Origin of the sequence: Bradyrhizobium sp. JR4.3 (assembly GCF_040547695.1) — a bacterium.
GTDB classification, from domain to species: domain Bacteria; phylum Pseudomonadota; class Alphaproteobacteria; order Rhizobiales; family Xanthobacteraceae; genus Bradyrhizobium; species Bradyrhizobium canariense.
This window is the reverse complement of sequence record NZ_JBEPQF010000022.1, coordinates 57,672-114,215: the sequence shown is the minus strand read 5'-3', so window position 1 is coordinate 114,215 and position 56,544 is coordinate 57,672. Positions and strand designations below refer to the sequence as shown.

Below are 56,544 nucleotides of genomic sequence, written 5' to 3'. Positions count from 1 at the left end.
GGGTGGCCGTCACATCAGCCAGGCCGACGCCTGGGATCACGTGGCGGGCTATTCGATCTACAACGACGTCAGCGTGCGTGACTGGCAGCGTCACGCCCAGCAGATCGCCTCCGGCAAGAACTTCGTCGGCACCGGCCCGTTCGGTCCCTGGCTGGTCACGCCGGACGAGATCGGCGATCCCACCAAATTGAAGCTCGAGACGCGCGTCAACGGTGCGGTGGTGCAATCCTCCGACACCTCGATGCTGATCTTCTCGATCCCGCGGCTGATCGAGTACAGCTCGACCATCTTCGACCTCGTCCCCGGCGACGTCATCGCCACCGGCACGCCGGCCGGCGTGGGCTTCACCCGCAAGCCGCCGGTCTTCCTCAAGCCCGGCGACGTGGTCGAGGTCGAGATCGAGAACATCGGCGTGCTGCGCAATCCCGTCGTCGACGAAGCCTAGAGTCAGCGCATGTCCTCCCAAGAGGTGGTTCAAGACATGTCCCATAACATCCGCAAGACCGCGCTCAGCGTCGAGACCATCTGGCACGAACGCGGTCCCCGGCTGGAGATGCCGCTGCTGGTCGGGACGGCCATTGCGGTCATCCGCAATCCCTTCGCGGGCCGCTTCGAACCTGACCTGATGCCGTTTCAGGCATCCTTGCGCGAGCTCGGGCGAGAACTCGCAACACGGCTGATCGCGCAGCTCGGCGGTGCCGCGCAGATCGAAGCCTATGGCAAGGGCATCATCGTCGGCGAGGATGGCGAGCTCGAGCACGGCGCGGTCTGGCACGAGGCCGGCGGCCAGGGCATGCGCGAGGTGCTCGGTCAGCCCAAGGCGATCGTTCCGGCGGCGAAGACCATCGGCGGTCCGGGCACGCGGCTCATGGTTCCGCTCGGGCACATTCACGCCGCCTATGTCCGCAGCCATTTCGGCACCGCGGAGATGACGCTGTGGGATTCACCACGGCGCGACGAGATCGCCTTCGGGCTCGTGATGGCGACCGGCGGCCGGCCTCACGCGCGCATCGGCGGCCTTGCGGCATCCGCGATCTCCGTGCACGACGGACAGCGCTGACGGGCGCACGATGCGCTGAAGGATTTTGTCGGGAACCTGCTGAAGCAGCGCGCTTGACCGACGCAATCAAGCGCCGGCGCGCTGCCGTAAAATGATCGACCCTTGAAACGATCAGCCCTTGGAGACGACCGCGCGGCCGTAGGGCGGCTGGCCCGCGACCGGCGGGTTGGCGGTTTGGGCGGCGAGTTCGCCGATGAGGCGGTCGGCATCGGCGGCCATGCCGTCGGGCGCCTGGATCACCAGCCGCTCCAGACCCCAGCGATAGGACGAGACGCGCTGCTCGAGGCACTGCTGCACCCACTGGATGATCAGCGAATTCTCCTGCATGCGCTCGATCGCGTCCTCTTTCTCCTGCGGCGAGAGGGAAGAGACACGCGCCATGCTGGCATTGCGCTTCTTGTCGAGGTCGATGACGCGGATCGCGGAGGCGAAGAACGGCTCGAAGCGGGTGATGTCGTTGCGCACGTCCTCCATCAGCTGCGTATAGCGCGAAGAATGCGAACGGTGCGGCTCGTCGATCAGCGTGCGACCGTACATGGTGCGGTCGAACACGATCTTTTGCCGCCAGGGCGAGGGCAGCGCCTTGTAGTCGCCGAACACGCTCTTCCAGGCGGGCCGCGACAATGGCGGCTCTATCAGGGGATAGGCGAGGTCGCGAAGCTGGCGCTCCTCGTCAGTGAGCTGGAATTGGGATGGCTTCAGGCCAACGCTGGAGGTGACTTCCGCGCCCAGCCAGCGATGCATGTCGTCGCTGCGCATGTCGGCGCGGGTGCGGCCGAAATCGCCGCCGCTACAGGCGGCAAGCGTCGCACCCAGCACTGCGAGCATGATGGCCGTTACGACGGGCCGGATCTGGCGGAGGTTCTCCGGCATTACAAAGGCCGAAGGCTAACGGCGACGACGACGGCGCCCCGGCGCTGTGCCCTGCTCCGGCCCGTGATCGCCGCTTGGCTCGTCGCTCTCGCGCTCGATGCGGATCACGGGAAGGATCAAAATCGTGCCCATGTCCGCGCGCGGAGCCACGTCCCCCGACGCGCTCACCCGGCGACCGGCCGGAAATTCGATGATGGTCCCCATATCAGCTCTCTTCAATTGCCGCGCGACCCGGCGCGCCTCTGCAACATGCATTCATTAAGATCAGTTCATGGTTAACGGGGTGTAAACGTGCCGGCGGGACCGTAACCGCACGGGCGCGACCCGCCGTCCCGTTGCGGCACGAGAACGCTTCAAAGCAAGCGTTCGGCTTCACGCCTCGTTTTCCTTAACGAGACTTTAAAGGAGCCCGCGATAGGCTGGCGGCGAGTATCTCTTCCAGGTCGCGTATCTCTCCATGACCAAGTCGTTGTTTCCAGGATTCGACGGGCTGATGACCCTCTCCCGTCGCGAAGGCGTCGATGTTCGTCCGACACTGCTGCGCGTGCTGACCGACCTCTATGTCCAGTCGAGTACCCATAGCGACGACGAGCAGCGCCAGTTCGTCGAGCTCGCCACACGACTGATCGACCAGGTCGACGACGCGACGCGCGCAGCGGTCAAGGCCCGGCTTGCGATCTATCCGTCGACGCCCGCCCCGATCATGCAGAAGCTCGGACTGTCAGCCGCGCAGGAGGGCCGCAGGGTTCCGCTCGCGCGCGAAATCCAGGCGCCCGCCTCTGCCCCCCCTCCTGCCCCCTTGCCGGTTCGCACGCCAACCGACGCCGAGCTGCGCATGGCCTCGAACATGGCGATGCAGCCAAAGGACGCGGCCGATATCTACGACATGTTCTTCCGCGCCGGCGCCTCCGAGCGCGCGCTGATCCTGCACAATCTGGCGGAGACCCCGCTGAAGGCCGCGCCGCGGATTCCGACCGTGCGCGCCAAGCGCGCAATCCAGATCCTCGAGATGGCGGCGATCGCGGGCGATGTCGAGAATTTCGCCTTCGAGCTCGGCGACAGCCTGATCCTGCCCTCGCGCGTCGCAGCCCAGATCGTCGACGATGCAAGCGGCGAAGCGCTCGCGGTCGCCGCGCGCGCGCTCGACATGCCGAGCCCGGTGTTCCAGCGCATCCTGCTGTTCTTCAAGCCGGAGATCGGCAACTCCGTGACCGACGTGTACCGGCTGTCGCGTCTTTACGATCGCCTCAGCGACCGCGCGGCGCTGGTGATGCTGGCCGCCTGGCGCGGCTCGACGCTCGCCGTCACCCGCGCCAAGTACCAGCCGTCGCTGCATGACAGCGAGCGCCAGCGCGCGCGTGCGGGCGCAAGCCAGACACGCCCGGGCGTGCAGCCCGGCTCCGCGCCTGCGGTGCGGACGGGGACTGACGGATCGGATCGTTAGGTCTTCGCCAATTCGAGGAAATGCCGCCCGGCGCGGTCTTCGGTCTCGACGATCCAGATGTCGGAGTCGAAGCGGATCTCCTTGGTCAGGCGCTCCTCCACCGCAGGCTCCGGCATCGGCTGCGGCGCAAACGGCACGAAGAAGCGATCGACCGGCCGGCCGTCGTCGTAAGAGGTCTGCGGCGCCGGCACATAGAGCATCGCATTGCCGTCAAGCAGCGAGATCTTCACGAACACCGCACCCGCCTCCTCCGCACCGCGACGACGCACCGCGCCGTACACGCCCTCGGTCTGGCACCGGCGCAGATAGGCTGAGACCCAGATGTTTGATTTCAAACGCATGGTGGCCACGATAGGACAGCGCTGCAATCAGCACCAGCCTTCGCACAACAGCAACGACTATTCGACGGGGTGGCCGATCGCGGCGCCGAGCTCGCGGAGCAGGCGGTCGGACAGCTGGCCGGTGACCTGCATCTTGTGCTCGCGCTCGAATTTCTGGATCGCGGACTGGGTCTCGCCACCCATCGCGCCCGTGATCTTCAAGTTCCCGTAGCCATATTCGGACAGCGCGCGCTGCACGCCGGCGATGCGCCGCGCCGCCGCGCTCTGCTGCACGGGGATCGGCGCCGGCGGACGCGCAACGGAGGGCGGTGCCGAAATCGTTTGCTTGACCAGATTGGTCATGGGATCGCCTGAGCGCGGCGTCGATGCGGTCGCCTCGACAGGCCTCTCCGGCGGCTTGTCCGCAGGTCTGGGCTCGGCACGAAACTCCGTCGCTCTCGGCTCGAGCGGCGAGGTATCGGCCCCGACCGGACGCGAACGGGGCAAGGGGTTCGACAGCGGCAGGGACGAGGGCGCGGGAAGATTGATCACGGTGCCGAACATCGGCGCCGGATGCCGCCCGGTCTGGAGGAACAGCGCGTTGGCAACGATCGCGCCGGTAGCGGCCACGGCGACGAAACCGGCGAGCGTATCCTTGGGGCTATGCAGCAGCACGCGCAGCACGAGATTGCGCTCGGTCTCGACATCGATGACTGCGACCTTGGCGCCACGGCGGCGCGGCGCGGCTTGGTCCTTGGCAGACTTCTTAGGCACTTTTCTTCACCAAAGCGGGTTGGTCCTGAACTTGGTCGTGAGGATGGTCCTGCAGTTCCTGGTGCTGAAGTTCCTGGCGCAGCACCGGCGTCAAGGTCGCGATCTTGCTCTCGCTCGCCTTGCTGTCGGACATCTTGGCCTCAGAAATCTTGGTATCAGAAGTTTTGGCATCAGAAATCTTGGCCTGCGGCGTGTAGACGAGCGGCAGCTTGACGGTGACGGCAGTTCCCTCGCCGAGCCTGCTTTGTACCGTCAATTCGCCGAGATGCAACGCCACGAGGCTCTTCACGATCGAAAGTCCGAGGCCGGTGCCTTCGTGACGACGCTGATAGGTTTTTCCGGCCTGGAAGAATGGCGCGCCGATGCGCTTGAGATCGTCAGGTGCGATGCCGATTCCGGTGTCGCTGACGCGTAGCGCAAGCTGCGAGCCCGAGACCGCCGCTGTTACAGTGACCTGACCGCCGCGCTCGGTGAACTTGACGGCGTTGGCGACGAGGTTGAGCACGATCTGCTTGAAAGCGCGCGGATCGCCGGTCATCACAGGCAGGTCCTGCGGCGCATCGGTGACGAGATCGACGCCGTTCTCCCGCGCCTTCAGCGCCAGCAGATTGCAGCAGTGCATCAATGATGCACGCGGCGCGAACGGTTCCGACGCCATCTCGAAATTACCCGATTCCATCTTGGACATGTCCAGGATGCCGTTGACGACCGAGAGCAGATGCTTGCCGGAATCGTTGATGAGCTGGGCGTATTCCCTCCGCTGGGCCGCACCCAGCATCAAGGTCTGCTCCTGCGTGATCATCTCGGAGAAGCCGATGATGGCGTTGAGCGGCGTGCGCAGCTCATGGCTCATGGTGGCAAGGAAGCGCGTCTTGGCGGCGTCGGCCGCCTCTGCAGCGCTGCGCGCCTGATCGAACGCCTGCTCTCCGAGCTTGCGGTCGGTGACATCGCGCATCACGGCGACAACATCGGCCTCGCGCGTGGTATCACGGCCCATATCCTGATCGAGCGGGCGGCAGCGCATCTCGACCCAGATGAAATCAACCTGGCCGCGCTCCGAGCCGGCACGCTCCCGGCGCAACCGGAACTCGACGCTGCGCACCTCGCCGCGCGCGGCATCGGACAGCGCCGTCAGATACGCCGGGCGATCGGCGACATGGACGCGATCGAACAGGCCATGGCCGAGCAGTTGCGCGACGGGCACACCGAGCATGGCTTCCACCGCCGGTGAAATGAACTGCACCGCGCCGTTGCGCTGATGCCGCGAGATGACGTCGCTCATATTCCGCGCCAGGAGACGGTAACGCTCTTCCTCACGCGACAGCAGCGCAACGCTGGTGCGCGCGAGCGATTCCGCACCGAAGGCCAGACCTGCCGCATAGAGCGTCGCCGAGGCGACGCCGAACGCCATCAGCACGCCGCGTTCCGCGGCGCTGGTGTCGCCAATCGACAGCCAGCCGAGCTGGCTGACGAGAATCAGGATGCCGGCGCAGGACAGCGCCAGCAGCGAGGCAAAGGCCGCGACGCGGCGCGAGGCCGACAGCGCAGCTTCGAGGGGAACCACGACCAGCCAGATCGCGGCGAATGATTCGATGCCGCCGGTCGTCACCGCAACCGCCATGATCAGGCCCGAGAGCGCCAGCGACGACAGCACATGCGCGCCTTCGTAACGGCCGGTGCGCGACAGGAACCAGGACAACAGGATCGGCGCAATCAGCCAGGCGAAGGCTGCGACCTCGATCGCGCTCGGCGCGCCGCGCATGGCGAGATAGACCGGGAATGCGGCAAAGGCGGCCAGGCTGCCGAGCAGCCGCGGGGCCATGAAGGCACGATGGCGCGCTCGCGTCAGCGCGTCGTAACGCGCGGAGGGATGCAGCAGCGCATCGAGACAATCGCGGATGATACTCAAAACTGTCACGGGTCTCGCGCTTCGGCTCATTCGTCGGGAAGACGCGCCGGAACGCCTCCTTATCGTTGAGCCACCGTGTCAGAGCGACCTTAAACGAACACTAAGGCAGCGCGGCGCGCCGCCGGACGCGGTGTCATCGCAGGGCTTTTTAGGCGATTTGACGACGTCATCGGCGAGGATGGTGAACACAGGGTTTCACTGCGATCCGCATGGTTTCGAAATGGTGGACGGGCGCGGCGGCAGAATCACGGCGCGTGGACGTCAATCGAAAATTTACGAGACCGTCGATTGCGAAGATTCTTGCGTCAATTTTCCGCGAATTAAGCGGAAGGCAATCACTTGCGATTTATCGAGAGTTGCTAGGTCCGACATCCGCGGAGATCGCCGCGGCGGGATCTAACATACAGGTCGCAAGATGCGCTTTCTGCTTCGCATCACATTCTGGCTCGGGCTGGTGCTGGTGCTCCTGCCGCGAGACAAGACGCCCGAATCGGACAAGCTGCCGCAGATCGGCGCTGCCGACGCGGTGCAGGCTGCGACCGCGGCTGTTTCCGACATGACCCAGTTCTGCAAGCGCCAGCCGGCGGCTTGCGAGGTCGGCGGACAGGCCGCGACCATCATCGGCCAGCGCGCGCAGGACGGCGCGAAGAAGATCTACCAGATCATCAACGACAAAAAAGAGCAGCTCGAGAAGCCCGACAAGAAGGCGCCCGACCACACCGGCTCGATCGCGCTGGCCGGTGAAGGCGACACCGCAACCAGCGAGGCGCCGCGCGACACCCTGTCCCAGGACGACCTCGCGCTGGAATGGCGCGGTCCGGCGCCCGCGACGGCGAATTAGCGCCCAAACCCTATCGATTTCGGCGCTTTGCGTCCCTATATTGGCCTGAACGGGAACTTTGGGCCAGCATGACGACGATCGACGAAATCAGGGCAAATTTCGAGATTCTGGACGAGTGGGACGACCGCTATCGGTACGTCATCGAGCTCGGCCGCACCCTGGAACCGATGTCCGAGGCGGAGCATTCGGCCGAGAACAAGGTGAATGGCTGCGTCAGCCAGGTCTGGCTTCAGAAGCTGATCGATCGTCGCGATGGCGGGCCGCCGGTCCTGACATATCGCGGCGACAGTGACGCCCACATCGTGCGCGGGCTGGTCGCGATCGTGCTGTCGCTTTACTCCGGCCGCACGCCGCAGGAGATTCTTGCGACCGATGCCATTGCCGTATTCGACGAGTTCGGCTTTCGCGATCATCTGACGCCGCAGCGTTCCAACGGCCTGCGCTCGATGGTCGAGCGCATCAAGACCGACGCGAAAGAGGCGCTCGCGGAAGCCTCGTAGAAAATCTACTTCCGCTTCCGCTGCTGCTGTCCCAGTCCCATCTGCTTCGCAAGCTGCGAGCGGGCCACCGCATAGTTCGGTGCGACCATGGGATAGTCGGCCGGCAGGCCCCATTTCTCGCGATATTGCTCCGGCGTCATGTTGTATTGGGTGCGCAGATGGCGCTTCAGCGACTTGAAGCGCTTGCCGTCTTCCAGACAGACCAGATAGTCGGGCGCGATCGACTTCTTCAGCGAGACCGCCGGCTTCGCGGGCTCGAGCGGCGCCGTCTCGGTGCGGCCTGACGAAACGCGCACCAGCGCGCCATGCACCTGGCTGATCAGGTTCGGAATCTCAGCCGCAGGCGTTGGATTGTTGCTGAGATAGGCCGACACGATGCCCGCCGTCAGCTCAACGAAATTCTTAGCCCCAGCATCCGACATCGGCCCCGCCTTTCTCCACCTTGCCTCTCACGGGAGAGACGACGTCAGAGTATTCCGTGTCAACAATACGTTCGGCTGAATGGAATGACTGAGGAGTATCGGCTGATTTACTGACGAAGCAACAAGAACGCCAGCGCTTTACTTTGCCTGCGCCAGCTTTCTCAGGCCCCACGCTGGTCGAGGTGGGAGCGCAGCTCGTCGATCGAGGCAAAGCGCATCATCCCCTCCGGCATCTGGGCTTCGATCGAGCCATCGGAGTAGAGCGAATACGCCATGCCGTCGACGATGCCGGATTTGAGCACGGTCACGGGCGCCTGTTCGGCCGAGGCCGCCGGCTCCGGTGCGGGCGGCGGAGCAGTCTCCGCGAAGGTCGACGGCGAGCGCGGCGGCGGGCGCCGCGAGGCGGCCGGCGCCTCCGGAGGCCTCATACGGTCCGGCTTCGGCCAGGCGTCGTCAAAGCTCGCAGGCGGCGTCTCCGGGGCGGCAGGCTCCGCCGACGGCTCGGCATGCGGCAGCGGCGGCAAGCCCTCGCCGGTCTTCGCCTCGGCGCGCTCGCGCTCCTTGCGGGAGGTCGAGGCGAACATCAGGTTGCGCCGGCGCGGCGGTTCCGGAACCTCCGGCGGGCTCGGAGCTTCCGGCGGTGGCGGAGGCTCGGCGCGCGGACGCTCGCGCGCGGCTGCTTCGTTCTGCCAGGGCGGCGGTCCTGCGGCCGGCAATGGCGGCGCCGGCTCGATCTTCTCTGCGCCCGGCTCAGGCGCGGGGCCAGGCGTTCCAGCCATCCCGAGACCCGGCAGCACGGGCCTGACCCGAACGTCGGACGGTGCGATGGATCCAGCCAGCCGGCGGACCATGCCCTTCAATTCCGCGACCACGACGTAGAGGCCGGCCAGTAACATTCCGGAGCAGACGCCGATGGTACCGGCGATTATGAGGGTACTGCCGAGACTGAATTCCCTGACGGTGAAGCCGAACAGGATCGCAAGGAGGCCCGCCAAAATGGCGAAAATCCCCGCGATCAACAATGCCAACGCCATCGAACTCACCCCTGGCCGCGCAGCCACACGCGACCCTCGTCACGCCACGATACCGTCATCCGGTGTTCCACGCCAACGTCGAATTATAACCTGCGTTCCTAAAGGAAAGGAAATCAGGGACTTATTCACATTCCCTTCAGCTACGGCTCGCTACTTTAGGCCGCTCTCAAGTTTGGCCGGATTTGCTGCGTCGCATCAGGAATTAGCCATAATGCCCAATTACTTGCTAATGGAACTGCGCTATAGGGATTCCGGGGAGCAGGCCCGCGCGCACCAGCAGGGCCAAGAGGGGATTCCGGGTCACCAATAGCCATGACATCCATCACGACTTCGGCGATCGACACGCCTCTGCGGCGCTCGGTTGAACGGACTTGCGACGATCTCGCCATGCTGGTGCTGGCTGCGGTCGCCGTCATTGCAGGCTTGACCTTCCGCGACTACGGGCTCGGCTGGGACGACTACACCCACGCCGAATACGCCGATCTGCTGCTGCGCATGTTCGGTTCCGGTTTCAAGGACACCGCGGCCCTCTCCTTTGCCAACCTCTACATGTATGGCGGCGGCTTCGACATGGTCGCGGCCCTCCTGCACAAGGTGATTCCGCTCGAGCTGTTCGAGACGCGCCGGCTGCTCGGCGCCGTAGTCGGCGTGATCGGACTTGCGGTGACGTGGCGGCTTGGCCGCCGTGTCGGTGGTCCCCTTGCGGGACTTGCCTCACTCTTGCTGCTCGCGCTCTGCCCGATCTTCTACGGCCACATGTTCATGAACCCGAAGGATGCGCCCTTCGCGGTGGCCATGATCATCCTGATGCTGGGCCTCGTCCGCCTTGCCGAGGAATATCCGCAGCCGTCGCCGCGCACGATCCTGATCGTCGGCCTTGGCGCCGGCCTCTCGCTCGGCACCCGCGTCCTCGGCGGCCTTGCGCTGGTCTATGCCGTGATCGGCTTCATGCCGCTGTTCCTGGAGGAACTGCGCACCGAGGGCCTGCGTGAATCGGTCCGACGCTTCGCTTATGTCGTCTACGTGCTGTTGCCCGGCCTCGTGCTCGGCTATCTCGTGATGGGGCTGATCTGGCCGTGGTCGATCATGGAGCCCGGCAATCCCTTCGAGGCGCTGACCTACTTCTCGCACTTCTTCGAGAAACCCTGGAAGGAGATGTTCGACGGCGCGATCGTTTCCGTGCCCGACATGCCCTGGTCCTATCTGCCGACGCTGTTCGCGCTTCAGTTGCCCGAGGTGATGCTGGTGCTGATGTTCGGCGCCGTGATCGGCACCTTCGCACTGCTGCCGCGCCGCGAGGTTCCAGCCCGCCGCAAGACCATCCTGCTGATGCTCACGCTCGCCGCGACGCTGCCGCTCGCGATTGCGATGGTGAAGCGCCCGGCGCTGTACAACGGCATTCGCCATTTCGTCTTCGTGATCCCGCCGATGGCGGTGCTCGGCGGCGTCGCCTTTGGCTGGGCCATGGAGCGCCTGCGCGCCAATCACCGCACCTGGCAGCCGGTCGTGCTCGCCACCTTCTGCTTTGGCTTGGCGCTCTCGCTCGCCGAGATGATCCGCCTGCATCCCTATCAATACACCCACTTCAACCACATCGCCGGCACCGTGCGCGGCGCCGACGACCGCTTCATGCTGGATTATTGGGGTCTGGCGCTGAAGCAGGCCTCGGACGAATTGCGCGAGCAGCTGGTCGAACGCCAGGAAGTGCCGCCGCGAAACCGCAAATGGAAGGTCGCGGTGTGCGGTCCGCAGCGCCCCGCCCAGGTCGCGCTCGGGCCCGACTTCACCATCGGCTGGGATTCCAATGCCGCCGATTTCGCCATGACTCTCGGCGAGTTCTACTGCAAGGGCCTCACCGCGCCCGTGCTGGTCGAGATCAAGCGCGACGACGTGGTGTTCGCCCGCGTCTACGACATCCGCGGCAGCAGCATTTCGAGCCTGCTCTCGATCCCGGCGCCGTAGTAAATTCCTCCGGACCGTAGCCCGGATGAACGCAACGACATCCGGGGCCTATCAGGCAGCCCCGCATGTCGCTTCGCTCATGCGGGCTACGCTGGACTGCCGCGCTTTGTGTGCCTTGCTGGCAGGTCGCGGCAGGACTACGCTCCCTCCCCGCAACAACGATGTTCGGAGAGATCGACCATGTCGCCAGCGGAAGCGCGCCTGAAGGAAGTGCCGTCGAACATGACGGAGGCCGAGTGGCAGCAACGGGTCAATCTCGCCGCATGCTATCGTCTCGTCTCGCTCTACGGCTGGGACGATTTGGTCGACACCCATATCTCCGCGCGCGTGCCCGGCCCTGACCATCATTTCCTCATCAACCCCTACGGGCTGATGTTCGACGAGATCACGGCGTCGAGCCTGGTCAAGGTCGATCTGCACGGCAACCAGCTCTCCGAGAGCGAGTACAGCATCAACCCCGCCGGCTTCACCATCCATTCGGCGATCCACGAGGTGCGCGAGGACGCCATCTGCGTGCTGCATCTCCACACCCTCGACGGCACCGCAGTCTCGAGCAGCGCCGAAGGCCTGCTGCCGCTGAACCAGACCGCCCAGCTCGTCACCCACGACCTCGCCTATCACGACTACGAGGGCATCGCGCTCGACCACGACGAGCGGCCGCGGCTGCAGAAGGACCTCGGCGACCACAACCACATGCTGCTGCGCAACCACGGCACGATGACGGTCGGCCGTTCGGTGGCCTCGGCCTTCGAGCGCATGTATCACCTTGAGCGCGCCTGCTCGATGCAGGTGCGTACGCGCGCGCTGGGCACGCCGGTCTACCCGGTCGACGATGTCGCGATCGACAAGAATACCGAGCTGCTCGCCAACCGCGACCGCGCCGAGTTGCGCGCCACCAACCTCGTGTGGCCGCCGCTGCTGCGCAAGCTGGACCGCGAGCTGCCGGGCTACCGGTCTTGAAATTTTCGAGATTTGGTGTAGGGTAGCGTTCAACGAACCTCTACGCCTTTTGGAATGAAACGCCGCCCAATTCCGGGCGGCGTTTTTATTTGTAAGGTCTCGTAGGGTGGGCAAAGCGAAGCGTGCCCACCATTGCCGATCGCGATCCGGGACAGATGGTGGGCACGGCGCTTTGCGCCTTTGCCCACCCTACGCACTCGCAACGACGAGGATAAAGAGCGCCCTACTTCACCTCCGCCAGCGCCGCGAGGATGCGCGCCCAGGAACGGATGCCTTTCTGGAAGCTGCGGAGGTCGTACTTCTCGTTCGGCGAGTGGATGTTGTCGTCGTCGAGGCCAAAACCGACGAGCAGCGAATCCAGCCCCAGCGCGCGCTTGAAGTCGGCGACGATCGGGATCGAGGCGCCCGAGCCCATCAGCACGGTCTCCTTGCCCCATTCCTCGGTCAGCGCGGTTTTGGCCGCGGCGAGCGGCTTCATGTTCCAGTCGAGCGCAATCGCAGGCCCGGCAGAGTGATCGCCGAACTCGACCTTGCAGTCTCCCGGAATGCGCGCCGTCACGTACTCACGGAAAGCCTTGCGGATCTTCGCAGGATCCTGCCCTTGGACCAGCCGGAACGAGACCTTGGCCGACGCGTGCGACGGGATCACCGTCTTCGAGCCCTCACCGATATAACCGCCCCAGATGCCGTTGACGTCACAGGTCGGACGTGTGGAAGCCTGCTCGACCAGGAGCCTGCCCTTCTCGCCGGCCGGTATCGATAGCCCAACGGGCTTGAGGAACGTGTCCGGCGTGAAGTCGAGCTTCTTCCACTGCGCGAGAATGTCCGGCGGCGTGTCCTTTACCCCATCGTAGAAGCCCGGAATGGTGATGCGATTGTCGTCGTCGAACAGCCCGCCGAGAATTTTGGTCAGCACCCGGATCGGGTTCATCGCGCTGCCGCCGAACACGCCGGAATGCAGGTCGCGATTGGCGGCGGTGATCTTGAGCTCCTCATAGAGCAGACCGCGTAGCGAGGTCGTGATCGCCGGCGTGTTGCGGTCCCACATGCCGGTGTCGCAGACCAGCACGTAGTCCGCCCTAAACTCGTCCTTGTTGGCTTCGATGAAGGGCACGAAGTTCTTCGAGCCGACTTCTTCCTCGCCTTCGATCAGGAACGTGACGTCGATCGGCAGTGACCCCGTCACTTTCTTCCAGGCGCGGCAGGCCTCGACGAAGGTCATGACCTGGCCCTTGTCGTCCTCGGCGCCGCGCGCCACGATGATCTTGCGGCCGTCGGCATGGTCGGTGACAACAGGCTCGAATGGCGGACGGTGCCAGAGTTCGAGCGGATCGACCGGCTGCACATCATAGTGGCCGTAGAACAGCACATGCGGCCGGCCGCCCGCGACGCTCTTGCCGACGACCGCGGGATGGCCGGCGGTCGGCCTCACTTCAGTCGCAACGCCGAGGCTCGCGATGTCCCTGGCAAGATGCTCGGCCGCCGCCTTGCAATCGGCCGCGAAGGCCGGATCGGCGGAGATCGACTTGATCCGCAACAGCGAGAACAGACGCTCCAGGCTGTTGTCGAACTCCTTGTCGATGTGGTCGAGCACGGATTGAAGCTGCGCATTTGCCATTGGTCGTATTCCCTGCGTTCGAATCCCAAGACGTCGGGACTCAAAGATGTCTTCTCAAGAACTATCGGCTTTTAGCGCTGCCGCGGCGTCGGGGCCAGCCGCAACCGGCGGATGCCGGATGTGCCATGCGAGACTAGCTGCGAGGATCGCCGTGGCGACGAGGTTATTGCCCCAGGCCTGGAAGACATTGGGAAACCACGGCAGCGCCAGCAGCATGAGGATGCCGGCGGCGCCAAGGGCGAGCCAGGTTCCCAGGCGTACGTTCGCCCGCTCGTCGAAGGCGGCACGATGCATCAGCACCGTCATCGGGAAGAACAGCCACATGAAATAGTATTGTCGCGCCAGCGGCGATGCCACCGTCATCAGGCAGAACAGGATGCCGAGCTCCTCGGCGTCCGAGCGCGCCGTACGCCGCGCTCGCCCTGGCATGACCGCGACGAAGCCGAGTCCGAGCAACGCCGACAGCGCCAGCACGATCCAGTTCGCCGTCCTGTAATCGACGTCGATGACATTCATCGTGCGCGGCGGCTTGTTGGGATCCTCCTGATTGTAGTTGATTGGCCGGACCAGCCGGTGCGTGACAGCAATGAGTGACTGGTTCACCCACGACCAGTTCTGCTCGTCGCGTTGGCCAAATCCTTTTTCCGAGCTCGACCCGACCATGCCCTGATACCAGGTCTTGACCTCGGCGGCGTTGCGCTCGAAGCCGCGAATGGGAGCCGGCACGATGTAGAGAAGTATGCCGGTGAAGGCGACCGTAGCGACGGCGGCTCCCCACTTTCGCCGCCAGACCAGATAGGGCAGCACCGCAATGGGAAACACCTTGATCGCGGTGGCGAGCGCGAACATGAAGCCTGCGAGCCAGGAGCGCTGATGCTGCAAGCTCCAGAAGCCGTAGAGCATGATCGCCAGCAGGACGAGGTTCGGCTGTCCAAGATCGAACATGTCAAACACGAAGGTCACGGTCACGGCAGCTGGTAGTGCCTCCAGCAAGGGGCCAGGCGTGCGGCCCGAACCAGTCATGGCATTGGAGAGCATCCCGGTGTACCACCACGCCGCAATATTCAGGACCGACAGCACGCTGTAGAGCGCGATCTTGCCGAACCAGCTCGGGACTGCCAGCAGGATCGCCGGCAGCGGTGGGTAGATGAACTCGAAGTACTGGTGGATGTCGCCGGGATAGAGCGGCCCACCCTTCAAGACCTGCTGCCCGGCCCAGTACCACAGGCCGTAGTCCTTGGTTTTGCCGTGCCCGAAGATCTCGGGACCAAGGACATCGGCAGCCAGGATGAAGCAGCAGAGCAGGAAGAGCAGGTCGAGCGGCGCACGTAGCGACAGTCTTCGGAATGTGCCGGGTCGAACGAAAGATTCAGGTGAGGTCACGGTGTGGTCCAGTCAGGGGCCATAGCACCTAGCAGACCGACGGACGCTTGGAGAGTCCTGATCACCCGAATTTGTACCCACCGCGCACAAGCGGCGGGTTTGCGGAGGAATTGCCTCAAACGAGGCTTTCTGCCTACCTGCGCAGCAAGCCGCCGAGCGCGCCGCGGACCAGCGTGCGGCCGATCGAGCCACCAAGCTGGCCGGCGACCGACTTGCCGATATTGGCGGCCATCCCCCCGATCACCTGATTGGTGACCGATCGGGTCATGTCGCGCGCGATGACCTGGCCCGTCGACAGGCGGCCGCGCTTGACGTTGGTGCCAAAGATGGTGCCGACGATCGAGCCGATCTGGCCGAGGATGCCGCCGCCTCCGCCGCCCGCCGAAGCATCCACAGTCGCAGCCGTGCCGGCAATGCGCTTCTGGATCATCTCGTAGGCGGACTCTGCATCGACGGCGGTGTCGTATTTGCCCTTCACCGGGCTTGCATCCATGATCGCCTTGCGCTCTTCGGACGTGATCGGTCCGATCCGGGCCGATGGCGGCCGGATCATCACCCGCTCGACCATCGCCGGCGTGCCGTTGCCTTCGAGAAAGGACACCAGCGCCTCGCCCTTGCCGAGCTCCATGATCACCTTGGCGGTGTCGAGTTTCGGGTTGGGACGGAAGGTCTGGGCCGCGGCGGCAACCGCCTTCTGGTCGCGCGGGGTGAAGGCGCGGAGCGCGTGCTGCACCCGGTTGCCCAATTGTCCGAGCACGCGGTCGGGCACGTCGACCGGGTTTTGCGTCACGAAATAGACGCCGACGCCTTTGGAGCGGATCAGGCGCACCACCTGCTCGATCTTGTCCATCAACGCCTTGGGCGCGTCGTTGAACAACAGATGCGCCTCGTCAAAGAAGAAGACCAGCTTCGGCTTGGGCAGGTCACCGGCCTCGGGCAGTTCCTCGAACAGCTCCGACAGCATCCACAGCAGGAATGTCGCGTAAAGCCGTGGGCTCTGCAGCAGCTTGTCGGCGACGAGGATGTTGATCATGCCGCGGCCGTCGCGGTCGGTCTTCATGAAGTCTTTCAGCGTCAGCGCCGGCTCGCCGAAGAATTTGGTGGCGCCCTGGTTCTCCAGCACCAGAAGCTGGCGCTGGATGGTGCCGACCGTGGCCTTGGTGACGTTGCCAAAACCCTGCGCCGCCTTCTTGATCTCGGCAAGCGGACTCTCCTCGGCATCCGCCCCCTTCTTGCCGGCATCGGGCACGATGGCATCGAGCAGCGCGCGCAGATCCTTCATGTCGATCAGCGTCAGCCCGTTGTCGTCGGCGACACGGAAGGCGACGTTGAGCACGCCTTCCTGCACGTCGTTCAGGTCGAGCATACGTGCGAGCAGCAGCGGGCCCATTTCGGTGACGGTCGCCCGCACCGGGTGGCCCTGCTCGCCGAACACGTCCCAGAACACCGTCGAGAACTGGTCGGGCTCGAACGTCAGTCCCATCTCGGTGGCGCGCTTGACGATGAAATCTTTGGCTTCGCCGACCTCCGAGATGCCCGAGAGGTCGCCCTTGATATCGGCCGCGAAGACCGGAACACCGGCGCGCGCAAATCCTTCCGCCATCACTTGCAGCGAGACCGTCTTGCCGGTTCCGGTTGCACCCGTGACGAGGCCATGGCGATTGGCGAATGCCAACGTCAGCCATGCCTGCTCGTTTCCTTTACCGACGAAGATCTTCTCGTCGGTATCACCGAGCTTGCTGTCCTGTGCGGTCATTATTCCCTGATCTCTCTGCCCTGTTTCGCATATCGAAACTCGAATGCACCAGTTCCGTAGTTTAACGCATATCGCGCGCTGATTGAAACCATTCAACGCACTCCGGGCATGCGACATCGTCGGAAACATGCGGGTGACATCCGCCGAAAGTAGGAACGACGCATTCGCATCGCGGCATTTTTTTGCCGATTTCATCTCCGCTCTTGCATCGCTGCAACACTTCTCGCGCGTTCGAGACTGAATCGGAACGTTGATGGCGTTCATCGCTTGTATTTCACATCACACCGGCTCAAGATCATTTTCGAAAGCAATACTCCGGCATGTGAACCGGCTGAGGGGCGGCCATATGGACGAGCTAATCGGGCGGCTGGCGACAAACGCCAGCATAGATAGTGCTGTCGCTGAAAAGACCGTCGGCATTATCCTGGGCTTCCTCCGCAACGAGGGTCCTTCCGACAGCGTCCAGGTACTCATCGACCAGATTCCAGGTGCAGAAGCGGCAATCGAGGCATCCCGCAGCGGCGGAGGACTGTCGCGGCTGATGGGCGGCGGCCTGATGGCGGTCGGCACGCGCCTGATGGGCATGGGACTCGGCATGTCCGAGATTCAGAACGTCGCCCGTGAACTTTTTCGCTTCGGCCGAGACAAAATCGGAGCGGATCAGATGAGCAAGATCATCGCGGGGACCCCGGGCCTCAGCCAGTTCGCCTGACGCCTGCGCATTTCACATCGAGTATCATGACATATCCGATCTCCGAGATTGAGGGCCTGTCGGCCTTTGCCGCCAACAAGTTGAAGGCGCACGGTATCCGCACCACCGATGCGCTGCTCGAGGCGGCCTCGACCGTAAAGGGCCGCAAGGCGCTCTCCGCCAAGACCGGCATCAGCGAGCAGTTGCTGCTGGAATGGGCCAACGTCTCCGATTACATGCGCATTCCCGGCATGGGCAGGGCCAAGGTCGGCCTGGTCCGCGCCGCCGGCGTCACCACCGTGCGCGAGCTCGCCTACCGAAATCCGGCAAGGCTCGCCCAGAGCATGCGGGACGCCAACGAGAAGAAAAAGCTGCTCCGCATCCTGCCCTCGGAGAAGTCGGTCGGCGACATCATCGCCAAAGCGAAGAAGCTGCCGCCTAAGATTTCGTATTAGGGTTGCCCCTCTCCGCATACGGAGTGGGCGCTACTCTCTCGGCATCGTTTTGCCCGATGGGCAACAATGCATCCCCCAACTCCGCCGTCATACCCCGCGAAAGCGGGGTATCCAGTACGCCGCGGCTCCTCCGTATCGCGGTGCTGTCACTGGAATACTGGATTGCCCGCCTTCGCGGGCAATGACAGCGAGGGTGTGCGACGCCCTGCCCAACGCTGGCAACCCACGCCTTCCCGTCTTGACTCCCCCTCCCCGACCGCTAAAGCGGGCCGCATGAATGCCTCGCCCTCCCCATCCGTCCCGGCGGCCGGTTCAGTCGGGCCTGACGTGCTGCGGACGCTGCTGGAGCGGCCGATCCCGGCGGTGATGGGCGTGCTCAACGTCACCCCGGATTCATTCTCCGACGGCGGCGAATTCATCGCGCCCGAGCAGGCGCTCGCGCGGGCACGGGCGATGATCGAGGCCGGGGTCGACATCATCGATATCGGTGCCGAGTCCACCCGGCCCTACAAGGGCGCGCGGCCGGTCACGGCGGAAGACGAACTGGCGCGGCTGAGGCCGGTGCTATCGGACATCGTGGCGCTCGGCGTGCCGGTCTCGATCGACAGCATGAAGGCGGAGGTGGTGGCCTTCGCGCTCGCCCAGGGTGCGGCGATCGCCAACGACGTCTGGGGCCTGCAGCGCGATGCCGGCATGGCGCCGACGGTGGCCGCGAAGGGCGTCCCCGTCATCGTCATGCACAACCGCGACAACGTCGATCCCGCCATCGACATCATTGCGGACATGAAGGCGTTCTTTCAGCGTTCGCTGGATATCGCGGCACAAGCCGGCATCGCCCACGACAAGATCGTGCTCGATCCCGGCATCGGCTTCGGCAAGACGGCCGAACAGAGCATGACCGCGCTAGCGCGGCTGCGTGAATTCGACATGTTCGGCCTGCCGATCCTCGTTGGTGCCTCGCGAAAACGCTTCATCGCCTCGGTGTCGCCGTCGGAGCCGACAGAGCGGCTCGCCGGCTCGATCGCCGCGCATCTGATCGCCGCGCAGCGCGGCGCGAAAATCATCCGCACCCATGACGTCGCCGAGACCTTGCAGGCCCTGCGAGTGGCGCACGCAATCGAGAGCAAGCCATGACCGATACGATCTTCGTGAGCGGCCTGTCGATCCATGCCCGCCACGGCGTGATGGAGCACGAAACGGAAGTCGGCCAGCGCTTCGTCATCGACCTCGAGCTCTATACCGACCTGTCGGAGCCTTCCCGCAGCGACCGGCTCGCCGACACCGTGTCCTACGCCGACGTCGTGGCGACCACCACCGCGGCCTTCAAGAACACCAACTACAAGCTGCTGGAGCGCGCGGCCGGCGCGGTCGCCGACGCCATCCTGTCGCACTTTCCGCGCATCCGTGCGGTCAAGATCACCGTGCACAAGCCGCATGCGCCGATCGCCGCGATCTTCGACGACGTCGGCGTCATGCTGACGCGCTCGCAGCACCCCTGACATGGCAAGCGTCCTGATCGCGCTCGGCGGCAATGTCGGCGATGTCCGCGCGACCTTCCAGAAGGCGATCGCCCATATCTGCGGCATGGCGCAGGCGGCGTTGATCGCGCGCTCGTCGGACTATGCGACGCCGCCCTGGGGCGACGAGGACCAGGCTCCCTTCATCAACGCCTGCGTCGAGATCGAGACCGATCTCGATCCGCATGCGCTGCTGTTCGTGATGCAGAAGGTCGAGCAGAAATTCGGCCGCATGCGCGATAAGGAGCGGCGCTGGGGCCCGCGCACGCTCGATCTCGACATGATCGCGTATGACGACGTCTCGATGCAGAAACCCGATCTGACCCTGCCGCATCCGCGCCTGTTCGAGCGCGCCTTTGTGCTGGTGCCGCTGGCCGAGATCGCGCCCGACCGCGTGATCGCAGGCATTCGTGTCCATGACGGTCTCGCCAGCGTCTCGACACAAGGCATTGAGCGGCTTCCGGATACCGGTTAACCAAAAACAACCGTTTGCAGGGACGGCCGGCCGTGGCAATTTCGCCTGCGAACAACAAGATTTTCGGGAGCCCCTCGCCGCATGACCTCCGCGACTGACGACCTGCCGCTGGCGGCGGATTTTCCCAAGGCGACCGTCGAAGACTGGCGCAAGCTGGTCGATGGCGTGCTGAAGGGCGCGCCGTTCGAGAAGCTGGTCGGCAAGACCTATGACGGACTCAAGATCGAGCCGCTCTATCCGCGCGCCAAAGGTGTTGCGCCCGTGGTGGGGCGGCCGGCGGCGGCGCCCTGGCAGATCATGCAGCGGATCGACCATCCCGATGCAAGTGCGGCGAATGCGCAGGCACTGACCGATCTCGAAAATGGCGCGACAGGGCTTGCGCTGGTGTTCGCCGGCGGCAATGCCGCTCACGGTTTCGGGCTGGAACCGACCGCGGACGCAGTCGCAAAGATCTTGAAGAACATCCATCTCGATGCCGGCATCGGGCTGGAGCTTGAGATCGGTCCGCAATCGCGGATGGCGGCGATCCACGTCGCGGAATATGTGAAGAGCAACGGCATCGATCCCGCCGCCTGCGACATCCGCTTCGGCCTCGACCCGCTCGCGGCCGCCGCGGTGTGGGGCCACAGCCCCTATACCTGGGATGAGATCGTTCCGGCCGTCACCGGCGGCATCAAGGGCCTGGCCGCGCTCGGCTTCAAGGGTCCGTTCGCATCGGCCGACGGACGCGTGATCCACGATGCCGGTGGCTCGGAGGCGCAGGAGCTCGCCTTCGTGCTCGCCTGCGGCATCGCCTATTTGCGCGCGATCGAGAGCGCGGGCGTTCCGCTGGAGCAGGCGCAGGGCATGGTCTATGCGCGGCTTACGGCGGATGCAGATCAGTTCCTCACCATGGCAAAGTTCCGCGCCTTGCGGCTGCTGTGGGCGCGTATCGAGACGGCGTGCGGGCTCACGCCAAGACCGCTGTTCATCGCCGCCGATACCGCCTGGCGCATGCTGACGCAACGCGATCCCTATGTGAACATGCTGCGCGCGACCATGGCGACGTTTGCGGCCGGACTCGCCGGCGCGAACGCGATCACCGTGCTGCCGCATACGCTGGCGCTCGGCCTGCCCGATCCGTTCGCGCGGCGCGTGGCGCGCAATACGCAAGCCGTGCTGCTGGAAGAGAGCAATCTCGCCAAGGTCAGCGATCCCGCGGCAGGCGCAGGCGGCATCGAGACGCTGACCGCGCAGCTCTGCGACGCGGCCTGGGCGCTATTCCAGGAGAGCGAGAAAGCCGGCGGCGCCTTCGCTGCGCTTCAGCAGGGCCTGTTCCAGAGCAAGGTCGCGGCCGCGCGAAAAGCCCGCGACGCCAACATCGCAAAACGCCGCGACGTGCTGACCGGCGCCAGCGAGTTTCCGAACCTGCACGAGAACGAGACGACGGTGCTGAAGGCGACCCCGATCGCGCTGGCGCCTTATGGCGAGCAAAAATACAAGTTCGACGCGCTGCCGCCGATCCGGCTAGCGGAACCGTTCGAGGCGCTGCGGGACAAATCCGATGCGGCCTTGAAGGCGCGCGGCGCGCGGCCGAAAGTGTTCTTGGCCAATCTCGGCACGCCCGCCGATTTCACGGCGCGCGCGGCCTTTGCCAAGAGCTTGTTCGAGACCGGCGGCATCCAGACCGTCGACCGCGAAGGCTTCGCCGATCCGGCCCAGCTAGCGGCAGCCTTCAAGGCCTCCGGTGCCGGGCTCGCTTGCCTTTGTTCCAGCGACAAGGTGTATGCGGAACACGCAGAAGCCGCGGCGAAGGCCCTGCAAGCCGCCGGGGCCCGACTTATCTATCTGGCAGGCCGCCCGACCGATGCCGAGGCGGCGCTGCGTGCAGCCGGCGTCACCGGCTTCGTCTTTGCCGGTGGTGATGCGCTTGCGACGCTGCAAGACACGTATCGACGGATGGAGCAGCCATGACGGAAGCAGGCAAACCCGTTCTCACCGGCGGCTGCCAATGCGGGGCAGTGCGCTTCGGAGTCATGACGGCGCCGAACAGGGTTTCGATCTGCCACTGCCGGATGTGCCAGAAGGCCAGCGGCGCGCCGTTCGCCTCTTTTGCCGACGTCAACAAGACGGACTTTGCCTGGACCAAGGGGCAGCCCTCGTTCTTCCGCTCCTCCTCGATCGCCGAGCGCGGCTTTTGCGCCGCCTGCGGCACGCCGCTGAGCTTTGGCCGCATCGACGGCGACCGCATCGAGATCATGACCGGCGCGTTCGACCGCCCCGACCACGTGGTGCCGACGCGGCAGTTCGGCACCGAGTCCCGTCTCGGCTGGGTGGTCGGGATCGCCAATCTACCAAGCCAGACCACGCAGCAGAATTACGGACCGGAGAAGATGGCGACCATCGTCAGCCATCAGCATCCGGATCATGATTGAGCGCCTATGATATGGTTGAAAGCATGAGCCGCATCCCCAATTTCGCCGACGTCGCCTTCGAGCGCGCCGCCACCGGCGCCCCGACCGGCAGCGCCGAGCCGTGGCTGACGCCTGAGGGCATTCTGGTGAAGCCCGCCTATGGTGAAGCCGATCTCGCCGGACTCGATTTCCTCGAGACCTACCCGGGCATCGCGCCTTATCTGCGCGGCCCCTACCCCACCATGTATGTCAACCAGCCCTGGACTGTGCGGCAATATGCCGGCTTCTCCACGGCGGAGGATTCCAACGCGTTCTACCGCCGCAATCTCGCTGCCGGACAGAAGGGCCTCTCGGTCGCGTTCGATCTCGCCACCCATCGCGGCTATGACAGCGACCATCCGCGTGTCGGCGGCGACGTCGGCATGGCCGGCGTTGCCATCGATTCCATCTACGACATGCGCACGCTGTTTGCGGGCATTCCGCTCGACCAGATGAGCGTGTCCATGACCATGAACGGCGCGGTGCTGCCGATCCTCGCGCTCTACGTTGCGGCCGCCGAGGAACAGGGCGTCCCGCCCGAGAAGCTTTCAGGGACCATTCAGAACGACATTCTGAAAGAGTTCATGGTGCGCAATACCTACATCTATCCGCCCGCGCCTTCGATGCGGATCATCTCGGACATCTTCGCCTACACCTCGCAGAAGATGCCGAAATACAATTCGATCTCGATCTCCGGCTACCACATGCAGGAGGCCGGGGCGACGCAGGACCTCGAGCTCGCTTATACGCTGGCCGACGGCGTCGAATATCTTCGTGCCGGCCTTGCGGCGGGCCTCGACGTCGACCGCTTCGCGCCGCGCCTGTCGTTCTTCTGGGCGACCGGGATGAACTTCTTCATGGAAGTCGCCAAGATGCGCGCCGCGCGACTGCTCTGGGCGAAGCTCTTGAGGCCCTTCAACCCGAAGGACCCGCGCTCGCTGTCACTGCGCACGCATTGCCAGACCTCCGGCTGGTCGCTGACCGCGCAGGACGTCTTCAACAACGTGATGCGCACGACGGTGGAAGCGATGGCGGCGACGCAGGGCCACACCCAGTCGCTGCACACCAACGCGCTCGACGAAGCGCTGGCGCTGCCGACCGATTTCTCCGCGCGCATCGCCCGCAACACCCAGCTCTTCCTGCAGCAGGAGAGCGGCACCACCCGCATCATCGACCCCTGGGGCGGCTCGTATTATGTCGAGCGTCTCACGCGTGACCTCGCAGCCAAAGCCTGGAGCCACATCCAGGAGGTCGAGGAGCTCGGGGGCATGGCCAAGGCGATCGAGGCCGGCGTACCGAAGCTGCGCATCGAGGAAGCCTCGGCCAAGACCCAGGCCCGCATCGATGCCGGCAAGCAGGCGGTGATCGGGGTCAACAAATACAAGCCGACCGACGAAGCTCCGATCGATATTCTCAAGGTCGACAATACCAATGTCCGCCGACTCCAGATCGACAAGCTGACGCGGCTGAAATCCGAACGCAACCAGAAGGACGTCGAGGCCGCGCTCGCCGCGCTGACGCGCTCGGCCGGCGAAGGCAACGGCAATCTGTTGGCGCTCGCCATCGACGCTGCGCGCGCGAAGGCAACCGTCGGCGAGATTTCCGACGCGATGGAGAAGGTGTTCGGCCGGCACCGCGCCGAAATCAAATCCATCACCGGCGTCTACAAGCGGGAGGCGTCCAGCATGGGTAACCGGGTCGAGAAGGTTCAGGCGCTGATCGACGCCTTCGAGGAGGCGGAAGGCCGCCGCCCGCGCATCCTGGTCGCAAAAATAGGCCAGGACGGCCACGACCGCGGCCAGAAGGTGATCGCGTCGGCATTCGCCGATATCGGCTTCGACGTCGACATCGGGCCGCTGTTCGCGACTGCCGACGAAGCCGCGCGCCAAGCGGTCGAGAACGACGTCCACATCCTCGGCGTCTCCTCGCTCGCCGCTGCCCATCTCACAGCCGTACCGGAATTGAAGGCCGCGCTGAAGAAGCAGGGCCGCGACGACATCATGATCATCGTCGGCGGCGTGGTGCCGCCGCAGGATTACGACGCGCTCTACGCGGCCGGCGCCGAAGCCATCTTCCCGCCGGGCACGGTGATCGCGGACGCGGCCGAGGAGCTGATCCGCAAGCTGAACGCCCGGCTCGGGCATAGCGAGGCGGCGGAGTAGGTCGCCATCGATCTTCGAAAGGACAGTGCGTGATATTTTCCGCGCCAGCGTTGATGCGCGCGCTAACTTTGGTCGCAGCCTGCAGCGCGTTGTTGGCTACTGCCCATGCTGCCGACCCCAAGCCCGACGCGGTCATCAATACCAAGAGCATCGAAGCCCGCGTCTTCCTCGACGACAAGGTCAAGGTCGATGCGGCGCTGGCGGCCGACTGCCTGATTGAAGGCAAGAAGTGGATCGACAAGAACGCGGCAGAAGCCGCCGCCTCGCGCAAAGAGGATCCGCAGTTCTTCAAGGAAGGCGGCTGGGACTTCGAGCGCAAATATGCGATCCGCTCCGTCGTCGCCGACCGCTATGTCAGCATTCTCCGCAACGACTACATGGACACCCACGGCGCCCATCCCAACTCCGACGTGAACACGATCCTGTGGGACAAGGCCGAGAACAAGCGCATTTCCATCCGCCCGTTCTTCACCGAGACCGCCGACAACGGCGCGGCCATGAAGGCAATGGTGAAGGCGGTGATCGCATCGTTGAAGATCGAGAAGAAGAAGCGCGATACCAGCGAGACCGCGACCGACGAATGGTTCAAGAGCGTGGAGCCGAGCCTGCTCAAGATCGGCGCGGTGACGCTCGCGCCTTCAACCGACGCGGGCAAGAGTTCCGGCCTCACTTTCCACTACCCGCCCTACGCAGTCGGCCCCTACGCCGAGGGCGAATATGTCGCATTCGTGCCGTGGGAAACGCTGAAGCCTTATCTCAGCGGGGAAGGCACCCGCATCTTCGGTGGCGCACGGCCAAAGGGCGACGCGGACGAGCCGCAGTGATCCCGTCGTGAGCAACGCCGCGTAGCTCTCTAAGCGCTGGTCGCGTTGCCTTGCAGCCGCGCTGCAAAGCCGACTAGAATGTCGCCATTGACAAGAGCGCCTGACGTCATGGGCGCCGCTGGGAGGCATTGATGTCCAAGATTACGCGCCGCACCTTTGCGGCCTCTTCCGCTGCGGTTGCGGCATCCGCCGCATTCGGCCTCACACCCGCACTTGCACAAGCCTATCCGGCGCGGCCCGTCACCGTGATCGTGCCCTGGGGCGCGGGCGGCGGCACCGACGCGACTGCGCGCATTGTCGCAGCGCTGCTGGAGAAGGATCTCGGCCAGCCCTTCAACGTGGTCAATCGCACCGGCGGCTCCGGCGTCGTCGGCCATACCGCGATCGCGACCGCGCAGCCCGACGGCTACACCATCGGCATGCTCACCGTCGAAATCTCGATGATGCACTGGCAAGGGCTGACCGAGCTGGCGCCGAAGAGCTACACCCCGCTCGCGCTGATGAACGAAGATCCCCCGGGCATCCAGGTCTCCTCCTCCTCGCCTTACAAGACGGTGAAGGAACTCGCGGAAGCCATCAAGGCGGCCCCTCCCGGCAAGTTCAAGGCCTCCGGCACCGGCCAGGGCGGCATCTGGCATCTTGCGCTGGTCGGCTGGATGCAGGCGATGGGCCTGCCCGCCAACCAGGTCGCCTGGGTTCCGTCGAACGGCGCCGCACCCGCGATGCAGGACCTCGCCGCCGGCGGCCTCGACCTCACCACCTGCTCGGTGCCGGAAGCCCGCGCCATCATCGAGGCCGGTAAGGCCAGGAGCCTTGCCATCATGGCGCCGGCGCGCAATCCGATCTTCAAGGACGTGCCGACGCTGAAGGAGGCGATGGGCATCGACTACGCGACCGGCGCCTGGCGCGGCATCGGCGCGCCGAAGGACCTGCCGCCGGAGATCGCAACGAAGCTCACCGCGGCGCTGCAGAAGGTTTATGACTCCGCCGAGTTCAAGGACTTCATGGGCAATCGGGGCTTCGGCACCGTGTGGGGCGATGCCGGCCAGTTCGCAAGCTTCATGGACAAGGGCGACGCCCAGATGGGCGAAGCGATGAAGGCGGCGGGTCTGAGCAAGGCGTGATTTGTCACCTCTCCCCGCTTGCGGGGGAGAGGTCGATTTGAGCGCAGCGCAAATTCGGGTGAGGACGCGGCTCCGCGAGTCCGGCTTTCACCTCCATCGTGGACGCAGCCCCTCACCCCACCCCTCTCCCCGTAAGAACGGGGCGAGGGAGAAGAAATCTCATAGGATTCTCCCATGCGCCTTCCCGACTCCGTCACGGGATCGTTTCTCGTCGTGCTCGGCACAGCAGCCGCCTATGGCGGCTGGCTGCTGCCGCCGGTGCCCGGGCAGCCGGTCGGCCCCAACGTATTTCCGCTCGTGATCGGCATCGGGCTTGCGCTGTGCGGGCTCGCGATCGTGTTCGGGATCGGCCACACCTTCGAGGAGGCGGAAGAGCTGATCCCGCTCGAGGATGGCCAGGCAGCGGCTGCGCCGCCGCCGGGAAAGTTGTACGGCCTGCGCGCGCTGCTGCCGCCGGCGCTGCTGCTGTTCTACGTGGTGGCGGCCGACCGGCTCGGCTTCATCATAACCGCGGCGATCATGGTCTACGTCACCTCGACCGCGTTGGGGGCGAAGTGGAAGCTGGCGCTGCCGCTCGCAGCGCTGTCGCCGTTCGCTATCCACCTGATCTTCGGCAAGCTGCTGCGCGTGCCGCTTCCCGCCGGCTTGTTGCCGACGCCTTGGTGATCCCATGCTGAAAACCCTGATTGAAGCGTTCGCACTGATCTCCACCTGGGAGGTCATCATCGCGATGTTCGCAGCCTCGGTGTACGGGCTCGTGATCGGCTCGCTGCCGGGCTTGTCGGCGACGATGGCAACCGCCTTGCTCGTCCCCGTCACCTTCTATCTCTCGCCGATCGCGGCGATCGCGACCATCGTCGCCGCGTCCTCGATGGCGATCTTCTCCGGCGACATCCCCGGGGCGCTGCTGCGCATCCCCGGCACGCCAGCGTCCGCCGCCTATGCCGACGAGGCTTACGCCATGACCCGCAAGGGACAGGCCGAGCTGGCGCTCGGGGCCGGCGTGTGGTTCTCGGCCGTCGGCGGCATCGCCGGCGTGCTGTCGCTGATGATCCTGGCGCCGCCGCTGGCCGAGATCGCGCTGTCTTTCTCGACCTTCGAGTATTTCTGGCTGGCGCTGCTCGGCCTGATGTGCGCGACGCTGGTGGCGCGCTCCTCGCCGGTGAAGGCGATCGCCGGCATGTTCCTCGGCTTGCTGGTCTCCTGCATCGGCATCGAAAATCCGGGCGGTGTGCCGCGCTTCACCTTCGGCCTCACCGATCTGTTCGGCGGCATCGAGCCGATCCCCGCGCTAGTCGGCGTGTTCGCGGTGGCCCAGGTGATGCGCGCGATGCTGACGCCCGAACCTCCACCGCTGCCGCGGCGCAAATTCGGAAGCATCATGGCCGGCCAGTGGAAGCTGACCAAGAAATACCATTGGCAGATGACGCGCGGAAACATCGTCGGGATCATCATCGGCGTGCTGCCCGGGGCCGGCGCCGACATGGCCGCCTGGGTGTCCTATGCGATGTCGAAGCGCTTCTCCAAGGAACCGGAGAAATTCGGCACCGGCCATGTCGAAGGCCTGGTCGAGGCCGGCGCCAGCAACAATGCCAGCATCGCCTCGGGCTGGGTGCCGTCGCTGCTGTTCGGCATCCCCGGCGACACCATCGCCGCGATCGCGATCGGCGTGCTCTACATGAAGGGGCTCAATCCGGGGCCGACGCTGTTCACCGAGAAAGCGTCGAGCATGTACGCGATCTATCTGATGTTCATCATCGCGAACATCCTGATGATCCCGCTCGGCATCGCCATGATCCGGGTTGCCGCCTACATCCTGCTGGCACCGCGCTCCGCCATCATGCCGATCATCATGCTGTGCTGCGCGGTCGGCTCGTTCGCGATCGGCAACAACATGTTCGGCATCGTCACCGTCGCCGCCTTCGGCGTGATCGGCTATGTCATGGAAGCAAACGGCTATCCCGTCGCCGCGATGGTGCTCGGCATCGTCATGGGCACTATGGTCGAGCAGGCTTTTGTGACCTCGCTGATCAAGTCCGACGGCAGCATCCTGCCGTTTTTCGAGCGCCCCGTCGCCGCGATCCTCGCCGCCATGGCGATCGGGGCGCTGCTGTGGCCGGTGCTGGTCTGGGCGTGGCGCAAGGTGAAACCGGTGCGGACCGGGGTGGCGGCGACATCCCGGTGATATCGGGCGGGCGGCCCTCGCCTGCCCTGCGCGGGCGTTGTAAAGCAGGGCATGGTTGAGAAAAAGCCTTCACTGGACATCAAATCCCTCGCCCATGACCTCCGCGCCGGCAGCCGCGCGGCGCTGGCGCGGGCCATCACGCTGGTCGAGAGCCGGCGCAGCGACCATCAGGCGCTGGCGCGCGAGCTGGTGCAGATGCTCTTGCCCGATACTGGGAGGGCAGTCCGCGTCGGCATCACCGGCTCGCCCGGCGTCGGCAAGTCCACCACCATCGACGCGCTCGGCACCCATCTGATCGAGCACGGCCACAAGGTCGCGGTGCTCGCGGTCGATCCGTCTTCGGCGCGGAGCGGCGGCTCGATCCTCGGCGACAAGACGAGGATGGCCCGCCTCTCAGCCTCCGACGACGCCTTCATCCGCCCCTCGCCGTCCTCGGGCACGCTCGGCGGCGTCGCGGCCAAGACGCGCGAGGCCATGCTGCTGTGCGAGGCGGCCGGCTTCGACGTCGTGCTGGTCGAGACCGTCGGCATCGGCCAGTCCGAGACCGCGGTCTGCGACATGACCGATTTCTTCCTGGCCTTGATGCTGCCGGGCGGCGGCGACGAATTGCAGGGCATCAAGAAGGGATTGGTCGAGCTCGCCGACATGATCGCGATCAACAAGGCCGACGGCGACAATCTCAAGCGCGCCAACATCACTGCCGCCGATTATCGCGGCGCGCTGCATATCCTGACGCCGCGCTCCGAGCACTGGCATCCGCCGGTCGAGACCTATTCGGCGCTGACCGGTGACGGTATCGCAAAGATCTGGCAGAAAGTCCTCGATCACCGCAAGACGATGATTGCATCCGGCGACTTCGCCGCACGGCGGCGCGAGCAGCAGGTGAAATGGATGTGGTCGATGCTGGAGCAGCGCATGCTGGCGCGGTTGCGCAGCGAGGCATCGGTGCGGACCAAGGTCCGGAAGATCGAGACTGAGGTCGCCGACGGCCATCTCACGCCGGCGCTCGCCGCCGAAAAGATCCTGGAGTTGCTGCAATGAGCGACAAGCTCCGCATTCTCCTCACCGGCTTCGGCCCGTTTCCCGGCGCGCCCTACAATCCGACCCAGCCGCTGGTCGCCCGGCTGGCGCAATTGCGCCGTCCCGCACTCGACGATGCCGCGATCTCCAGCCACATCTTCCCGGTCACCTATGCCGCGGTGGACCGGCAATTGCCGGAGGTGCTTACGAAAGAGAAGCCGGATGCACTGCTGATGTTCGGCCTTGCCGCACGCACGCCCTATCTGCGCATCGAGAGCCGCGCGCGCAACGCCGTCACCATGCTGTGGCCCGATGCCGCCAACACCCGATCGAGCAAGCGCGGCATCGCCGGCAATGCGGACGCGATGATTTTCGGACCGCACACCGCAAGGCTGCTGCGCGCCGCCCGCCTCACCGGCATCGACGCGCGCCCCTCGCGCGACGCCGGCGCCTATCTCTGCAATTACCTGAGCTGGCGCGCGATCGAAAACGTCAGGGCCGGCGGGCCAAAGCTCGCCGCGTTCATCCATATTCCCCTGCTCGCGCGCAGTGGCGCCGTCCGCCGCAAGGGCGCGCCGCGGATCACGCTCGAGGAACTGGTGGACGCCGGGGAAGCGATGCTGATGGAGATGGTGCAGTTGGCACGGAAGGGGCGCAACACGACTGCGTAAACATTTAACCCTACCGCGAACAATCCTCACGCGACTAGCCGCCCTGCGCTACCTAACCGCTGCGGACCCCCGCGTCCGCCGGAGGACGCATCCATGGACCTCAATCGCCGCCATCTCATCGGAGCTTCAACCGCAGGCATCGCCGGCGCGCTCGCGATACCAGCCGACGCCGCGCGTGCGGCGCCGCTGACGTCGCTGCTCGGCCGCGACGCCACGCAATATGGCGTGCGGCCCGGCAGCAGCGAGGATCAGACCCGAGTGCTCCAGCGTGCGATCGACGAGGCCGCGCGGGCGCAGATGCCGCTGGCGCTGCCACCCGGCATCTACCGCAGTGGGCTGCTACGCTTGCCAAATGGCGCGCAACTGATCGGCGTGCGCGGCGCGACCAAATTCGTCTTCACCGGCGGGACCTCGGCGATCCAGAGCGACGGCTCCGATGCAATCGGCCTTTCCGGCATCACCTTTGATGGCGGCGGCATTCCGCTGCCGACGCGGCGCGGGCTGATCCACGTACTCGGCGGGCGCGACGTCCGCATCACCGGTTGCGAAATCACGGGCTCCGGCGGCAGCGGCATCTGGCTCGAGCAGGTCTCCGGCGACATCTCGGGCAACATCTTTACCCACATCGCGGTGACGGCGGTGGTGTCGTTCGACGCCAGGGGTCTCAGCGTCTCCCACAACACCATCACCGGTACCAACGACAACGGCATCGAGATCCTGCGCACCGCCATCGGCGATGACGGCACGCTGGTCACTGATAACCGCATCGAGGACATCAAGGCCGGTCCCGGCGGCTCCGGCCAGTACGGCAACGCCATCAACGCGTTCCGCGCCGGCAACGTCATCGTGCGCGGCAATCGCATCAAGAACTGCGATTACTCCGCCGTGCGCGGCAACTCGGCCTCGAACATCCACATCACCGGCAACAGCGTCAGCGACGTGCGCGAGGTCGCGCTCTATTCCGAGTTCGCGTTCGAGGCGGCAGTGATCGCCAACAATATTGTGGACGGCGCCGCCGTCGGCGTCTCCGTCTGCAATTTCAACGAAGGCGGCCGCATCGCCGTGGTCCAGGGCAACATCATCCGCAATTTGATCCCGAAGCGGCCGATCGGCACCGCGCCGGATGACGATGCCGGCATCGGCATCTACATCGAGGCGGATTCATCGGTCACCGGCAACGTGATCGAGAATGCGCCGTCCTACGGCATCGTCGCCGGCTGGGGCAAATATCTCCGCGACGTCGCGATCACGGGCAACGTGATCCGCAAGGCACTGGCCGGCGTCGGCGTGTCCGTCGTGCCCGGCGCCGGCACCGCGCTCGTCAACAACAACATGATCTCGGAAACCCCGCGCGGCGCCGTGGTCGGGCTCGATCATGCGCGCGCGGTGACGTCTGACCTGTCAGCCGACGACGCGCAGCGGTTTGCGCAATTGGTGGTCGGCGGGAATGCAGCGCGGCGATAGCTGCCGCTCCTTGCCTCCGGCTCCCGAACGCTAGAACGCGTTCCGCAGCAGCGGGTACTTGGCTTCGAGGCCGTCGAGGCTGAATGTGAACTCAACCAGGCGCTCGGGGGCTGCGACAATTTCGGCTGCCGGCGGAGAGAACTGCGGCAGAAGCGCTGCCATCGCAGCCAGCGCCTTGGGCGCTGCGGTCGCGGCCGGCACCTTGGGCCCTGTCATTGCCACGGGCGCGGTGGGTGGCGCCATGGCAGCCGGCACCTTGAGCGGTGCCATCGGGGCAGGCGCGGCGACCGGCGCGGTCGGGGCTTCGGAGATTTCGGCGAGAACGCCCGGCTTCGGGTCGAGCCTGACCGGCACGGCGGTCTCCGGGACGATGTGCACGGCCTTCGGTTGCACGGTCTGCGCCTGCTGCTCGCGCGGAAACATGCGGGGCATCGTCGCCGGCGACCAGCCGAATGCGGGCGACACGCTCGCGGCCGCCGTGGCGACGTCGGCGCCGGTGGCAAGCGCGCGCCAGGTCTGGACGGCGAGCTTGGCTTCCTGGATGTTTTCGAGAAATGCGATCTCGGAGTGATAGCGGCGCCAGCGCCCGGTCTCGAACATCTCGGAGAGATGCACCAGCCGCTGCTCGGCGAGAGCGCACCAGCGTGCCGCAACGTCGCGGCCAATAGCCCCGTCGCGAATAGCCTCTTGGCGATGTGTCATAAATCAGCCCGTCAGGAGAAAATACGGACGCGACGCAACGCACACGAATCAATTTAGACGCGACGTGAATATTTTGTGGAAAAGTTTTGACTTGTCCAGCAACGACGATGTTTTCGTCGCGAAACTCCGTAGTCGTGCGGAGATTCAAGGCGTTTTGGAGTCAAGCTTCGCACAAGCATAGCGCGCTTGCGGCGTGCAGCAGAGCGGTGGGGGATGAGCGAGCCACGATCTCTCGACCGGAAGCTGATCTCGCGCAGGGCTTCGAGGAATGGGACGTCCAAAAAGAAAAGACCCGTCCGGGGGGACAACCGGACGGGTCGAGCCATATGGGCGCTTGGGGTGGATGGGCGCTCGCGCCTAATATGACTTATGGGGAGGGATAACCGCTCCCACATAATTTGGTCGTGGCAGCGGGCCGAACGTTCAATACGGCGTTTGATTTTTCGACCTTCGCGCCGCGCGCAAAGTTGCCGCAGCCGTTATCGCGTCGCCGGCCTATCCGCCTGAGAAACCGTGGCTTTATCCTCGGTGCTCGACAACGAGGGTTGCTCTAATGCGCGGATGCCAGGCTCGTCGCGACGCTTCTCGATATCTTCACGTTTTGTTGTACCGGACGCGGCCGCGACCGGCGTCGCGCCGGCGGCGGGAACGGCCATGACCGCGGCAAACGCGTCGGCCTCGCCATCGCCGAACAGATCATCACGCCCGGGTGAACCGAGGTCGCGTGCCGTCTTCGCCAGCGTCGTGCGCAGCGCTTCCGGCTTCAAGGCGTAGTTGCGCTCGAGCAGCAGCGCCGCGACGCCGGAGACATAGGCGGCCGAGAACGAGGTGCCCGACGTCATCTGGTATTTGCCGTCAGGCGCCGGCAGGAAGATGTCGACGCCGGGGGCCGCGACCGCGATGTAATTGCCGCGGTTGGAGGCGGTGAACAGCCTGTCCTGCTGGTCGGTCGCGCTGACCGCGATCACGTTGGGATTGGCGGCCGGATAGAGCGGCGGCGATTTCGCGCCGGCATTGCCGGCGGCCGCGATCAGCACCAGGCCGCGCGCGGCGGTCGCGGCGATGGCCCGCTCGATCACCGCATCCTTCGGACCGGCAAAGCTCATGTTGACGATCTGCGCCCCATGCTCGGCGGCATAGTTCAGCGAGCGCAGGATGATGTAGGACGAGCTCTCGGCCCCGCCGGTGGTGCCGCCGAAGGCGCGGATGGCGATGAGGCGCGCCTCGGGCGCGCTGCCCATCAGCTTGCCATGCGCCACGATAGCGCCGGCAATGCCGGTGCCATGAATGTGCGGGCCTTCGGCGCTGCCGAGCGCATCGAAATTGTCGGCAATGGAATTGGCAAGTTCCGGATGCTGGGCGTCGATGCCGGAGTCGATCACGGCTACCGTCACATTGGCACCATGCGCCAGCGTATGTGCCTGCGGCAGGCGGAGCTTGGCCAGCGCATATTGCGCGGGATCTCCCTCGGTCGGCACCGACGATTTCTGATCCTGGAGCAGATAGCGGAAGTTCGGCTGGACCGAGCGCACGCTACCGTCCGCCGCGAATTCACGCCGCACCGTCGCGGAGGGCCGGCCGTCGGTGATGCGGAACAGTCCGAACGTCGACCCGATCAGCGGAAAGTTCTCGGAAGACACGCGGGTCAGCCCATGGCGGCGCGCAAGCTCGTCGGCCTGGGTCAACGACAGCCCGCCGTCGATCTCGGCGACGAATTCGCCGGCGAAGATGCGCAGATCCGCAGCGACCGGCGTGTTGTTGCCGCGCCCCTTTCCGGCGGTCTTGTTGCCCGATTTGCCCGAGCCATTGCCGCTTGCGTTCTGCTGCGCCAGGCATTCGCCGGCGGCGTCGCGATCGGTCGCGGTACAGGCAGGATAGAGGTTCGGGGAGTAGCGTGCATAAGGCAGCACCGGCGTCGGCCCCATCCGCGCCGAAATCCTCGTCGTCACGGTCGGACCCGGACCGCGGCCGACGGCCACCGCTCTGGCGGCAACACCCGGACTGACGCGTGCGGCGATCCCAGGAGAAACGGTCGGTATTCGGGAGGGGACGCTGATCGTCGGCGTGCGCATGATGGCCTGCGCCTGCGCAACCTCGACGCCCAGACAGGCGGCGAGCAAAAGCGCGGCTGCGACCGACGAAGCGCAGACCCCGGCTCTTACTCCACTTTCGGACTTGCGCGTCATCAGCTTGGAAGCGCCTTACGGCGCCGCGACGGCGAGGTTGACGAACTTCTCGCGCTGCATCTTGCCGAGCAGCGAGGCGAGTTCGTCCTGGCTCATCGCCTTGTCGAACTGGAGGCGGAACATGCCGCCCTTGGCATCACCGATGATCGAAGCCTGGTAGCCGTCGAGCAATGCGGTGATGTCCGCGACGCGCGCCTCGGGCGTGAAGCGCACCAGCGCGCGCGCCGGCGGGACGGTCGTGCCGAGGTCGCGTGTAAGCGGAGCGCTGGTCGAGAGCGAAGCAGTCTGGAAGGTCGCAGTCTGGGTCTTCGTCAACACAGCGCCGATGATTCCGGCTTGCAGCACGAGCGCCATGGCGCCAAGGCTCGCCGACCAAGCCAGCGTGCGCGGCGACAGGCTCGCAAAGAAGGTGGCGATGCGCGCCGACAGCGGCAGCGAACCGGCCGCCCGCGCAGGCTCGGCGTCGATCGCGGCGAACAGCTTCTGCATCGCGCGCGCCGACGGAGCACCCAGGCTCTCGTTCAGATGGATGGTCTCTTCATACTCGCCGCGGATCGCGGCATATTGCTTCGCGAGCTCGGGATCGCGCGCCAGCGCCTCGTCGACGCGGCGCGCATCGCGCGGGTTCAGCGTGCCGGCGGCGTGCCACGGCAGCAGCAGTTCAATTTCACCGGGCTCTTGCTCCAGCATCTTCTTGCTCAAAGCCATCATGGCCAGCCTCGCTCAATGCCGGCTGCTTTCAGCAGTTCGGCCAATTTCTTGCGCGCATAGAACAAGCGCGTCTTCACAGTGTTCTCCGGGATGCCTACGATTTCGGCAACCTCTTCCACGGATTTCTCGTGGTAGTAGACGAGATCGACGATTTCCCGATGATCCGGCGAGAGGCCCGTCAGACACTCCCGCAACGCTTCACTGGTATCCTTCTTCTGCACCGCCGTTTCCGGATTGTCGGACGTATCCTCGATCGCGTTCGCGGCGTCGTCGTCCAACTCAAAATCCTTCCTGCGCCGGAGCGCAGACAGGGCCTTGAATCGGGTAATGGCCAGCAGCCAGGTCGAAACGGCGGATCGGCCCTCGAACTTGCCGGCTTGACGCCAGACATCGAGAAATACCTCGCTGATGAGGTCTTCCGCCGCCTGCTCGTCCCGCACTAGCCGGAGGCCGAACCGATACACCCTGACATGGTGCCGCCCGTACAGCACCTGCATGGCGAGCCGGTCGCCTTGAGCGATCCTGGCGATCAGGATCTCGTCCGAAGCCGCTTGTGTCACGCTCAAAGACCGTCTCGCAAGGTTGGTCGGGTGGATGCGGCAGACGGTTCGACGGGAGGGGTAAAATTGTTCAACCTACCGCAGTCGTACGGGAGGCTGTGTGATCTACCCCACAGACGCGAAATTTCCTGTTGCCACCCGCGGCTGGGCGCCTCGCTCAAGAACGGTAACATAGTAATGAAGCACTTTCCTGCGCAATGCCATCCCGCATAGACGGCCCCGACGTGCATGGAACCTTAGCAGCCTAGCACGACATATGTCTTCCGAAGCCCTGCTTTGGCTCGACCGCGTCGCACACGATGCCTAATCGCCGGCAAATTCCTGGAGCGGTCGACGTCCCGCGCTGCCGCGCAGTACAGCGTGGATTCGGTTTCGAAGGATACCAAACCTAAAGGCTTGCCACGTAGATTTTTGGGCTGACATCCACGATTGGCGGGACCATGAGCACGGCTGCGACGTCCTTTCCCGAGTGGAATGCCGCTGAGGCCGCGGATCTCGCCCTGACCACCGAAGCGGCGGCACCCGAAGTCCTGGCGCGCCGGATCCGGCAGCGGCGCCAGATGTATGTCGGCCAGGTGGCGAGCTACTCGCTCGGCGCCTCCGTCCTGCTGCTCTACGCCTTTGACGGCGTGATCTCCATAGGCGTTCCGTCACTGTTCTGGCTCGGCGGCCTTCTGATCATCGGGACCTTCACCGTGCTGTCGGAAGCGGGCTTCGGCGACCGGTTTGAGGATCATTACCTCACCGTCTTCCAGATCTCGGCGCATATGACGCTGCAGCTGCTATTCCTGCTCGCGGTGCCGACAGTCGGAGTTGCGTTCCTTGCCGTGCTGTTTCTGATCTTCGCCTTCGGCACGCTTCGTATGACCTCTAGTCAGGCGATGCTCACCTGGGGCCTTGCGACGTGCGGGCTCGCCTTGGTTTTCCTCGCCTCAGACTTGCCAATCGGACTGCCGGTTACGACTCAGCTGCAACGGGCCGCCTCGATGCTGTGCTTCGTGCTGGTGATCGGCCAGTGCGCCTTCCTTGGCCTGTTCGGCGCCACGCTGCGCAAGATCCTGTACCGGCGCAGCATCGAGCTGAAGGCCGCCTATCAGCGCATCGAGGAGTTGGCGGAGCTCGACGAGCTCACCGGCTCCTACAACCGCCGCTGCATCATGCGGCTTCTCGACGCCGAGATCGAAAAATCGCGGCAGACATCGAGGCCTTGCGCGATCGCGCTGATCGACCTCGACTGGTTCAAGCGCATCAACGACGCCCACGGCCATCCCGTCGGCGACGAGGTGCTGCGCACCTTCGCGATCACCATGTTCGCCAATATCCGCCCGGCCGACTGCTTCGGCCGCTACGGCGGCGAGGAATTCTTGCTGCTGCTACCTGGGATGGACGGCGATGCGGCGTCGCGCATGCTCGATCGCCTGCGCGGGATCGTCGCCGATCTGGACTGGAGCGCATTCTCCCCGGGCATGCGCGTGACCATTTCCGCGGGCGTCGTGACACTACGCGACAACGATACTGCCGACACGTTTCTCGTGCGCGCCGATAGCGCGCTCTATTCCGCCAAGGCACAGGGGCGCAACCGCATTGCAACCAGCTGACCAATCCATTTTCTCCCGGCGCGACAGAAGCCGCGGCCGGGCCGAACGCTCCAGGACAGGGCAATGAGATCCAAAGCCGTAAAATCATCCGAAAGTCTGCTCGAGGAATTGCAAACTGCGCTCTCGCACGGCACCGTCGCGCACCGGGTCGAGACGCTGCGCCGCGTCACCGATCTCTTCGTGGGCAACGCCTTGGACTATTCCGACGACCACGTTCGTGTGTTCGATGACGTGTTCCAATGCCTGATCGAGCAGATCGAGACGTCCGCCAGGGCGCTGCTCGCCGAACGCCTCGCACCGATCGCGGCTGCGCCGCCGAAGATCATCCGCACGCTCGCGCTCGACGAGGTGATCGAGGTTTCCGGCCCGGTGCTGTCGAAATCCGAACGGCTGGACGAGGCGACCCTGATCGAGATCGCGCGCACCAGGGGCCAAGCCCATCTCAAGGCGATCTCGCTGCGGCGGGTGCTGTCGGAAGCGCTGAGCGACGTGCTGGTGACCCGCGGCGACGAGGACGTGGTGCAATCGACCGTCAACAATCCGGGCGCGCAACTGTCGGAGGGAAGTCTCGCCGACCTCGTGACCCGCGCCGAACGTGACGACGACCTCGCCAGCTCCATCGGCCTGCGGGCCGACCTGCCCCGCCATCATTATTTGAAGCTGGTCGCGAAGGCCTCCTTGGCCGTGCGCAGGAAGCTGGAGGCCGCGCATCCGGAGCTCGCGGACGACGTGTCCAGCGTGGTCCAGGAAGCGGCGCAGCGGATCCGCGCCGCCAGCATGACCAGGCAGACCGAGAGGGCGCGCGCGCTGGTGAAGTCGCTGCACGAGGACGGCCGCCTCACCGAGCTCCAGGTCGCCACCTTCGCGGAGCAGGGCAAGTTCGACGAAACCAACGCAGGGCTTGCCGCGCTTGCGGGCGTCGCAGTCGAGACCGCCGAGACCATGATGATCGAAAGCCGGGTCGAGGGCGTGATGATCCTCGCCAAGGTCGCCGCCATGCAATGGTCGAGCGTCCGCGCCATCATCGCCCTGCGCGAGAAGCTCTCAGGCGGCTCGCAGACCGACATGGTGACGCTGCGCGACGCTTACGAGGCGCTGCGCAGTTCGACCGCGCAGCAGGTGCTGCGCTTCCACCGCATGCAGCAGGGCGCGACGCCGGCGGCGTGAAGCCGGCGAGCTAGTAGCGTAGGACCTTCGCCCCCACCAGCGCGCCAATTGCCGTCACCAACGCGGTCGCGAGCGTGTACCAGGTCGCGACGAACAGCGGCGAGTCATCGGTGCAGTGCGAGGCGTACAGCGTCGCGGCAAGGCCCGCCGACACCAGGCCGGCGAGCGCGCCGGCGAGCGCGGGGTGGGACGGCGCGCCGTGGCGCAGGCCGAACAGGGCCCCCGCAAGCAGCGGCAGCGACATCGCAGGGATTGCCAACAGGCACACCCTGGAATTCTTGCCCATCAATCGCATCGTCATCGGCATGGCCGGCGCCATCATCGCCTCGCTGCCGATCGCCACCGCGAGCAGCCCGACGGGCAGCAGCAGCAGCCAGCCCCAGCCACGCAGCAAGGCTTCGGGACGCGACAGATGCAGGCTGACGATGATCGCGGGTATCGCGAGCGACAGCGTGACCGCGAACTTCATGTCGAAGAACGGGTTGTGCATCGCGCTCATCACGTCGTGACGCACACCGAGGAAGGTGGCGAAGATCAGAATCGACAGGGGCGCGGCGACCAGCAGCGCCATGGTCAGCACCGCGCCGACGCGCGGCGGGCGATGGGCGTTATCGGCCGCGAGCGAGCGAATGAGTTGATCGGTGTCCATGACTAGTGGTCCCGCAGTTTGGCAGTCAGCGCCGCAAGTCCGCGATGCAGCGCCACCCGCACCGCGCCCTCGCTCATCGAATATTTCGCCGCCGTGTCCTTGATCGAGCTGCTGTCGACCGCGATCGACTGCAACACGTCGCGCTGGCGTTGCGGCAGCGTATTGAGCTGGCTGGCAACTTCGCCGGCCGAAGCCGTCTCCTGCGGCACCTCGCCCGGCAGGGTCTCGGCGAAATCGTCGATGTTGACGAAGATCCGCCTCCCGCGTCGCCGCAGCATGTCGATCAGCTTGTTGCGGCCGATCGCAAACAGCCACGGGGCGAAGGGGGCTTCGCTGTCCCAAGTGTGCCGCTTCAGATGCACCGCCAACAGAATCTCCTGCACGATATCCTCGGCCTGGTCGGGAGGCTGCCCGGCCCGCGCCAGGCCGCGCCTCGCGGCAACGCGCAGCACAGGCGTGACCGCCTTCAACAGGCGATGATACGCCGCGTCATCGCCTGCCATGGCCGACCGCATCAGGCCGGTCCACTCGTCCTCACGTCCGCGCACGCGCGCCCTCACCAAGCAATTCGGCCGCTCTTTCAGTTTGTTACGCCGGCAGCTGCACGATCACGAATTCGTGATCTATACTCGGCCACGCGACCTATACGGCCATCAAGTTCCGGGACGGCTCATAACACCGATCGGTCCCGTCCGCACCCCGTGGCCGATCGGGAAGGCAATCGTTTGCCGCGCTTTTGCCCGGTGTGGCCCGAAGATTCCCATTTTCTGCCCCGCTGTGGTCACGCCCCAGGGTCTCTGTTCGCTCCCGGGACGGGCGGACTTGGGGAGATGTCAACATGATGAAAGCCAGCGGGCGCGCGGCCCTGATTCTCCTGGCCGGGCTTTTCGTGCTGTTTGGGGGCGTTGCACAGGCGGCGCCGAGTTCAGCCGCTAGCAGCAAGTCGGACAGCGCAGGCAAACAGGCGGACGAGGTCAAGCCGAGCAAGCAGCGGCGTCACACGTCGCGCCACCGCGACAGCGCCAAGACGGCGCAAAAATCCGACGACAAGGCCGACAAGAAGGACGCTACGGCAACGGCCGACGAGGCGAAGGCCGACAACCGTGACGCGCCGGCCTCGAGCCAGATGCCGCCGGAAGTCGCCAACGCCAATGCGCAGCTCGCCGCCGCCGATACGCCGACCGCGGCGGCCGCCTCCGCAATGACGGGCCGGGCCAACGACAACGTCCAGGCCGCGGCCGATAACACCGCCACCCCGAACGCCGAGAGCCAGGTCGTCGCACCCGATCAGCTCAACGACATCGACCGCGCCCTGCAACAGGACAGCGCGCCGGCACAGAAGGCGGTGATCGCCGCAACCGACGCGCAGCCGCGTCCGGCGCCGGTGATGGCAAGCAGCCAACAGAGTTCGGCCTGGGACCAGAGCTCCCTGATCGGAAAAATCTTCATCGGCGTCGGCACGCTGCTGACGCTGGCCTCCGCCGCGCGCATGTTCATGGCGTGACTTTGGCTTGATTTTGGCCTAATCGCCGACCCGCGGGACCTCGTCCGGAACGCGCATCTCGCCGCGTGTTCCGGCCGTTCCTGCTCCGGTGGCTTTGGCGCCTCTTGAAGCCCACCGCGTCAGCGGGCACATTGCCCGCTCAACCAAAAGCGTGGGTGGAGCATGAGCACGTTCGAACACATCATCGTCGAAAGCAAAGGCGCGGTCGGCATCATCAAGCTGAACCGGCCGAAGCTGCTCAACGCACTCTCCTTCGGCGTCTTCCGCGAGATCGCCGCGGCAGTGGACGATCTCGAAGCCGATGACGCCATCGGCTGCATCGTCGTGACCGGCAGCGAGAAGGCGTTCGCCGCCGGCGCCGACATCAAGGAGATGCAGCCGAAAGGCTTCATCGACATGTTCTCGGAGGATTTTGCCGCGATCGGCGGCGATCGGGTCGCGCGCTGCCGCAAGCCGACGATCGCCGCGGTCGCGGGCTATGCCCTCGGCGGCGGCTGCGAGCTCGCGATGATGTGCGACTTCATCATCGCCGCCGACACCGCCAAATTTGGCCAACCCGAAATTACGCTCGGCACCATCCCCGGCATCGGCGGCACCCAGCGCCTGACCCGCGCGATCGGCAAGTCCAAGGCGATGGACCTTTGCCTCACCGGCCGCATGATGGACGCAGCCGAAGCCGAGCGCAGCGGCCTCGTCAGCCGCATCGTTCCGGCCGACAAGCTGATGGAAGAGGTGATGGCCGCGGCCGAGAAGATCGCCGCGATGTCGCGGCCCGCGGTCGCGATGGCCAAGGAAGCGGTCAACCGCGCCTTCGAGACCACGCTCGCCGAGGGCATGAGCGTCGAGCGCAACCTGTTCCACTCGACCTTCGCGCTGGAGGACCGCACCGAGGGCATGGCGGCGTTCATCGAGAAGCGCAAGCCGGTGAACAAGAACCGGTAAGGAGGCGAACGGTCAGGCTGGTGTAAGGCTCTGCCGCTTTCCCGCAGAATCCCTGTGATGTACCTGCAACAAGCACGGAATAGATGGGGGTTTCCCCCGCGGCAGTTTGCCTGCGGGACCTCGGCTGGTTAAACAGTTAAGAGAGCCGCCGTCGGCGGGGGCGGACAGCCGGGATTTGCGGGATTACATGATTGGGCGTGCCGCCAGAGCTGGTCACGTGATGACGCGGCATCGATCGGGCGTGGCTCCTGTGCTAGCGACATGGACCACGCTGGCACTCTGTTGCGCCCTGCCCTCCGCCGCACGGGCGGAAGCGCTGCCGGAGGCGCTCGCCAAGGCCTACCAGACCAATCCGCAGCTCAATGCCGAGCGCGCGCGGCAACGCGCCACTGACGAGAACGTGCCGCAGGCGCTCGCGGGCTACCGGCCACAGATCGTGGCAAGCCTCAGCGCCGGGCTGCAATCGGTGCGCAACCTGCTGCCCGACAACACCATCCAGACCGCCAATCTGAAGCCGTGGATCATCGGCGTCACCGTGACGCAGACCCTGTTCAACGGCTTCCGCACCGCCAACAACGTGCGCGCCGCCGAACTCCAGGTGCAGTCGGGCCGCGAGGCGCTGCGCAACGTCGGCCAGGGCGTGCTGCTCGACGCGGTCACCGCCTACACCAACGTGCTCGCCAACCAATCGCTGGTCGAGGCGCAGCGCTCCAACGTCGCCTTCCTGCGCGAAACGCTCTCGGTCACTCAACGGCGCCTCAACGCCGGCGACGTCACGCCGACCGACAGCGCCCAGGCCGAGGCGCGGCTCAACCGCGGGCTCTCCGATCTCAACGCCGCCGAAGTCGCGCTCGCGGTGAGCCAGGCGATATACGCACAGGTGATCGGCAATGCACCGTCGCAGCTTCGCGCTGCCGAAGTCGTCGACCGCTATCTGCCGAAGAGCCGTGAAGACGCGTTGACGATGGCGATCCGCCAGCACCCGGCAGTGATGGCCGCCGGCTTCGACGTCGATGTCGCTTCCACCAACATCCGCGTCGCCGAAGGCGCGCTGCTGCCGAGCGCCAGCGTCCAGGGCAGCGCCAGCAAGAGCCGTAACAACGACCCGACGCTCGGCACCTTCGCCGAAGATCAGGCCTCGATCGTCGCCAATGTCACCGTGCCGATCTACGACGGTGGCCAAGCCGCCGCACAGACCCGGCAGGCCAAGGAGATCACGGCGCAGAGCCGGCTCGTGCTCGACCAGGTGCGCAACCAGGCGCGCACGGCGGCGGTCAGCGCGTGGGTTGTCCATGAAGGCGCCAAGATCGCGGTCTCGGCATCGGAGTCCGAAGTGAAGGCGGCGACCGTCGCGCTCCAGGGCGTGCAGCGCGAGGCCGCCGGCGGACAGCGGACGACGGTGGATGTGCTGAACTCGCAGGCCGATCTGATCCAGGCCAAGGCCCGCCTGATCGGCGCCAACCGCGACCGCGTGATCGCGTCCTATACGCTGCTCAGCGCCGTCGGCCATCTCGACGTCAAGACCTTGAGCCTGAACACGCCGGACTATCTGCCCGAGGTGCACTACCAGCAGGTCCGTGACGCCTGGCACGGCCTGCGCACGCCGTCCGGGCAGTAGTTTCCGCAACGCCTTTGGGCTCTCCACCGCCCAGGCACGCCACCCTCCTTTGACATTTTGTAGCCCATGGGCTACATTTGCACCTCATGATCGAGGTGGGGCAAACCGAGCATTTTTTCGGAGTGGCTGACCCGCCTCAAGGACGCCAGCGCGGTTGCCCGGATCACTGCCCGCGTTCGCCGACAGCAAGAGCGTCGGTCGCAACGTCCGGGAAATGCGCATCGACTACGGACCGGGCTATCGGATCTACTATGTGCAGCGCGGAACGCAGATTGTGATCCTGCTGTGTGGCGGGGACAAGCGCACGCAGCGACACGACATCAAGCTAGCCCAGCAACTGGCGGAGACAATGTGATGCCAAAAGCAGCGAAAACGACGGTCAAGGCGGCATCCAGGACGACGCGTTTCGACGCTGCCGACTATCTCAACACTGAAGAACGTCAGGCCGCCTATATTGCGGCCGCATTAGAGACCGGCGATCCTGATTTCGTGCGCGACGCACTCGGCCTTGTCGCTCGCGCGCGCGGGATGAGCGCGATCGCGAAGAAAGCCGGGTTGAACCGCGAGAGTCTGTACAAGGCGCTCGGAGAGACCGGAAATCCTGAGTTTGGCACGGTCATGCGCATTGTCGGAGCGTTAGGCCTGACATTGTCCGCCCAACCCGCGACAAGCGGGCGAATGTCGAAGCGCCGTCGAGCGGCGTGAGGGAGCGCGCCGCACCCGCGCAATCGGTTCGGGCAGTCTCAGGATCTGAACATGAAAAGCCGCCGCATCCATCTGATGGGAGCTTCAGGCTCCGGCGTGACGACGATCGGCCGCGCGCTCGCCGGCAGGCTTGCGCTGCCGCATCACGACAGCGATGATTATTTCTGGCTGCCGACCGCGCCGCCCTACCAGACCACGCGCCCCGCCGCCGAGCGTCTGCGCCTGATGCGCGAGATGTTTCTGCCGCGTCTCGATTGGGTGCTGAGCGGAACCATTACCGGCTGGGGCGACGAGCTCGTCTCGTTTTTCAATCTCGTCGTCTTTGTGAGGACGCCGCGCGAGCTTCGCTTGCAGCGCCTGCGTGGCCGCGAGGCTACGCATTTCGGAGCGGATGCCGTCGCACAGGGCGGCTGGCGTCATGAGGAGGCAGAGTCGTTCGTCGATTGGGCCTCGCACTACGAAGCAAGCGATCGCGACGGCCGCAGCCTCGCAAAAGATGAGGCGTGGCTCGCGAAGCTGCCCTGCCCGGTCCTGCGCGTCGACGGCTCACGCCCGCTTGCGGACCTCGTCGAACAGCTATGCAGCGAAGCGCAGCGGCTGCCAGGCTGATGTGATACTGTCGCGACGCCACTGCCAGAATAATAAAAACAGGGGAGAGAAACCATGCTCGATCGACGCAGCGTTCTGCTTGCCTCTCTTGCCGCCGGAGTAGCCATGACCAGCAAAGTCCACGCCCGCGCGGCGCAGCCCGCGACGCCGGTTAATTTCGACGTCCCGGCGCATGCCTGCGACTGCCACACCCACATCCATGGCGATGTCGAGAAGTTTCCATTTTTTGCCGGCCGCGTTTACACGCCAGAGCCGGCTTCGCCGGAAGAAATGGCTGCGCTGCACAATGCGCTGCATATCGAGCGCGTGGTGATCGTGACGCCGAGTGTCTACGGCACCGATAATTCCTCGACGCTGTTCGGCATGAAGGCGCGTGGCGCGGCCGCGCGCGGGGTGGCCGTGATCGACGACAAAACGACCGAGGCCCAGCTTGACACGATGCATGCAGACGGCTTTCGCGGTGTCCGCCTCAATCTCGCGACCGGCGGCGTCAATGATCCCAATGTCGGCCGGCCGCGCTTCACCGCCGCCGTCGAGCGCATGAAGGCGCGCGGCTGGCACGTGCAGCTCTACACCACGCTGCCCATGATCTCGGCGATCAAGGACCTCGTCGAGACGGCACCGGTACCCGTTGTATGCGACCATTTCGGCGGCCTCGAGGCTTCGCTTGGGCTGGAGCAACCGGGATTTGCCGACCTGGTCGCGCTGGTGAAATCCGGCAAGGCCCATGTCAAGATTTCCGGCGCCTATCGCTCCTCGAAGCTCGCGCCCGACTATCAGGACATGGCGCCCTATGCGCGCGCACTGATCGCAGCGAATGCGGACCGCGTCGTCTGGGGTACGGACTGGCCGCACCCGGACTCGAGCCGTGTCGAGGGACGCAAAGCCACCGACATCGCACCGCTTTACCAGATCGACGACGGCCGCCTGCTCAACCAGCTTCCGGTATGGGCGCCGGATGCGGATGTGCGCAAGAAGATCCTGGTCGACAACCCGGCGCAACTCTACGGGTTCTGAGTCGCGCCAAGCGCAATTCGGTTCAACGACCGCGACACGGTTCCATAGTGAGGCGTGGAACTGTTGTCGGCGAAGGCACAAACTCGTTGGACTCACACGAACGTGTTTGTGCCCTCGTTCGTTTCTCACCCTTCTGGTTGAGGCGGTGATTCTTTTTCGGGGCTACGCACACGCACAGATTTCATTTGTTCGTGCGGGTGCATGCCTTTATCGCATTATCTTGCCGCGCTTTTTTCCGGCATTGGAATTGGTTTCACCGTCGCCGCCCCCATCGGCCCGATGGGCATGCTGTGCATTCAGCGCACATTGGCATCAGGCATGGCCACGGGCCTCGCAACCGGCTTCGGCGCCGCGACCGTGCATCTCACCTACAGCGCCCTCGCGGTTTTGGGACTAGACTCACTGGCACAGCCCTGGGTCGAGGCCAATGCCGCCGGCTTCGGCATCGTCTCGGCGCTCACGCTGCTGTGGTTCGCGATCCGGACCCATCGCGGCTCGGTCGCGCTCCAGACGACCGACGACGTCGACAACGTACGTCTGGCGCGCGCCTATCTCAGCGCCATCGCGCTTGGGTTCACCAATCCGCTGACCGTCATCCTGTTTCTGGCTGCGCTGCACGCCTTTTCAATGCAAGCCGCGGCAGCCCCGTTGATCGCCGGTGTCTTCGTCGGTTCCGCGATCTGGTGGACCGTGCTCAGCACGATCGTGGCAACGGCGCGGTCACGGCTGACGCCGCGCATGCTGTCGATGAGCAGCCGGTTGGCCAGCCTGATGCTGCTGGGCCTCGGCACCGTGATGCTGGTGCGGATCGCGCAGCGAATGCTGTGATTGGCGTCAGCGTGCGCGGCGGGAGAAGAAAGAGATCAGCACCGGCAGCGTCACCAGGATCACGATCGGCGCCAGCATCATGCCCGTGACCACGACCACCGCGAGCGGCTTCTGCACCTGCGAGCCGATGCCTTCCGACAGCGCGGCCGGCAACAAACCGATGCCGGCGACGACGCAGGTCATCAGCACCGGCCGAAGCTGCAATTCGCCGGTGCGTATCACCGCGCTCATGCGGTCCATGCCCTCTTCGATGAGCTGGTTGAACTGCGACAGGATGATGATGCCGTCCATCACGGCAATGCCGAACAGCGCGATGAAGCCGATCGCTGCCGAGACACTGAAGGCGGTGCCGGTGATCAAGAGACCGAGCACGCCGCCGAAGATCGCCATCGGGATCACGCTCATGGCGAGCAGCGTGTCGGTCATCGAGCCGAAATTGAACCAGAGCAGGACGCCGATCAGCGCGAGCGAGATCGGCACCACGATCGACAATCGCCGGATCGCGTCCTGGAGATTGCCGAATTCGCCGACCCAATCCATGTGCGCGCCGGGCGGCAGCTGCACCTGATCGGCGATCTTCTGCTGCGCCTCTCGGATCGCACTGCCGAGGTCGCGCTCACGCACCGAGAACTTGATCGGCAGATAGCGTTCCTGCTGCTCGCGATAAATGTAGGCCGCACCCGAGACGAGGCTGATGGTGGCGACCTCGCTCAGGGGGATCTGCGTGACGGTGCCGTTCGGTCCGGGCGCGCCGATCCGCAAATTCTGGATCGCCTCGGCGCTCCTGCGGAATTCCGGCGCAAGACGAACGATGATCGGGAAGTGGCGGTCGCTTCCGGCCTCGTAGATGTCGCCGGCGGTGTCGCCGCCGATCGCGACCTTGATGGTGGCGTTGATATCGCCCGGCGCGAGGCCGTAGCGCGCGGCCTTGGCACGGTTGATGTCGATCTGGATGGTCGGCTGCCCGAGTGAGGTGAACACCGCAAGATCGGTGACGCCCTGCACGGTTGCCAGCACCGACTTGATCTTGTTGGCGGTGTCGGTCAGCGCCTGGAGATCGCTGCCGAACAGCTTGATCGAGTTCTCGCCCTTGACGCCGGAGACGGCTTCGGAGACGTTGTCCTGGAGATATTGCGAGAAGTTGAACTCGACGCCGGGGAAGCGATCGTCGAGCTGCTTGAGCAGCTGCGCAGTCAGCTCTTCCTTGTCGCGGGTGCCGGGCCATTGGCTCGCGGGCTTGAGCGGCGCGAAGAACTCGGCGTTGAAGAAGCCGGCGGCGTCAGTGCCGTCATCGGGGCGGCCGTGCTGCGACACCACGGATTCCACTTCAGGCCGCGCGCGGATCACCTTGCGCATCTCGTTGACGTAGGAGTTGCCTTCCTGGAGCGAGATGGTCGGCGGCAGCGTGGCGCGGATCCAGAGATTGCCCTCCTCCAGCTTCGGCAGGAATTCGAGGCCAAGCAAGCGGCTGAGCGCAACCGTCATCAGCACAAGGCCGAACGCGCCCCCGAGCATGATGCCGCGGTTGGCGACTGCCCAATGCAGCACCGGCATGTAGATCCGATGCAGGATAAGCATCACCCTGGTCTCGGTCTCATGGACATGCGCGGGCAGGATGATCGCGGACAGCGCCGGAGTGACGGTGAAGGTCGCAAGCAGGCCGCCGGCCAGCGCATAAGCATAGGTGCGCGCCATCGGCCCGAAGATGTTGCCCTCGACGCCGGAGAGCGTGAACAGCGGCAGGAAGGCCGCGATGATGATCGCCGCGGCGAAGAAGATCGAACGGGAGACATCGGCCGCTGCGCTGAGGATGGCGTGGCTTTTCATGCCGAACAGCGTCTCGGACGACATCTGCTCGGATTCCGACATCGGCGTCGTCTGCGTCAGGCGCCGGAAGATCGCCTCCACCATGATGACGGTGGCATCGACGATCAAACCGAAATCGATCGCGCCGACCGACAGCAGGTTCGCCGATTCCCCGCGCAGCACCAGGATGATCACCGCGAAGAACAGCGCGAACGGGATGGTGGCGCCGACGATCAGCGCACTGCGGAGATCGCCGAGGAAGATCCACTGCAACAGCACGATCAGCAAGATGCCGACCACCATGTTGTGCAGCACGGTGTGGGTGGTGAGCTCAATCAGGTCACCGCGGTCGTAGATGCGCTCGATGCGCACGCCGGGCGGCAGGATGCTGGACTCGTTGATGGTTTGAACGAGCTGGTGGACGCGCTTGATGGTTGGCGAGCTCTGCTCGCCACGGCGCATCAGGACGATGCCTTGCACGATGTCGTCGGCCTCGTCGAGGCCGGCAATGCCGAGACGGGGCTTCTGCCCGACGGTGACGGTGGCGACGTCCTTGACCAGCACCGGATTGCCGTTGGTCTGCGAGACCATCGTGTTGGCGAGGTCGTCGATCGAGCGGATCAGGCCGACGCCGCGCACCACCGCCGATTGCTGACCGATATTGACGGTGTTGCCGCCGACATTGACGTTGGAATTGCCGACCGCCTGGAGCAATTGCGGCAGCGTCAGGCCGTTGGCGACCAGCTTGTTGAAGTCGACCTGGAGCTCGTAGGTCTTGCTCTTGCCGCCCCACCCGGTGACGTCGATCACGCCGGGCACGGCACGGAAGCGCCGCTGGAGTATCCAGTCCTGGATGGTCTTGAGGTCGAGCACGCTGTAGTTCGGCGGACCGACGAGACGGTAGCGGAAGATCTCGCCAATCGGGCTGAGCGGCGAGATCTGCGGCTGCACGTTGCCGGGCAGTGGAGCGAGCTGCGCCAGGCGGTTCAAGACCTGCTGCAACGCCTCGTCATAAGTGTAGGCGAAGGAGAACTGCAGTTTGACGTCGGAGAGGCCGTAGAGCGAGATGGTGCGAATGGTCGTCAGGTTCTTCAGACCCGCGACCTGGGTCTCGATCGGAATCGTGATGTAGCGCTCGATCTCCTCCGCCGACAGCCCCGGACTCTGCGTCACGATGTCGACCATCGGCGGGGTCGGATCGGGATAAGCCTCGATGTTGAGCTGGTTGAACGCGATCAGGCCGCCGATGAGCACGGCGACGAACATCCCGACCATCAGGAAGCGCCGGTTGACGGCAAGGGCGACGAGGCGATCCATTCAGGTCTTCAGCTTGTCTTTTTCCGGCCCGTCAATCAGCTGCCGGACGCGGCGCGGTCGATGAACAGGCTGCCTTTGGTGACCACCTGCTCGCCGGGCTTGAGATTGCTGGTGACCTCGACGAGGTTGCCATTGATGAGACCGATCTTGATCTCGCGCAGCTCCACCGACTTGTCCTCGCGTGCGACCCAAAGGCGGACCTTGTCGGCTTCGTAGATCAAGGCCTGCTTCGGTACCGCCGGCGCGGCGCGGTCGCCGGACGAATAGATCGTGACGTTGGCGAACATCTCCGGCTTCAGCAGACCGTCCTTGTTGTCGATGGTGGCGCGGACCAGCAGGCGGCGGGTACTCGGATCGATCGCGGCGGCGACGTAGTTGACCTTGGCGGTCAAGGGGCGGCCCGGCAGCGCCATCACGTTGACGCTGATGTCCTGCCCGACGCACACGGCAGCCGCATCGCTCTCGCGCACGAAGGCGGTGAGCCAGACCGAGGAGAGGTCACCGACCACGAAGACCGGATCGCTGGCGCCCGAATTAACGTACTGGCCGGGGCCGATCTTACGCTGCACGACCGTGCCCGCGATCGGCGAATAGATCGTGACTTCCGGATTGATGACGCCCTTGTCCTGGAACGCCTTGATGGTCTCGTCGGTGAAGCCGAGGATCCGCAGCTTGTTGCGCGCGGCTTCCAGCGCGGTCGCCGAGGAGCGCATGTCGTTCTGCGCCTGAACCTGGGTCGCTTCCGCCTGCTGATAATCCTTCAGGGGGATGGCATGGCCCTCGTAGAGGTCCTTGGCGCGCTTGAACTGGATGTCGGCAAGATCGATCGCCGACTTCGCCTTGTTCTGCGAGCTCATCGCCGCAATGAAATCGTTCTGGGCCTGCACGGTGTCGGCGGCCTCGATTGTGAACAGCGGCTGACCTTGCTTCAGCACCTCGCCGGGCTTGGCGAGCAGCTTGGTCACCCGGCCCGCATAAGGCGAGAACACCGGCGTCGAACGGTCCTCGTCGACTGCGACCTTGCCCTCGGTGACATACTCGGCGCGGAAGGTCTTGGCCTTGACCGGCTCGATCGTCAGCGTCGCCCATTCCGACGGCGTCGGCGTGAAGTTCTGCGCATTCCTGCGCGACTGGCTGGAGATCTCGGAGTGGCTCTTCTCCTTGGCTCCCGCATAGAGGAAGCCGTAGGCCCCGGCACCGGCAAGAGCTAGTAAAACTACGGATGTAATCACCCGTTGTTTTGTAAGCACCTGCAATCGCTTGGTATTTTCAACTACCATGGGGCCCGGTCATGTCTGCGATGATACCGGCGGATGCCCGCTTCATCGATCGCGCTAATAGTGCCGAATTGTGATTTCAAACAACCTAAAAAACGCCGGGCGCCTTTCGGTTTGCGTTAAAAATTTGCGACACGTCTGCTTCACGTCAGCTTGTCACCGGCCACTCTGCCGGATGACTGCCGAGCGGCATCGCCGGACGGCTCCATCGCGCCGGCGTCTTCGACAGCAGCGCTGAATGGCGCACCGCCTTCAACGTGCCGAAGCCAGATGGCATGCTCTCGATGAATGCAGCATGTACGGCCTCGCCCGTAATATCCGGGGTGTTCAGGCCATTTTCGAGCCGTCCGAGATTCCACAGCCAGCGCCCGGTCTGCGCCAGCGACACGCGCACGTGCCAGCTGCCGCCTTCGTGGACCTGGCGGGCCTTGGCCATCATCGCGCCGAACGCCATCAGATAGCCGGTGGCGTGGTCGAGCATCTGCGCCGGCAATTCCTTCGGTCCATCGATGCCGGCAGCCTGTCCCTCGGCATGGTTGAAGCCGATCGTGGTCTGCACCAGCGAATCGAAGCCGCGCCGTTCCGCCCAGGGACCGGCATGGCCATAGGCCGACAGCGTCACGTAGACGATGCCGGGATTGATTTTCGCCGCGTCCTCCGGCGTAAAGCCGAGAGCGGCGAGCGCGCGCGGCCGATAGCCTTGCGAGAAGATGTCGGCGTCCTTCAACAGCGCGCGCATCTGCGCTCTGCCGGCCTCGCTCTTCAGCTCGATGAAGGTTGTGAGCTTGCCGCGGCCGGTGTCGATGGTCAGCCACGGAATGGCCGGCAGCGCGGGGCCTGACACGAGCAGCACATCCGCGCCGTGCGCGGCAAGCGTGCGGCCGGCGACGGGGCCCGCGATGACGCGCGAGAGATCGAGCACGCGCAGACCTGCGAGCGGGCGATCGCCTTTTGGCGGTCGTTGCGGCCACGGCTTTGGCGGGGCCTCGCCGATCTTCTCGATCGAAACCAGCGGCAATTCAGCGAGCGCGCGGGCCTGCGGCAGCGTCGACCATTCGTCGTAGGAGCGCATCAGGGCAACGACGCCGCCCGCAGCGTAGGCCGCGGTCTCGAAATCTTCGCCTTTCCATTGCATCAATGCGGCCTGCACCTTCTCGCGCTCGGGCTCGGAGCCGAGGACCTTGCAGACGGCGTCGCGATGATGCGGAAAATTGGTGTGGCAGCGGACGAAGCGGTTGTCGCCGGTTCTGTAGACGCCGGCGATGGCGTCCCAGGCCGGCGGCGGCGGCCTGTCGTCGACGCGCAAGTAGCGCTCGGAGCGGCATTCGGCGACGGCATGGCGCAGGTCGACGCTAACGTCCTGCGCCTCGCCGCTGCGCAATCTCCAGATTTCGGCGGCAGCAAGGCCGGCGGCTGCGATCGTCGTTTGGCCGGCAATTGCGACGCGAAACGAGGACGGGATTTGCGGCTCCTCGCCCGTCAGCCGCACGCGCGCGAGCGCGGCGGCGTCACCGCCGGCGGAGGTCCAGATGCCACTGAGAATCTCTGTGGGGCTTTGCATGACCCTTCTCTCCCCTTAGTTTGCGATCATCGCATTAGCACACAAGGACATGCAATGGCCGCCATCGATCCCCTCACCGCAGGCGCCGTGTTCATCGCAACGGCAGCCACCGACGCGGTCTATGTCATGTTCACCTCGGCGGTGATCGCGCGCAAGCGCGTGCCCGCGGCGAACTGGAGCGCGGTCTGGTACATGCTCTCCTCCTACGCCGTGATCAGCTACACCGAAAATGCGTTCTATGTGGCTTTCGCGGCGATCGGCTCCTGGGCCGGCGCCTACGTCTCACTGACATTCCTGCATCGCCCGCCCGGCGGCCCACCGGTGGGCGCGGCACCGGAGTGAGGGTGATCGATTGAACGACGCAATCAAACGCACGCAGGATGTCGTCCTGGCGAAAGCCAGGACCCATTACCCCGGTCGAATGTTGTTGAAATGCGCGTTGGCCACAACATCGCACAGCAACGAAGGTTTGTGGTAATGGGTCCTGGCTTTCGCCAGCACGACGTTGGAGAGGCACCCGCTTTGTTCGCGACGACAGCGCGCGACCAACAACAAGGAAAACCAACAATGGATCTCGGTCTCAAGGGCAAGAACGCCGTCGTGCTCGGCGGCACGCGCGGCATCGGGCGAGCGATTGCGGCGACGTTGGCCGGCGAGGGCAGCAATGTCGCGGTGTGTGCACGCAACGCCGATCAGGTTGCCGCCACCGTTACGGAATTGAAAGCCAGCGGGATCCGCGCGGCCGGCGGCCCGGTCGACGTCACCGACGGCGCGGCACTGAAATCCTGGATCGAGGGCGCGGCAAAGGAGCTTGGCGGCATCGACATGCTGTTCTCCAACGCGGGCGCGATGGCGCAAGGCCATGATGCCGCGTCGTGGGAACAGAATTTTCGGCTCGACCTGCTCGGCGCCGTGCATGCGTTCGACGCCGCGCGGCCGTTCCTCGAGGCCAGCGGTGCGAGCAGCGGTGACGCCGCCTTCGTGATCATCTCATCGATCTCCGCGGCGCAAGCGGACACGGCGAGCTCCTACGGCCCGATCAAGGCGGCATTGATCCACATGGCCAAGGGACTGGCGCGGCAATATGCGAAGAAGAAGATTCGCGTTAACGTGGTCTCGCCTGGCACGGTCTATTTCAAGGGCGGCGTCTGGAATACCATCGAGCAGAACATGCCCGAGCGTTACAATGATGCGATGAAGCGTAACCCCACCGGCCGCATGGCCACGCCACAGGAGATCGCGAGCGCGGCGGTATTTCTGGCGAGCCCGGTGTCGGGGTTCACCACGGGCTCCAATCTGGTGGTGGACGGCGCGATCTCGAACCGGGTGAATTTTTGAGGCCACGCTGTCATCGCCCGGCTTGACCGGGCGATCCAGTATTCCGATGCGACAGAAGTTGAATCGTGAAGCCGCGGCGTACTGGATACCCCGCCTCCGCGGGGTATGACACCGAGAGTGTGACGCGCACTCGTCGCAACAATCTCGTGGCAGCAGAGTGCTCTACATTCTTCAATGGAAATCCCGCGACGGCGGCAGGATGCGAACGTTGCGGGGGTGGCGAAGTTTTTGCGCGGGCGCATCCGTGTGGGCGCGGGGGTCGTCATTGAGCGGTTCGATCAGATCGGCGCCTGCCGGCACCGGATGCTTGCGGGTCAAGGCATCGTTGGCAAGCCCGATCAGGTCGTGTGAACGGTCGATCATGCGCTGGGCGATAAGGTGCGTCACCTTTTCTGGGCTGCTCTGGATGTAGCCCTCGACCAGGATGAGGCGCGCGCCCATTACCTCTTTCCGGTACTGCTCCATGATCTTCGGCCACACCACGACATTGGCGATGCCGGTTTCGTCCTCCAGTGTCATGAACACGACGCCGCTGGCGCTGCCCGGCCGCTGTCGTACCAGAACGACGCCGGCACAGCGAACGCGGCGCCGCTCGTTGTCATGATTGATGTCCTTGCAGGCGATGATGCGCTCGCGCGTAAACATCTCGCGCAAAAATTCCATCGGATGGCCTTTGAGCGAAAGGCGAATGGTTTGGTAGTCCGCGACCACCTGTTCGGCGCGCGGCATCACCGGCAACGGCCTGGCGTGCTCGTCCGGCTGCTCGCGCGCGGTAGCCACCTCGAACAGCGGCAGCGGCACATCGTCGGGCAGGCGCCGCACCTGCCACAGCGCCTCGCGGCGGTCGAGCCGGAGCGAGCGGAAGGCGTCGGCATCGGCGAGCAGGATCAGCGCGCGCTTGGGCAGTCCGGTGTCGCGGGCGAAGTCTTCCAGCGAGGTGAAGGGCCGGCGGTTGCGGGCGGCGACGATGCGGTCGGCCCAGTCGGGCGCTCTCTCCACATGGTCATTCCGGGATGCGGCTCTTTTCAGCCTTTCCTCATCCTCGTCCAGCCAGTGGAAACCGTCGATCTGGCGGAAGCCGAGACGTACCGCGCAATACCCGCCATTTCCCTGCTCCAGCGTGCTCTGCGCAAAACTGTAGGACACATCGATCTCGCGCACCTCGACGCCGTTCTTGCGGGCATCGCCGACGATCTGCGCCGGCGCGTAGAAGCCCATCGGCTGCGAGTTCAGCAGACCACAGCAGAAGGCATCGGGATGATGATATTTCAACCATGAAGATATGTAGACGAGTTGCGCGAAGCTTGCGGCATGGCTCTCCGGAAAACCGTAGGAGCCAAAGCCCTTGATCTGGTCGAAGCAGCTCCTGGCGAAGTTCGGATCGTAGCCGCGCGCGACCATGTTGCCGATCAGCTTCTCCTCGTATTGGCCGATGGTGCCGACATTGCGGAAGGTCGCCATGGAGCGGCGCAGACCGTTGGCTTCCTCGGAGGTGAATTTTGCCGCCTCGATCGCGATGCGCATCGCTTGCTCCTGGAACAGCGGCACGCCCAATGTTTTGTGCAGCACATTGTAAAGTTCGTCCTTGTCGCCATGATCCGGTGACGGCGACGGATAACTCACTTTTTCCAGGCCGTTCCGCCGCCGCAAATACGGATGCACCATGTCGCCCTGGATCGGTCCCGGCCGCACGATCGCGACCTCAATGACGAGATCGTAGAAGGTCCGCGGCTTCAGGCGCGGCAGCATGTTCATCTGGGCGCGGCTCTCGACCTGGAATACGCCGAGCGACTCCCCATCGCACAGCATGTCGTAGACTTTGGAATCATCCTGCGGGACGCTCGCCAGCATCCAGCGTTCGCCCTTGTGCTGCTCGATCAGATCAAAGCACTTGCGGATGCAAGTCAGCATGCCCAGCGCAAGCACGTCGACCTTCATCATGCTGAGCGCGTCGACATCGTCCTTGTCCCATTCGATGAAGGTGCGATCATCCATCGCCGCATTGCCGATCGGCACATAGGTGTCGAGCCGGTCTTGCGTGAGCACATAGCCGCCGACATGTTGGGACAGATGACGCGGGAATTCGATCAACTCGGTCGCGAGCTCGACCGCGAGGTTGATCATGGAATTTTGCGGATCGAGGCCGGCCTGCCTGACCTGCATGTCGTTGAGGCCCTTGCCCCAGCTTCCCCAGACGGTGTCGGCGAGGGCGGCGGTGACGTCCTCGGTCAGGCCCAGCGCCTTGCCGACGTCGCGGATGGCGCTGCGCGGGCGATAATGAATGACGGTGGCGATGATCGCGGCACGATGGCGGCCGTAACGCCGATAGACATATTGCATCACCTCCTCGCGCCGCGAATGCTCGAAATCGACGTCGATGTCAGGCGGCTCCAGCCGCTCCTTGGAGATGAAGCGCTCGAACAGCAGATCGACCTTGGTCGGGTCGACCGAGGTGATGCCGAGCACGTAACAGACCGCCGAATTCGCCGCCGATCCCCGCCCCTGGCACAAAATGTTCTGGCTGCGCGCGTAATGCACGATGTCGTGCACGGTGAGGAAGTAATGTGCGTATT

54 protein-coding genes (2 of these 54 running past the window's edge) are annotated in these 56,544 nt (G+C 65.0%); 34 read left to right on the top strand and 20 right to left on the bottom strand.

The window, feature by feature from the left end:
* Both ABIB91_RS28920 and ABIB91_RS28915 read left to right on the top strand, forming a co-directional pair.
* Window positions 1-445: the 3' portion of a fumarylacetoacetate hydrolase family protein gene (locus ABIB91_RS28920; RefSeq protein WP_035995055.1), read on the top strand. The gene continues 419 nt to the left of window position 1, outside the view; the window shows 445 of its 864 coding nt (coding positions 420-864); its start codon lies off the left edge, out of view; it ends in the stop codon at window positions 443-445.
* A gap of 36 nt (window positions 446-481) precedes the next feature.
* Window positions 482-1,060, top strand: coding sequence for an amino acid synthesis family protein (locus ABIB91_RS28915; RefSeq protein WP_354169450.1), 579 nt, complete (start codon window positions 482-484; stop codon window positions 1,058-1,060).
* Window positions 1,061-1,171: 111 nt separating this feature from the next.
* Here ABIB91_RS28915 and ABIB91_RS28910 read toward each other — a convergent pair whose 3' ends face one another.
* Window positions 1,172-1,933, bottom strand: coding sequence for a hypothetical protein (locus ABIB91_RS28910; protein ID WP_219684865.1), 762 nt, complete (start codon window positions 1,931-1,933; stop codon window positions 1,172-1,174).
* A 15-nt stretch (window positions 1,934-1,948) separates the two neighbouring features.
* Window positions 1,949-2,137: a hypothetical protein gene (locus ABIB91_RS28905; RefSeq protein ID WP_007593508.1), complete on the bottom strand. Its 189-nt coding sequence runs from the start codon at window positions 2,135-2,137 to the stop codon at window positions 1,949-1,951.
* Between the two features lie 253 nt (window positions 2,138-2,390).
* On the opposite strand from ABIB91_RS28905, the gene ABIB91_RS28900 reads away from it, so the two are divergent.
* Window positions 2,391-3,377, top strand: coding sequence for a DUF2336 domain-containing protein (locus ABIB91_RS28900; protein WP_007593514.1), 987 nt, complete (start codon window positions 2,391-2,393; stop codon window positions 3,375-3,377).
* On the opposite strand, the gene ABIB91_RS28895 is transcribed toward ABIB91_RS28900, so the two are convergent.
* From ABIB91_RS28895 to ABIB91_RS28885, 3 genes are read right to left on the bottom strand one after another with little or no spacing between them, the layout of a single operon-like run.
* Complete coding sequence (locus tag ABIB91_RS28895; RefSeq protein ID WP_007593522.1) at window positions 3,374-3,718, bottom strand: DUF1491 family protein; 345 nt, start codon at window positions 3,716-3,718, stop codon at window positions 3,374-3,376. The genes ABIB91_RS28900 and ABIB91_RS28895 overlap by 4 nt on opposite strands.
* A 57-nt stretch (window positions 3,719-3,775) precedes the next feature.
* Entirely contained in the window at window positions 3,776-4,471 is a 696-nt protein-coding gene (locus ABIB91_RS28890) for a peptidoglycan-binding domain-containing protein (protein ID WP_354169453.1), read from the bottom strand.
* Window positions 4,464-6,410: a PAS domain-containing sensor histidine kinase gene (locus tag ABIB91_RS28885; RefSeq protein WP_354169455.1), complete on the bottom strand. Its 1,947-nt coding sequence runs from the start codon at window positions 6,408-6,410 to the stop codon at window positions 4,464-4,466. Before ABIB91_RS28885 ends, ABIB91_RS28890 begins: the two co-directional genes overlap by 8 nt.
* 385 nt (window positions 6,411-6,795) lie before the next feature.
* Here ABIB91_RS28885 and ABIB91_RS28880 point away from each other — a divergent pair, with 385 nt between their 5' ends.
* The gene (locus ABIB91_RS28880; RefSeq protein ID WP_219684869.1) at window positions 6,796-7,221 is read left to right on the top strand and encodes a DUF5330 domain-containing protein; all 426 of its coding nucleotides are present in this window, start codon (window positions 6,796-6,798) and stop codon (window positions 7,219-7,221) included.
* A gap of 68 nt (window positions 7,222-7,289) precedes the next feature.
* Window positions 7,290-7,721 (top strand): SufE family protein, encoded by a 432-nt coding sequence (locus ABIB91_RS28875; RefSeq protein WP_354169458.1) that lies wholly within the window; start codon window positions 7,290-7,292, stop codon window positions 7,719-7,721.
* Between the two features lie 5 nt (window positions 7,722-7,726).
* Here the strand turns inward: ABIB91_RS28875 and ABIB91_RS28870 are convergent, their stop codons facing one another.
* Both ABIB91_RS28870 and ABIB91_RS28865 read right to left on the bottom strand, forming a co-directional pair.
* Window positions 7,727-8,143, bottom strand: coding sequence for a Ros/MucR family transcriptional regulator (locus ABIB91_RS28870; protein ID WP_018456864.1), 417 nt, complete (start codon window positions 8,141-8,143; stop codon window positions 7,727-7,729).
* Window positions 8,144-8,304: 161 nt separating this feature from the next.
* A complete protein-coding gene (locus tag ABIB91_RS28865) occupies window positions 8,305-9,177 on the bottom strand; it encodes a DUF308 domain-containing protein (RefSeq protein ID WP_354169460.1) in 873 nt (290 codons plus the stop codon).
* 312 nt (window positions 9,178-9,489) lie between these two features.
* On the opposite strand from ABIB91_RS28865, the gene ABIB91_RS28860 reads away from it, so the two are divergent.
* Entirely contained in the window at window positions 9,490-11,139 is a 1,650-nt protein-coding gene (locus tag ABIB91_RS28860) for an ArnT family glycosyltransferase (protein WP_354169462.1), read from the top strand.
* A 180-nt stretch (window positions 11,140-11,319) separates the two neighbouring features.
* Window positions 11,320-12,099: a class II aldolase/adducin family protein gene (locus ABIB91_RS28855; protein ID WP_007593534.1), complete on the top strand. Its 780-nt coding sequence runs from the start codon at window positions 11,320-11,322 to the stop codon at window positions 12,097-12,099.
* A 223-nt stretch (window positions 12,100-12,322) separates the two neighbouring features.
* Here ABIB91_RS28855 and ABIB91_RS28850 read toward each other — a convergent pair whose 3' ends face one another.
* From ABIB91_RS28850 to ABIB91_RS28840, 3 genes are all read right to left on the bottom strand, one after another.
* Window positions 12,323-13,717, bottom strand: a complete 1,395-nt coding sequence (locus tag ABIB91_RS28850; RefSeq protein WP_007593536.1) for a M20/M25/M40 family metallo-hydrolase — start codon at window positions 13,715-13,717, stop codon at window positions 12,323-12,325.
* A 54-nt stretch (window positions 13,718-13,771) separates the two neighbouring features.
* Entirely contained in the window at window positions 13,772-15,100 is a 1,329-nt protein-coding gene (locus tag ABIB91_RS28845; RefSeq protein WP_354169464.1) for a glycosyltransferase family 87 protein, read from the bottom strand.
* 133 nt (window positions 15,101-15,233) lie between these two features.
* Window positions 15,234-16,856, bottom strand: a complete 1,623-nt coding sequence (locus tag ABIB91_RS28840; RefSeq protein ID WP_354169466.1) for a helicase HerA-like domain-containing protein — start codon at window positions 16,854-16,856, stop codon at window positions 15,234-15,236.
* Between the two features lie 346 nt (window positions 16,857-17,202).
* Here ABIB91_RS28840 and ABIB91_RS28835 point away from each other — a divergent pair, with 346 nt between their 5' ends.
* From ABIB91_RS28835 to ABIB91_RS28765, 15 genes are all read left to right on the top strand, one after another.
* On the top strand, window positions 17,203-17,568 hold the full coding sequence (locus tag ABIB91_RS28835; RefSeq protein ID WP_354169468.1) for a DUF2267 domain-containing protein: 366 nt from the start codon (window positions 17,203-17,205) through the stop codon (window positions 17,566-17,568).
* 26 nt (window positions 17,569-17,594) lie between these two features.
* Window positions 17,595-18,002 carry a DUF4332 domain-containing protein gene (locus ABIB91_RS28830; RefSeq protein ID WP_007593543.1) on the top strand — a complete coding sequence of 136 codons (408 nt, stop codon included), beginning with the start codon at window positions 17,595-17,597 and terminating at the stop codon, window positions 18,000-18,002.
* A gap of 273 nt (window positions 18,003-18,275) precedes the next feature.
* On the top strand, window positions 18,276-19,136 hold the full coding sequence (folP, locus tag ABIB91_RS28825) for a dihydropteroate synthase (protein WP_354169470.1): 861 nt from the start codon (window positions 18,276-18,278) through the stop codon (window positions 19,134-19,136).
* A complete protein-coding gene (gene folB / locus ABIB91_RS28820; protein WP_354169472.1) occupies window positions 19,133-19,501 on the top strand; it encodes a dihydroneopterin aldolase in 369 nt (122 codons plus the stop codon). Before folP ends, folB begins: the two co-directional genes overlap by 4 nt.
* Before the next feature lies 1 nt (window position 19,502).
* A complete protein-coding gene (gene folK / locus ABIB91_RS28815) occupies window positions 19,503-19,994 on the top strand; it encodes a 2-amino-4-hydroxy-6-hydroxymethyldihydropteridine diphosphokinase (protein ID WP_007593548.1) in 492 nt (163 codons plus the stop codon).
* 81 nt (window positions 19,995-20,075) lie between these two features.
* On the top strand, window positions 20,076-21,947 hold the full coding sequence (locus ABIB91_RS28810; RefSeq protein ID WP_354169474.1) for a methylmalonyl-CoA mutase family protein: 1,872 nt from the start codon (window positions 20,076-20,078) through the stop codon (window positions 21,945-21,947).
* The gene (locus tag ABIB91_RS28805) at window positions 21,944-22,408 is read left to right on the top strand and encodes a GFA family protein (RefSeq protein ID WP_007593552.1); all 465 of its coding nucleotides are present in this window, start codon (window positions 21,944-21,946) and stop codon (window positions 22,406-22,408) included. The genes ABIB91_RS28810 and ABIB91_RS28805 overlap by 4 nt, the downstream gene beginning before the upstream one ends.
* A gap of 23 nt (window positions 22,409-22,431) precedes the next feature.
* Window positions 22,432-24,588 carry a methylmalonyl-CoA mutase gene (scpA, locus tag ABIB91_RS28800; protein WP_354169476.1) on the top strand — a complete coding sequence of 719 codons (2,157 nt, stop codon included), beginning with the start codon at window positions 22,432-22,434 and terminating at the stop codon, window positions 24,586-24,588.
* A gap of 53 nt (window positions 24,589-24,641) precedes the next feature.
* Window positions 24,642-25,412 (top strand): RsiV family protein, encoded by a 771-nt coding sequence (locus tag ABIB91_RS28795; protein WP_354169585.1) that lies wholly within the window; start codon window positions 24,642-24,644, stop codon window positions 25,410-25,412.
* Window positions 25,413-25,543: 131 nt separating this feature from the next.
* Window positions 25,544-26,536 (top strand): tripartite tricarboxylate transporter substrate binding protein, encoded by a 993-nt coding sequence (locus ABIB91_RS28790; RefSeq protein WP_354169478.1) that lies wholly within the window; start codon window positions 25,544-25,546, stop codon window positions 26,534-26,536.
* A 174-nt stretch (window positions 26,537-26,710) separates the two neighbouring features.
* The gene (locus ABIB91_RS28785; RefSeq protein WP_354169480.1) at window positions 26,711-27,202 is read left to right on the top strand and encodes a tripartite tricarboxylate transporter TctB family protein; all 492 of its coding nucleotides are present in this window, start codon (window positions 26,711-26,713) and stop codon (window positions 27,200-27,202) included.
* A 4-nt stretch (window positions 27,203-27,206) separates the two neighbouring features.
* Complete coding sequence (locus tag ABIB91_RS28780) at window positions 27,207-28,721, top strand: tripartite tricarboxylate transporter permease (protein WP_354169482.1); 1,515 nt, start codon at window positions 27,207-27,209, stop codon at window positions 28,719-28,721.
* Between the two features lie 51 nt (window positions 28,722-28,772).
* Window positions 28,773-29,762: a methylmalonyl Co-A mutase-associated GTPase MeaB gene (gene meaB, locus ABIB91_RS28775; RefSeq protein ID WP_354169484.1), complete on the top strand. Its 990-nt coding sequence runs from the start codon at window positions 28,773-28,775 to the stop codon at window positions 29,760-29,762.
* Window positions 29,759-30,412 (top strand): pyroglutamyl-peptidase I, encoded by a 654-nt coding sequence (locus ABIB91_RS28770; RefSeq protein ID WP_354169486.1) that lies wholly within the window; start codon window positions 29,759-29,761, stop codon window positions 30,410-30,412. The genes meaB and ABIB91_RS28770 overlap by 4 nt, the downstream gene beginning before the upstream one ends.
* Before the next feature lie 93 nt (window positions 30,413-30,505).
* Window positions 30,506-31,876, top strand: coding sequence for a TIGR03808 family TAT-translocated repetitive protein (locus ABIB91_RS28765; RefSeq protein ID WP_354169488.1), 1,371 nt, complete (start codon window positions 30,506-30,508; stop codon window positions 31,874-31,876).
* Between the two features lie 30 nt (window positions 31,877-31,906).
* Here the strand turns inward: ABIB91_RS28765 and ABIB91_RS28760 are convergent, their stop codons facing one another.
* The 4 genes from ABIB91_RS28760 to ABIB91_RS28745 form a co-directional block, all read right to left on the bottom strand.
* Window positions 31,907-32,578, bottom strand: coding sequence for a TIGR03809 family protein (locus ABIB91_RS28760; protein ID WP_354169490.1), 672 nt, complete (start codon window positions 32,576-32,578; stop codon window positions 31,907-31,909).
* Window positions 32,579-33,057: 479 nt separating this feature from the next.
* Window positions 33,058-34,764, bottom strand: coding sequence for a S8 family serine peptidase (locus tag ABIB91_RS28755; protein WP_354169492.1), 1,707 nt, complete (start codon window positions 34,762-34,764; stop codon window positions 33,058-33,060).
* 15 nt (window positions 34,765-34,779) lie between these two features.
* Entirely contained in the window at window positions 34,780-35,475 is a 696-nt protein-coding gene (locus ABIB91_RS28750) for a hypothetical protein (protein WP_007593580.1), read from the bottom strand.
* Complete coding sequence (locus ABIB91_RS28745; protein WP_007593582.1) at window positions 35,472-36,041, bottom strand: sigma-70 family RNA polymerase sigma factor; 570 nt, start codon at window positions 36,039-36,041, stop codon at window positions 35,472-35,474. The genes ABIB91_RS28750 and ABIB91_RS28745 overlap by 4 nt, the downstream gene beginning before the upstream one ends.
* A 434-nt stretch (window positions 36,042-36,475) precedes the next feature.
* On the opposite strand from ABIB91_RS28745, the gene ABIB91_RS28740 reads away from it, so the two are divergent.
* Window positions 36,476-37,633, top strand: coding sequence for a GGDEF domain-containing protein (locus ABIB91_RS28740; protein ID WP_354169494.1), 1,158 nt, complete (start codon window positions 36,476-36,478; stop codon window positions 37,631-37,633).
* Window positions 37,634-37,696: 63 nt separating this feature from the next.
* The gene (locus tag ABIB91_RS28735; protein WP_354169496.1) at window positions 37,697-38,800 is read left to right on the top strand and encodes a DUF2336 domain-containing protein; all 1,104 of its coding nucleotides are present in this window, start codon (window positions 37,697-37,699) and stop codon (window positions 38,798-38,800) included.
* Between the two features lie 10 nt (window positions 38,801-38,810).
* On the opposite strand, the gene ABIB91_RS28730 is transcribed toward ABIB91_RS28735, so the two are convergent.
* The gene (locus ABIB91_RS28730) at window positions 38,811-39,449 is read right to left on the bottom strand and encodes an NrsF family protein (protein ID WP_354169498.1); all 639 of its coding nucleotides are present in this window, start codon (window positions 39,447-39,449) and stop codon (window positions 38,811-38,813) included.
* A gap of 2 nt (window positions 39,450-39,451) precedes the next feature.
* Window positions 39,452-39,997 (bottom strand): sigma-70 family RNA polymerase sigma factor, encoded by a 546-nt coding sequence (locus tag ABIB91_RS28725; protein WP_354169500.1) that lies wholly within the window; start codon window positions 39,995-39,997, stop codon window positions 39,452-39,454.
* A 290-nt stretch (window positions 39,998-40,287) separates the two neighbouring features.
* Between ABIB91_RS28725 and ABIB91_RS28720 the strand changes: the two genes are divergently transcribed.
* From ABIB91_RS28720 to ABIB91_RS28685, 8 genes are all read left to right on the top strand, one after another.
* Window positions 40,288-40,953 (top strand): hypothetical protein, encoded by a 666-nt coding sequence (locus tag ABIB91_RS28720; RefSeq protein ID WP_354169502.1) that lies wholly within the window; start codon window positions 40,288-40,290, stop codon window positions 40,951-40,953.
* A gap of 162 nt (window positions 40,954-41,115) precedes the next feature.
* Window positions 41,116-41,895, top strand: coding sequence for an enoyl-CoA hydratase (locus ABIB91_RS28715; RefSeq protein WP_354169504.1), 780 nt, complete (start codon window positions 41,116-41,118; stop codon window positions 41,893-41,895).
* Window positions 41,896-42,115: 220 nt separating this feature from the next.
* Window positions 42,116-43,513 (top strand): TolC family outer membrane protein, encoded by a 1,398-nt coding sequence (locus ABIB91_RS28710; protein WP_007593592.1) that lies wholly within the window; start codon window positions 42,116-42,118, stop codon window positions 43,511-43,513.
* Between the two features lie 154 nt (window positions 43,514-43,667).
* Window positions 43,668-43,868, top strand: coding sequence for a type II toxin-antitoxin system RelE/ParE family toxin (locus ABIB91_RS28705; RefSeq protein ID WP_354127636.1), 201 nt, complete (start codon window positions 43,668-43,670; stop codon window positions 43,866-43,868).
* Window positions 43,868-44,218 (top strand): addiction module antidote protein, encoded by a 351-nt coding sequence (locus ABIB91_RS28700; RefSeq protein ID WP_007593593.1) that lies wholly within the window; start codon window positions 43,868-43,870, stop codon window positions 44,216-44,218. Before ABIB91_RS28705 ends, ABIB91_RS28700 begins: the two co-directional genes overlap by 1 nt.
* Window positions 44,219-44,269: 51 nt before the next feature.
* Window positions 44,270-44,827 (top strand): P-loop NTPase family protein, encoded by a 558-nt coding sequence (locus ABIB91_RS28695; RefSeq protein WP_354169507.1) that lies wholly within the window; start codon window positions 44,270-44,272, stop codon window positions 44,825-44,827.
* Between the two features lie 54 nt (window positions 44,828-44,881).
* Window positions 44,882-45,844 (top strand): amidohydrolase family protein, encoded by a 963-nt coding sequence (locus tag ABIB91_RS28690; protein ID WP_354169509.1) that lies wholly within the window; start codon window positions 44,882-44,884, stop codon window positions 45,842-45,844.
* Window positions 45,845-46,045: 201 nt separating this feature from the next.
* A complete protein-coding gene (locus tag ABIB91_RS28685; RefSeq protein WP_354169511.1) occupies window positions 46,046-46,672 on the top strand; it encodes a LysE family translocator in 627 nt (208 codons plus the stop codon).
* Window positions 46,673-46,678: 6 nt separating this feature from the next.
* On the opposite strand, the gene ABIB91_RS28680 is transcribed toward ABIB91_RS28685, so the two are convergent.
* From ABIB91_RS28680 to ABIB91_RS28670, 3 genes are all read right to left on the bottom strand, one after another.
* Window positions 46,679-49,795 (bottom strand): efflux RND transporter permease subunit, encoded by a 3,117-nt coding sequence (locus tag ABIB91_RS28680; RefSeq protein WP_007593597.1) that lies wholly within the window; start codon window positions 49,793-49,795, stop codon window positions 46,679-46,681.
* Window positions 49,796-49,830: 35 nt separating this feature from the next.
* Entirely contained in the window at window positions 49,831-51,075 is a 1,245-nt protein-coding gene (locus ABIB91_RS28675) for an efflux RND transporter periplasmic adaptor subunit (RefSeq protein WP_007593598.1), read from the bottom strand.
* Window positions 51,076-51,220: 145 nt separating this feature from the next.
* On the bottom strand, window positions 51,221-52,633 hold the full coding sequence (locus tag ABIB91_RS28670; RefSeq protein WP_354169513.1) for a CoA transferase: 1,413 nt from the start codon (window positions 52,631-52,633) through the stop codon (window positions 51,221-51,223).
* A 54-nt stretch (window positions 52,634-52,687) separates the two neighbouring features.
* Here ABIB91_RS28670 and ABIB91_RS28665 point away from each other — a divergent pair, with 54 nt between their 5' ends.
* Window positions 52,688-52,975, top strand: coding sequence for a hypothetical protein (locus ABIB91_RS28665; protein WP_007593600.1), 288 nt, complete (start codon window positions 52,688-52,690; stop codon window positions 52,973-52,975).
* A gap of 225 nt (window positions 52,976-53,200) precedes the next feature.
* Complete coding sequence (locus ABIB91_RS28660) at window positions 53,201-53,971, top strand: SDR family NAD(P)-dependent oxidoreductase (RefSeq protein WP_354169515.1); 771 nt, start codon at window positions 53,201-53,203, stop codon at window positions 53,969-53,971.
* A gap of 171 nt (window positions 53,972-54,142) precedes the next feature.
* Here the strand turns inward: ABIB91_RS28660 and ABIB91_RS28655 are convergent, their stop codons facing one another.
* On the bottom strand, window positions 54,143-56,544 hold the 3' portion of the coding sequence (locus ABIB91_RS28655; RefSeq protein WP_354169517.1) for an error-prone DNA polymerase. 967 nt of this gene lie beyond the right edge of the window; only the last 2,402 of its 3,369 coding nucleotides appear in the window; its start codon lies beyond the right edge, outside the window; its stop codon occupies window positions 54,143-54,145.

Bases quoted from the DNA above. Each gene is read 5' to 3' on its own strand.
- ABIB91_RS28750 (WP_007593580.1), bottom strand. From the start codon at position 35,475: ATGATGGCTTTGAGCAAGAAGATGCTGGAGCAAGAGCCCGGTGAAATT.
- ABIB91_RS28765 (WP_354169488.1), top strand. From the start codon at position 30,506: ATGGACCTCAATCGCCGCCATCTCATCGGAGCTTCAACCGCAGGCATC.
- ABIB91_RS28905 (WP_007593508.1), bottom strand. From the start codon at position 2,137: ATGGGGACCATCATCGAATTTCCGGCCGGTCGCCGGGTGAGCGCGTCG.
- meaB (WP_354169484.1), top strand. From the start codon at position 28,773: ATGGTTGAGAAAAAGCCTTCACTGGACATCAAATCCCTCGCCCATGAC.
- ABIB91_RS28895 (WP_007593522.1), bottom strand. From the start codon at position 3,718: ATGCGTTTGAAATCAAACATCTGGGTCTCAGCCTATCTGCGCCGGTGC.
- ABIB91_RS28760 (WP_354169490.1), bottom strand. From the start codon at position 32,578: ATGACACATCGCCAAGAGGCTATTCGCGACGGGGCTATTGGCCGCGAC.
- folP (WP_354169470.1), top strand. From the start codon at position 18,276: ATGAATGCCTCGCCCTCCCCATCCGTCCCGGCGGCCGGTTCAGTCGGG.
- ABIB91_RS28690 (WP_354169509.1), top strand. From the start codon at position 44,882: ATGCTCGATCGACGCAGCGTTCTGCTTGCCTCTCTTGCCGCCGGAGTA.
- ABIB91_RS28805 (WP_007593552.1), top strand. From the start codon at position 21,944: ATGACGGAAGCAGGCAAACCCGTTCTCACCGGCGGCTGCCAATGCGGG.
- ABIB91_RS28695 (WP_354169507.1), top strand. From the start codon at position 44,270: ATGAAAAGCCGCCGCATCCATCTGATGGGAGCTTCAGGCTCCGGCGTG.
- ABIB91_RS28810 (WP_354169474.1), top strand. From the start codon at position 20,076: ATGACCTCCGCGACTGACGACCTGCCGCTGGCGGCGGATTTTCCCAAG.
- ABIB91_RS28780 (WP_354169482.1), top strand. From the start codon at position 27,207: ATGCTGAAAACCCTGATTGAAGCGTTCGCACTGATCTCCACCTGGGAG.
- ABIB91_RS28710 (WP_007593592.1), top strand. From the start codon at position 42,116: ATGACGCGGCATCGATCGGGCGTGGCTCCTGTGCTAGCGACATGGACC.
- ABIB91_RS28685 (WP_354169511.1), top strand. From the start codon at position 46,046: ATGCCTTTATCGCATTATCTTGCCGCGCTTTTTTCCGGCATTGGAATT.
- ABIB91_RS28700 (WP_007593593.1), top strand. From the start codon at position 43,868: ATGCCAAAAGCAGCGAAAACGACGGTCAAGGCGGCATCCAGGACGACG.
- ABIB91_RS28830 (WP_007593543.1), top strand. From the start codon at position 17,595: ATGACATATCCGATCTCCGAGATTGAGGGCCTGTCGGCCTTTGCCGCC.
- ABIB91_RS28910 (WP_219684865.1), bottom strand. From the start codon at position 1,933: ATGCCGGAGAACCTCCGCCAGATCCGGCCCGTCGTAACGGCCATCATG.
- ABIB91_RS28900 (WP_007593514.1), top strand. From the start codon at position 2,391: ATGACCAAGTCGTTGTTTCCAGGATTCGACGGGCTGATGACCCTCTCC.
- ABIB91_RS28855 (WP_007593534.1), top strand. From the start codon at position 11,320: ATGTCGCCAGCGGAAGCGCGCCTGAAGGAAGTGCCGTCGAACATGACG.
- ABIB91_RS28795 (WP_354169585.1), top strand. From the start codon at position 24,642: ATGCGCGCGCTAACTTTGGTCGCAGCCTGCAGCGCGTTGTTGGCTACT.
- ABIB91_RS28860 (WP_354169462.1), top strand. From the start codon at position 9,490: ATGACATCCATCACGACTTCGGCGATCGACACGCCTCTGCGGCGCTCG.
- ABIB91_RS28680 (WP_007593597.1), bottom strand. From the start codon at position 49,795: ATGGATCGCCTCGTCGCCCTTGCCGTCAACCGGCGCTTCCTGATGGTC.
- ABIB91_RS28870 (WP_018456864.1), bottom strand. From the start codon at position 8,143: ATGTCGGATGCTGGGGCTAAGAATTTCGTTGAGCTGACGGCGGGCATC.
- ABIB91_RS28835 (WP_354169468.1), top strand. From the start codon at position 17,203: ATGGACGAGCTAATCGGGCGGCTGGCGACAAACGCCAGCATAGATAGT.
- ABIB91_RS28915 (WP_354169450.1), top strand. From the start codon at position 482: ATGTCCCATAACATCCGCAAGACCGCGCTCAGCGTCGAGACCATCTGG.
- ABIB91_RS28740 (WP_354169494.1), top strand. From the start codon at position 36,476: ATGAGCACGGCTGCGACGTCCTTTCCCGAGTGGAATGCCGCTGAGGCC.
- ABIB91_RS28715 (WP_354169504.1), top strand. From the start codon at position 41,116: ATGAGCACGTTCGAACACATCATCGTCGAAAGCAAAGGCGCGGTCGGC.
- ABIB91_RS28730 (WP_354169498.1), bottom strand. From the start codon at position 39,449: ATGGACACCGATCAACTCATTCGCTCGCTCGCGGCCGATAACGCCCAT.
- ABIB91_RS28880 (WP_219684869.1), top strand. From the start codon at position 6,796: ATGCGCTTTCTGCTTCGCATCACATTCTGGCTCGGGCTGGTGCTGGTG.
- ABIB91_RS28790 (WP_354169478.1), top strand. From the start codon at position 25,544: ATGTCCAAGATTACGCGCCGCACCTTTGCGGCCTCTTCCGCTGCGGTT.
- ABIB91_RS28785 (WP_354169480.1), top strand. From the start codon at position 26,711: ATGCGCCTTCCCGACTCCGTCACGGGATCGTTTCTCGTCGTGCTCGGC.
- folK (WP_007593548.1), top strand. From the start codon at position 19,503: ATGGCAAGCGTCCTGATCGCGCTCGGCGGCAATGTCGGCGATGTCCGC.
- ABIB91_RS28850 (WP_007593536.1), bottom strand. From the start codon at position 13,717: ATGGCAAATGCGCAGCTTCAATCCGTGCTCGACCACATCGACAAGGAG.
- ABIB91_RS28660 (WP_354169515.1), top strand. From the start codon at position 53,201: ATGGATCTCGGTCTCAAGGGCAAGAACGCCGTCGTGCTCGGCGGCACG.
- ABIB91_RS28865 (WP_354169460.1), bottom strand. From the start codon at position 9,177: ATGGCGTTGGCATTGTTGATCGCGGGGATTTTCGCCATTTTGGCGGGC.
- ABIB91_RS28670 (WP_354169513.1), bottom strand. From the start codon at position 52,633: ATGCAAAGCCCCACAGAGATTCTCAGTGGCATCTGGACCTCCGCCGGC.
- ABIB91_RS28665 (WP_007593600.1), top strand. From the start codon at position 52,688: ATGGCCGCCATCGATCCCCTCACCGCAGGCGCCGTGTTCATCGCAACG.
- scpA (WP_354169476.1), top strand. From the start codon at position 22,432: ATGAGCCGCATCCCCAATTTCGCCGACGTCGCCTTCGAGCGCGCCGCC.
- ABIB91_RS28755 (WP_354169492.1), bottom strand. From the start codon at position 34,764: ATGACGCGCAAGTCCGAAAGTGGAGTAAGAGCCGGGGTCTGCGCTTCG.
- ABIB91_RS28770 (WP_354169486.1), top strand. From the start codon at position 29,759: ATGAGCGACAAGCTCCGCATTCTCCTCACCGGCTTCGGCCCGTTTCCC.
- ABIB91_RS28735 (WP_354169496.1), top strand. From the start codon at position 37,697: ATGAGATCCAAAGCCGTAAAATCATCCGAAAGTCTGCTCGAGGAATTG.
- ABIB91_RS28720 (WP_354169502.1), top strand. From the start codon at position 40,288: ATGATGAAAGCCAGCGGGCGCGCGGCCCTGATTCTCCTGGCCGGGCTT.
- folB (WP_354169472.1), top strand. From the start codon at position 19,133: ATGACCGATACGATCTTCGTGAGCGGCCTGTCGATCCATGCCCGCCAC.
- ABIB91_RS28840 (WP_354169466.1), bottom strand. From the start codon at position 16,856: ATGACCGCACAGGACAGCAAGCTCGGTGATACCGACGAGAAGATCTTC.
- ABIB91_RS28675 (WP_007593598.1), bottom strand. From the start codon at position 51,075: ATGGTAGTTGAAAATACCAAGCGATTGCAGGTGCTTACAAAACAACGG.
- ABIB91_RS28875 (WP_354169458.1), top strand. From the start codon at position 7,290: ATGACGACGATCGACGAAATCAGGGCAAATTTCGAGATTCTGGACGAG.
- ABIB91_RS28885 (WP_354169455.1), bottom strand. From the start codon at position 6,410: ATGAGCCGAAGCGCGAGACCCGTGACAGTTTTGAGTATCATCCGCGAT.